Annotated in this window: 49 protein-coding genes and 1 tRNA gene (1 of these 50 running past the window's edge); 34 read left to right on the forward strand and 16 right to left on the reverse strand. The window is 67.7% G+C overall.

Annotation, left to right across the window (positions count from 1 at the left end; translation table 11 throughout):
• The 3 genes from NTY77_03410 to NTY77_03420 form a co-directional block, all read right to left on the reverse strand.
• Positions 1-1,455: hypothetical protein (locus NTY77_03410; protein MCX5794527.1), on the reverse strand; the 1,455-nt coding region annotated here is incomplete at its 3' end.
• A gap of 162 nt (positions 1,456-1,617) precedes the next feature.
• Positions 1,618-4,191, reverse strand: coding sequence for an O-antigen ligase family protein (locus NTY77_03415; GenBank protein MCX5794528.1), 2,574 nt, complete (start codon positions 4,189-4,191; stop codon positions 1,618-1,620).
• An 18-nt stretch (positions 4,192-4,209) separates the two neighbouring features.
• Positions 4,210-4,281, reverse strand: a tRNA-Thr gene (locus NTY77_03420).
• A gap of 74 nt (positions 4,282-4,355) precedes the next feature.
• Here NTY77_03420 and shc point away from each other — a divergent pair.
• From shc to NTY77_03455, 7 genes are all read left to right on the forward strand, one after another.
• Complete coding sequence (gene shc / locus NTY77_03425; protein MCX5794529.1) at positions 4,356-6,425, forward strand: squalene--hopene cyclase; 2,070 nt, start codon at positions 4,356-4,358, stop codon at positions 6,423-6,425.
• 6 nt (positions 6,426-6,431) lie between these two features.
• The gene (gene hpnH / locus NTY77_03430; GenBank protein MCX5794530.1) at positions 6,432-7,484 is read left to right on the forward strand and encodes an adenosyl-hopene transferase HpnH; all 1,053 of its coding nucleotides are present in this window, start codon (positions 6,432-6,434) and stop codon (positions 7,482-7,484) included.
• Positions 7,484-8,485, forward strand: a complete 1,002-nt coding sequence (locus NTY77_03435; GenBank protein MCX5794531.1) for an NAD-dependent epimerase/dehydratase family protein — start codon at positions 7,484-7,486, stop codon at positions 8,483-8,485. Before hpnH ends, NTY77_03435 begins: the two co-directional genes overlap by 1 nt.
• Positions 8,482-9,084 carry a hypothetical protein gene (locus tag NTY77_03440; GenBank protein ID MCX5794532.1) on the forward strand — a complete coding sequence of 201 codons (603 nt, stop codon included), beginning with the start codon at positions 8,482-8,484 and terminating at the stop codon, positions 9,082-9,084. Before NTY77_03435 ends, NTY77_03440 begins: the two co-directional genes overlap by 4 nt.
• The gene (locus NTY77_03445; GenBank protein MCX5794533.1) at positions 9,081-9,992 is read left to right on the forward strand and encodes a polyprenyl synthetase family protein; all 912 of its coding nucleotides are present in this window, start codon (positions 9,081-9,083) and stop codon (positions 9,990-9,992) included. The genes NTY77_03440 and NTY77_03445 overlap by 4 nt, the downstream gene beginning before the upstream one ends.
• On the forward strand, positions 9,989-11,785 hold the full coding sequence (dxs, locus tag NTY77_03450; GenBank protein ID MCX5794534.1) for a 1-deoxy-D-xylulose-5-phosphate synthase: 1,797 nt from the start codon (positions 9,989-9,991) through the stop codon (positions 11,783-11,785). The genes NTY77_03445 and dxs overlap by 4 nt, the downstream gene beginning before the upstream one ends.
• Before the next feature lie 111 nt (positions 11,786-11,896).
• Positions 11,897-12,217, forward strand: coding sequence for a hypothetical protein (locus NTY77_03455; GenBank protein ID MCX5794535.1), 321 nt, complete (start codon positions 11,897-11,899; stop codon positions 12,215-12,217).
• Positions 12,218-12,289: 72 nt separating this feature from the next.
• On the opposite strand, the gene orn is transcribed toward NTY77_03455, so the two are convergent.
• Positions 12,290-12,829 (reverse strand): oligoribonuclease, encoded by a 540-nt coding sequence (gene orn, locus NTY77_03460; protein MCX5794536.1) that lies wholly within the window; start codon positions 12,827-12,829, stop codon positions 12,290-12,292.
• 181 nt (positions 12,830-13,010) lie between these two features.
• Between orn and NTY77_03465 the strand changes: the two genes are divergently transcribed.
• The 4 genes from NTY77_03465 (at position 13,011) to NTY77_03480 (ending at position 16,771) form a co-directional block, all read left to right on the forward strand.
• Positions 13,011-13,586, forward strand: coding sequence for a hypothetical protein (locus tag NTY77_03465; GenBank protein MCX5794537.1), 576 nt, complete (start codon positions 13,011-13,013; stop codon positions 13,584-13,586).
• An 87-nt stretch (positions 13,587-13,673) separates the two neighbouring features.
• Positions 13,674-14,279, forward strand: coding sequence for a penicillin-binding protein activator LpoB (locus NTY77_03470; GenBank protein ID MCX5794538.1), 606 nt, complete (start codon positions 13,674-13,676; stop codon positions 14,277-14,279).
• 36 nt (positions 14,280-14,315) lie between these two features.
• Positions 14,316-15,740, forward strand: a complete 1,425-nt coding sequence (locus NTY77_03475) for a hypothetical protein (protein MCX5794539.1) — start codon at positions 14,316-14,318, stop codon at positions 15,738-15,740.
• Positions 15,737-16,771, forward strand: a complete 1,035-nt coding sequence (locus NTY77_03480; GenBank protein MCX5794540.1) for an LPP20 family lipoprotein — start codon at positions 15,737-15,739, stop codon at positions 16,769-16,771. The genes NTY77_03475 and NTY77_03480 overlap by 4 nt, the downstream gene beginning before the upstream one ends.
• A gap of 48 nt (positions 16,772-16,819) precedes the next feature.
• On the opposite strand, the gene NTY77_03485 is transcribed toward NTY77_03480, so the two are convergent.
• On the reverse strand, positions 16,820-17,719 hold the full coding sequence (locus NTY77_03485; protein MCX5794541.1) for an endonuclease: 900 nt from the start codon (positions 17,717-17,719) through the stop codon (positions 16,820-16,822).
• Positions 17,720-17,790: 71 nt separating this feature from the next.
• A complete protein-coding gene (locus NTY77_03490) occupies positions 17,791-21,042 on the reverse strand; it encodes an AsmA family protein (GenBank protein ID MCX5794542.1) in 3,252 nt (1,083 codons plus the stop codon).
• Between the two features lie 88 nt (positions 21,043-21,130).
• Here NTY77_03490 and NTY77_03495 point away from each other — a divergent pair, with 88 nt between their 5' ends.
• Positions 21,131-23,071, forward strand: coding sequence for a serine protease (locus NTY77_03495; GenBank protein ID MCX5794543.1), 1,941 nt, complete (start codon positions 21,131-21,133; stop codon positions 23,069-23,071).
• A 2-nt stretch (positions 23,072-23,073) separates the two neighbouring features.
• Positions 23,074-24,462, forward strand: coding sequence for an NlpC/P60 family protein (locus tag NTY77_03500; GenBank protein ID MCX5794544.1), 1,389 nt, complete (start codon positions 23,074-23,076; stop codon positions 24,460-24,462).
• A 12-nt stretch (positions 24,463-24,474) separates the two neighbouring features.
• Here the strand turns inward: NTY77_03500 and NTY77_03505 are convergent, their stop codons facing one another.
• On the reverse strand, positions 24,475-25,716 hold the full coding sequence (locus tag NTY77_03505; protein ID MCX5794545.1) for an MFS transporter: 1,242 nt from the start codon (positions 25,714-25,716) through the stop codon (positions 24,475-24,477).
• A gap of 47 nt (positions 25,717-25,763) precedes the next feature.
• Here NTY77_03505 and NTY77_03510 point away from each other — a divergent pair, with 47 nt between their 5' ends.
• Positions 25,764-26,306 (forward strand): hypothetical protein, encoded by a 543-nt coding sequence (locus tag NTY77_03510; GenBank protein ID MCX5794546.1) that lies wholly within the window; start codon positions 25,764-25,766, stop codon positions 26,304-26,306.
• On the opposite strand, the gene tatC is transcribed toward NTY77_03510, so the two are convergent.
• Positions 26,307-27,038: a twin-arginine translocase subunit TatC gene (gene tatC / locus NTY77_03515; protein ID MCX5794547.1), complete on the reverse strand. Its 732-nt coding sequence runs from the start codon at positions 27,036-27,038 to the stop codon at positions 26,307-26,309.
• A complete protein-coding gene (locus NTY77_03520) occupies positions 27,017-27,418 on the reverse strand; it encodes an adenylyltransferase/cytidyltransferase family protein (protein ID MCX5794548.1) in 402 nt (133 codons plus the stop codon). Before NTY77_03520 ends, tatC begins: the two co-directional genes overlap by 22 nt.
• Before the next feature lie 36 nt (positions 27,419-27,454).
• Here NTY77_03520 and NTY77_03525 point away from each other — a divergent pair, with 36 nt between their 5' ends.
• The 4 genes from NTY77_03525 to NTY77_03540 all read left to right on the forward strand — a co-directional run bounded on the left by NTY77_03525 (position 27,455) and on the right by NTY77_03540 (position 31,832).
• A complete protein-coding gene (locus NTY77_03525) occupies positions 27,455-28,435 on the forward strand; it encodes a radical SAM protein (protein ID MCX5794549.1) in 981 nt (326 codons plus the stop codon).
• A 100-nt stretch (positions 28,436-28,535) separates the two neighbouring features.
• Positions 28,536-29,027, forward strand: a complete 492-nt coding sequence (locus tag NTY77_03530) for a DUF3015 family protein (protein MCX5794550.1) — start codon at positions 28,536-28,538, stop codon at positions 29,025-29,027.
• 73 nt (positions 29,028-29,100) lie between these two features.
• Complete coding sequence (locus NTY77_03535; GenBank protein ID MCX5794551.1) at positions 29,101-30,990, forward strand: DUF4105 domain-containing protein; 1,890 nt, start codon at positions 29,101-29,103, stop codon at positions 30,988-30,990.
• A gap of 2 nt (positions 30,991-30,992) precedes the next feature.
• The gene (locus NTY77_03540) at positions 30,993-31,832 is read left to right on the forward strand and encodes an alpha/beta hydrolase (protein MCX5794552.1); all 840 of its coding nucleotides are present in this window, start codon (positions 30,993-30,995) and stop codon (positions 31,830-31,832) included.
• Here the strand turns inward: NTY77_03540 and NTY77_03545 are convergent.
• Positions 31,829-33,664, reverse strand: coding sequence for a hypothetical protein (locus NTY77_03545; protein ID MCX5794553.1), 1,836 nt, complete (start codon positions 33,662-33,664; stop codon positions 31,829-31,831). The genes NTY77_03540 and NTY77_03545 overlap by 4 nt on opposite strands.
• 180 nt (positions 33,665-33,844) lie before the next feature.
• On the opposite strand from NTY77_03545, the gene NTY77_03550 reads away from it, so the two are divergent.
• Positions 33,845-35,095, forward strand: a complete 1,251-nt coding sequence (locus tag NTY77_03550; protein ID MCX5794554.1) for a S8 family peptidase — start codon at positions 33,845-33,847, stop codon at positions 35,093-35,095.
• Between the two features lie 74 nt (positions 35,096-35,169).
• Here the strand turns inward: NTY77_03550 and NTY77_03555 are convergent, their stop codons facing one another.
• Both NTY77_03555 and NTY77_03560 read right to left on the reverse strand, forming a co-directional pair.
• Positions 35,170-36,387, reverse strand: a complete 1,218-nt coding sequence (locus NTY77_03555) for an LOG family protein (GenBank protein ID MCX5794555.1) — start codon at positions 36,385-36,387, stop codon at positions 35,170-35,172.
• A 235-nt stretch (positions 36,388-36,622) separates the two neighbouring features.
• Positions 36,623-37,507: a hypothetical protein gene (locus NTY77_03560; protein MCX5794556.1), complete on the reverse strand. Its 885-nt coding sequence runs from the start codon at positions 37,505-37,507 to the stop codon at positions 36,623-36,625.
• 173 nt (positions 37,508-37,680) lie between these two features.
• On the opposite strand from NTY77_03560, the gene NTY77_03565 reads away from it, so the two are divergent.
• The 5 genes from NTY77_03565 to NTY77_03585 are packed head-to-tail and all read left to right on the forward strand — an operon-like array spanning position 37,681 to position 43,066.
• Positions 37,681-38,679: a ketoacyl-ACP synthase III gene (locus tag NTY77_03565; protein MCX5794557.1), complete on the forward strand. Its 999-nt coding sequence runs from the start codon at positions 37,681-37,683 to the stop codon at positions 38,677-38,679.
• Positions 38,676-39,404 carry an SDR family NAD(P)-dependent oxidoreductase gene (locus tag NTY77_03570; protein MCX5794558.1) on the forward strand — a complete coding sequence of 243 codons (729 nt, stop codon included), beginning with the start codon at positions 38,676-38,678 and terminating at the stop codon, positions 39,402-39,404. Before NTY77_03565 ends, NTY77_03570 begins: the two co-directional genes overlap by 4 nt.
• Before the next feature lie 8 nt (positions 39,405-39,412).
• Positions 39,413-40,363 (forward strand): acyltransferase domain-containing protein, encoded by a 951-nt coding sequence (locus NTY77_03575; GenBank protein MCX5794559.1) that lies wholly within the window; start codon positions 39,413-39,415, stop codon positions 40,361-40,363.
• A gap of 21 nt (positions 40,364-40,384) precedes the next feature.
• Positions 40,385-41,743, forward strand: a complete 1,359-nt coding sequence (locus NTY77_03580; GenBank protein MCX5794560.1) for an aminotransferase class III-fold pyridoxal phosphate-dependent enzyme — start codon at positions 40,385-40,387, stop codon at positions 41,741-41,743.
• Between the two features lie 3 nt (positions 41,744-41,746).
• Positions 41,747-43,066 (forward strand): acetyl ornithine aminotransferase family protein, encoded by a 1,320-nt coding sequence (locus tag NTY77_03585; GenBank protein MCX5794561.1) that lies wholly within the window; start codon positions 41,747-41,749, stop codon positions 43,064-43,066.
• 87 nt (positions 43,067-43,153) lie between these two features.
• Here the strand turns inward: NTY77_03585 and NTY77_03590 are convergent, their stop codons facing one another.
• The 4 genes from NTY77_03590 to NTY77_03605 form a co-directional block, all read right to left on the reverse strand.
• Positions 43,154-44,956 (reverse strand): ATP-binding protein, encoded by a 1,803-nt coding sequence (locus NTY77_03590; protein MCX5794562.1) that lies wholly within the window; start codon positions 44,954-44,956, stop codon positions 43,154-43,156.
• On the reverse strand, positions 44,956-45,723 hold the full coding sequence (locus NTY77_03595) for a hypothetical protein (protein ID MCX5794563.1): 768 nt from the start codon (positions 45,721-45,723) through the stop codon (positions 44,956-44,958). The genes NTY77_03590 and NTY77_03595 overlap by 1 nt, the downstream gene beginning before the upstream one ends.
• A 1-nt stretch (position 45,724) precedes the next feature.
• Positions 45,725-47,683 (reverse strand): ATPase, T2SS/T4P/T4SS family, encoded by a 1,959-nt coding sequence (locus NTY77_03600; GenBank protein MCX5794564.1) that lies wholly within the window; start codon positions 47,681-47,683, stop codon positions 45,725-45,727.
• A gap of 255 nt (positions 47,684-47,938) precedes the next feature.
• Positions 47,939-48,649, reverse strand: a complete 711-nt coding sequence (locus NTY77_03605) for a response regulator transcription factor (GenBank protein ID MCX5794565.1) — start codon at positions 48,647-48,649, stop codon at positions 47,939-47,941.
• 123 nt (positions 48,650-48,772) lie between these two features.
• On the opposite strand from NTY77_03605, the gene NTY77_03610 reads away from it, so the two are divergent.
• The 10 genes from NTY77_03610 to NTY77_03655 form a co-directional block, all read left to right on the forward strand.
• The gene (locus tag NTY77_03610) at positions 48,773-49,678 is read left to right on the forward strand and encodes a CoA transferase subunit A (protein MCX5794566.1); all 906 of its coding nucleotides are present in this window, start codon (positions 48,773-48,775) and stop codon (positions 49,676-49,678) included.
• Complete coding sequence (locus NTY77_03615) at positions 49,668-50,453, forward strand: CoA-transferase subunit beta (protein MCX5794567.1); 786 nt, start codon at positions 49,668-49,670, stop codon at positions 50,451-50,453. Before NTY77_03610 ends, NTY77_03615 begins: the two co-directional genes overlap by 11 nt.
• A gap of 84 nt (positions 50,454-50,537) precedes the next feature.
• Positions 50,538-51,857 (forward strand): MFS transporter, encoded by a 1,320-nt coding sequence (locus NTY77_03620; GenBank protein ID MCX5794568.1) that lies wholly within the window; start codon positions 50,538-50,540, stop codon positions 51,855-51,857.
• Positions 51,858-51,891: 34 nt separating this feature from the next.
• Complete coding sequence (gene ettA / locus NTY77_03625) at positions 51,892-53,589, forward strand: energy-dependent translational throttle protein EttA (protein ID MCX5794569.1); 1,698 nt, start codon at positions 51,892-51,894, stop codon at positions 53,587-53,589.
• Positions 53,586-54,023 carry a nuclear transport factor 2 family protein gene (locus tag NTY77_03630; GenBank protein ID MCX5794570.1) on the forward strand — a complete coding sequence of 146 codons (438 nt, stop codon included), beginning with the start codon at positions 53,586-53,588 and terminating at the stop codon, positions 54,021-54,023. The genes ettA and NTY77_03630 overlap by 4 nt, the downstream gene beginning before the upstream one ends.
• A 53-nt stretch (positions 54,024-54,076) precedes the next feature.
• Complete coding sequence (locus NTY77_03635; GenBank protein MCX5794571.1) at positions 54,077-55,672, forward strand: hypothetical protein; 1,596 nt, start codon at positions 54,077-54,079, stop codon at positions 55,670-55,672.
• Positions 55,669-56,190 carry a hypothetical protein gene (locus tag NTY77_03640; GenBank protein MCX5794572.1) on the forward strand — a complete coding sequence of 174 codons (522 nt, stop codon included), beginning with the start codon at positions 55,669-55,671 and terminating at the stop codon, positions 56,188-56,190. Before NTY77_03635 ends, NTY77_03640 begins: the two co-directional genes overlap by 4 nt.
• Positions 56,191-56,244: 54 nt before the next feature.
• The gene (locus NTY77_03645) at positions 56,245-57,015 is read left to right on the forward strand and encodes a hypothetical protein (protein MCX5794573.1); all 771 of its coding nucleotides are present in this window, start codon (positions 56,245-56,247) and stop codon (positions 57,013-57,015) included.
• A gap of 12 nt (positions 57,016-57,027) precedes the next feature.
• Positions 57,028-57,567, forward strand: coding sequence for a hypothetical protein (locus tag NTY77_03650; GenBank protein MCX5794574.1), 540 nt, complete (start codon positions 57,028-57,030; stop codon positions 57,565-57,567).
• A gap of 24 nt (positions 57,568-57,591) precedes the next feature.
• A protein-coding gene (locus NTY77_03655) for a lysine 2,3-aminomutase (protein MCX5794575.1) crosses the window boundary here: on the forward strand, positions 57,592-57,671 show its 5' portion. The gene runs 1,297 nt beyond the window's last position; the window shows 80 of its 1,377 coding nt (coding positions 1-80); it begins with the start codon at positions 57,592-57,594; the stop codon falls past the right edge of the window.

A 57,671-nucleotide genomic window follows, 5' to 3' on the forward strand; every position in this document is an offset into this window, starting at 1 on the left:
CCTGCGGCTTTTGACGGTCTGGGGCTTTCCCTTGATCTGAACGGAGGGCACTGGGGCCCGGTCCTCCTTGAGAAGTCTCTCGGTCTGTCCCGAGGCTTGTTCCGGGGCCGCCTGCGCGGCGGCTGCCGGTTTCTTGACCGCGGCAGCCGCCGGAGCGGGCTTCTCCACCGTCTCCGCCTTCTTGGGAGCCGCCTTTACGGCCGACGCCGGCGCGGCAGGCGCAGCCGCCGGCGCGCCCGCAGCGACGAGCTGGATCCAACGGTGGAGAGTGCGGGTGCGGCTCTTGGCGTCCGTGGCCGACAGCACGCACTCATAGCGCCCCCCGGGCAAGCTGCTCCCGAAGTAGTTCTGGCGCCCGTTCCAATATATTTGGTGGAACACCGGGCCGCCCCCCGCGACTTCTTGGAGCGGGGCCAGCTCAGCGCCGCCCGAGGCCGGCTGCAGGAGCTGGAATTTCCAGGACACCAGCCCCGCGGGAGGGTCGGAGACGGAGAACTCGATGACCGCGCCTTCGTTGTCCTCCGGCCGGAGGGCCTGAGGATAGACCCCGAGGCTGATGGGCGGGCCGGCCTCCTCCCCCAGGGAACTCTCCACGACCAGTTCCAGCGGCCGGTTATAGACGAAGACGATGACGACTCCCTTGAAATCCTGCAACGGCTTGGGGATCTCGACCTGGCTGTTGAGCAGGTTCACCCTGACCCGCGGGGTCGCGACCCCGGTGCTGAAGAGGTAGGCGCTGATGCCCATGCTTCGGCGCATGTCCTGCACCTTGGCGTCGCCCGTGGCGGCGTCCTCGGGAAGGATGACCACCTGCGTGCTGCCCAGGCTGAAGACCAGACGCGCCATGGAATCAAGCAGGCGCGCGGCATCCTTATTGAAAGTGATCCCGGAAGAGAAGAGCAGGGCCGACGGGATCCCCAAGGCCTGCGGGTCCCCGTTCTCGAGCATCAGCACCCGGAGGCCGTCGTAGGCCTTGAGCTCCTTGAGGCTGGTCTCGAGCAGGTAGCGCAGCCTGGCACGGATCTCTTTCTTCATGAGGTCCCGGTTGGCGGGCGGCAGGGCCGCGTCGCTGCGCACCGCCGGGCGCACCGCAGGCGCCGGAGCGACTGGGCGGGCGGGAGTCGCCGCGGCGAGCTCGATGCCGGGGGAGTCGGGCTCGGCGATGCGGGGTGCGGCTGATGCGGCCTTGCGGGCCGGCTCACTGGCCACCGTCTCCACCTGGGGTGCGGCCTTGCGGGCCGGCTCGATGGCCACCACCGTCTCCACCTGGGTGGCGGCCGGCGGGGGGGTGCGTTTGAAATCCTTGGTGCCGATGTTCATGCGATGCGTGATCAGGTTGAGATACTCGTTGGCCATGGCCCGCTCCGACGGGTCTCCCTTGACCAGGAGGTCCATGAACCTGTCCATGGCCTGCATGTCGTCTCCCCGCTCGTAGAACATGATGGCTGTCTTCATCGCGCGGCTCTGGCTCGACCCCGGATTCTCTTCATCCTCCTGAGCAGGCGCCGCGACAGCGAGCGCCGCCGCTGCGGCGAAGATCCAGACTAGCCGAATTCTCATGGAAATAGCGACGCAAGCCGCTTCTCGGATAAATCTTAGTTAAAAGCCATTACTGATTTATTTCAGACCCAGGGACCTTAGACCGGCCAGCGCCCCCGCGTTGGCGGGGTCAAGGGATAGAGCCTGCCGGAATCTCGCCGCCGCTTCGCCGATCCGGCCCGCGGCCAGGTCGGCCTGCCCCAGATTGGCGAGCGCCGCGACGTTCTTGGGGTCATGGGAGACAACCCATTCCAAGTGAGGACGAGCCTGCTCGGCCTTTTGGTGATATAGTAAGAGACTCCCGGCCAGGAAGCGCGCCTTGCTCATCTCCGGGAAGCGGGCGGCCAAGCGCAGGGCTTCGTCTAGACTGGCCTGGGAGTAGTCCCCCCGGCTCAGGCGCGCATCAAGCTCGCGCATACGAGCTATCCCTTCGACGATCTCCGGAGGTGGACGCCCCGCGCGCGCCGCCGCGGCCAGCAGGGCCTGCTCCGAGGACTTCATATCCGGAGTCAAGGCCAAGGCCCGGGAGTAGGCGTCCATGGCCTCGGGCCAGCGCTTCTCCAGAGCGAAGAGGTAGCCCAAGTTGTGCCAGTGCTGGGGGTTCGCCGGGAAGAAATGGGTGGCCCGTTGCAGGAGCTGCAGCGCCTCGGCGCGATGGCGGGGGAGGTCCTGCAGGAGCGCGGCGCTGAAGCCGTTGTAGACATCCGCGGAGAGTGGGTTGATGCTCCAGGCCATGCGGTAGTAGTCCAGGGCGCGTTCGGTCTGCTTGAGGCGGGAAATCTTGATCGTGGCGATGTTGAAATAGATCTCGTCGTAGCCCGCGTTGGCCCGCAGCGCCTCGGCATAGACCGAGTCCGCGTCCGAGAACCTGTCGGAGCGCGCGTAGGCGTTGCCCAACTCGTAGATGGCGTTGACCTCGCGGGGGCCCCAGGAGCGCGAGGTCTCCAGTTCCCGGATCGCCATGGGCATGGTGCCCTGCCGGATGAGCTTGAACCCGGCGAAGTAGTGCACCTCCCGCTCCCAGACCCTGACCCAGTACCAGGAGGCCGCCAGGGCCGCGGCCACGGCTGCCGCGGCAAGGGCTTTGGCGACGGCCGGCCGGGGGATGGTCCGCCAGCGCCCCCCCTCCGGCTCGGCGCCCGCGGCGCCCATGGCCAGCCCGGCCATCCACCAGCACAGGAAACCCGGCACCGCGAAGTGGAGGGATACGTTGAGCATGTTGTCCACCAGCATGCCGGCGACGCCGGCGACCGCGGCCGTCCAGACGCCGGGGCGGCGGCCCTGCCTTGACCAGCGGCGCGCCACCGCGAAAAAGGTCGTCCACAGCCAGGCCCAGGCGCCCAGCCCGAACAGGCCGGTCTGGGACCAGACCTCGAGGATCTCGTTGTGGGCGTTGTTGGCATGAGTGCGCATACCCGCGAGGACGTCGAACGTGTTGAGCAGATGCCCTTGGTAGAAGGGGTAGAACAGCTCGAAGAGGCCCCACCCCTTCCCCGTGAGAGGATTCTCGGCTCCCATGAGCCAGGCGCCGCCCCAGATGAGCACGCGCTGGTAGAGAGGACTATAGGGGACCGAAGACTTGGCGGCTTGGCTCATCTCGGTGAGGCGGCTGATGACGCTCGGCGTGTACCCCGTGGCGATGGAGCTCGCCGGCCAGAACAAGACAACGGCCAGCGCCGTGGCGGCGAGCAGCCCGCAAGGCCGGGGCGCCAGCGCGGCCGTCCGGCGCAGGTCGGTGGACAGGGCCAGGAGCAGAAGCACCGCGGCCAGGGCGCCGGCCCAGGAAGAGCGGGTCATCGTGCAGAACAGGGCCGCCTGCAGCGCCAGCGCCACGGCCCCATACACGAGGCGGCCGAGCGACGAGCGTGCCTCGATGAAGCAGGCCACCGCGACCGGCAGCAGCAGCACGTTGTACGAGGAGAGGAAATTGGGATTGCCGAACGTGGAGACCGAGCGGCCGCCGTAAGGGTTGAGCACGTTGGGCCAGATGAACTCGAAATTGAAGTATTGGCTGATCCCGTAGAGCGAGGCCAAGGCCCCCGCGGCCAAGGCCAGATGCAGGAAGTCTAGGACCCGTCCCCGTCGGCAAAGCCAGAAAGCCGCGGCCAGGCCGGAGGCCCAGACCAGAGCCCCGTAGGGATCCCACACATGGAGCCACGGATCGGCGGACGGGCTGCTGGGCCCGCGCATCTGCGGGAACCCCACCCACAGGAAACCCCACAGGACGACGAAGGCGGACCACCAGCCCAAAGCCACGCCCTTGCGGTCCGGCCGCCCGCCGTCGTCCCAAGGCAGCGCGGCGGACAGGTAGTAGGGGAGCATCGCGTTGCAGACCAGGAAGAGCGCGCTGCGTGAACCTTCGCTGACCATGGCGGGGCGGAAGAAGGCGGCGTGCCCGACATAAGCGACGGCCCAGCTCGCGGCGCAGGCGGCCAAGGTCGCCAGCCAGGGCCCGTCTAGAGGAGAGCGGGGGACGCGGATGCCTCCGGGCGCCCAGGCCCCGCGCACGAGATAGGCGCCTCCCGCCGCGGCCAGAGCGGCATTGAGCAGGCAGATCTGGGTGATGTACGGATTGCGGGTCAGGTTGGTGAAGAACAGCAGCGGCGAGACGAAGTGAGCGACGACGAGGCAGAGGATGAAAGAAACGGTCATGTAAACATGAAGAAATCTAGCCGGGGATGGGGCTCGAACCCACAACCTATCGCTTACGAAGCGATTGCTCTACCGTTGAGCTACCCCGGCGCGACAGGGATTCTACCACATTATCGCGTTCAAAGTGGAAACTGCCGACCCCTTTTAAAGTATAATCTTAAAACATGATTAGAAAGATGATTCCCGAGTGGATGGTCCCTCGGGGCGGGACGTTCCGCAAACCCAAGGACTGGGCGGACAATCTCAAGCCGGACCCCGCGGCCGCCCCCGCGCATCCTGAGATCCCCCACGACCTGCGCCAGGCCATCCGGAAAGCCCAAGAAGCGGTCTTGCGTCTCCAGGACAAGGAAGAGGGCTATTGGTGCGCGGATCTCAAGGCCGACACCACCATCGATTCCGACACCATCATGCTGTACAACTTCCTGGGCCGCGGGACCTCGGTCAAGATCCGCAAGCTCGCCGCCCACATCCTCAAAGAGCAGCTCCCCTGTGGAGGCTGGCCTATCTATCGCAACGGCCCGGCCGACATCTCGGCCACTGTGAAGGCCTACTGGGCCCTCAAGTTCGCGGGTTTCTCCGCCACGGACGAGCGCCTCGCCAAGGCCCGACGCCGCATCCGGGAGCTCGGCGGCATCCACAAGGTCAACACCTACACCAAGTTCTACATGGCCATCTTCGGGCAGTACGACTGGCGCGGCGTGCCCACCATCCCGCCGGAGCTGATGCTGTTCCCGAAATGGTTCTATTTCAACATCTACGAGATGTCCTCCTGGACCCGGGCCATCGTGGTCCCCCTGTCCATCGTCTGGTCCTACCAGCCCGCCATCCCTTGCCCGCCCCACGCGGCGCTGGGCGAGCTGTTCCCTGATTCCCGGCGCCACATCCCCCTCAAGGACGCGGTGGGGGCGCACAGCTTCCTCTCCTGGACCACCTTCTTCCTCCTCTGGGACCAGGGGTTGAAGGCCATGGAGGGACGGGGCGGGCACTGGATCCGGATCTGGGCACTGCGCCTGGCCGAGGATTGGATGCTGGAGCGGCTGCAGGACTCCGACGGCCTGGGCGCCATATACCCCGGCATCGTCAACACCATCATGGCCATGAAGTGCCTGGGCTATCCGGACACCGACCCGCGCCTGGTCGAGCAGCTCGAGGAGCTCGACCGCCTGGAGCTGCCTCAAGAGGGCGGCGAGTCGACCGAGTGGCAGCCCTGCCGCTCACCGGTCTGGGACACGGCCATCTCCGTCATCGCCCTGGCCGAGTCCGGCATGGAGCGCGGCCACCCGGCTCTGGTGCGCGCCGCCGACTGGCTCATGAGCAAGGAGATCAAGACCGCCGGCGACTGGAAGGTGACCAACCCGGCCGGCCCGGTCGGCGGCTGGGCCTTCGAGTTCAACAACGCGTTCTATCCCGACATCGACGACTCCGCCATGGTCATGCTGGCCCTGCGCCACGTCCATCTCGACGAGCACACGGCCCATCGGCGGGAGAAGTCCTGCCTGCGCGGGCTCAACTGGCTGCTCTCCATGCAGTCCAAGGACGGCGGCTGGGCCGCCTTCGACAAGGACAACAACAAGGTCATCCTGACCAAGATCCCGTTCTCCGACCACAACGCCATGATCGACCCGCCCTGGGCCGACATCACCGGCCGGGTGCTCGAGTTCCTGGGCTACATCGGTTACGACCAGAGCTACCCGGCCGTGGCCCGGGCCGTGCGCTTCCTGCGCGAGGAGCAGGAAGAGGACGGCTCCTGGTTCGGCCGCTGGGGGGTCAACTACATCTACGGGACCTGGCAGGTCCTGCGGGGCCTGGCGGCCATCGACGAGGACATGAGCCTGCCCTACGTGCGCCGGGCCGTGGACTGGCTCCGCTCCGTGCAGCTGCCGGACGGCGGCTGGGGCGAGACCTGCGCCACCTACGAGGATCCCTCCCTGAAGGGCAAAGGCCCAGCCACGCCCTCCCAGACCGCCTGGGCCATCATGGGTCTTATGGCCGCCGGGATCTATGACGACTCCGTGAGCCGGGGCGTCGAGTACCTGGTGCGCACGCAGAGGACGGATGGGACCTGGGACGAGACCGAGTACACGGGGACGGGCTTCCCCAAGGTCTTCTATTTGGAATACACGATGTACCGCAATTATTTCCCCATCCACGCCCTCGGAGTCTACCAATCGGCCCTGGGAGAGGCGCTCTGCGAGGACGACGAGACGGCTCCGGCCGGAGCCGAGGTCCGCTAGCCGGCGATGCCCTCCCCTTTGGCGCTGCAGTTGGCGGTGTTCCGCTACATCCTGGGCCGAAAGCTCAAGGGCGATAAGCGCTTCCCCCTGGTGCTCATGCTCGAGCCGCTTTTCGCCTGCAACCTTGAGTGCGCGGGCTGCGGCAAGGTCCAGTTCCCCGCGGAGGTCCTCAAGAAGCGCCTGACCCCGGAGGAGTGCTGGGAAGCGGCCGGGGAGTGCGGCGCGCCCGTGATCTCCGTGGCGGGCGGCGAGCCCCTCATACACCCGCAGATCGACGAGATCGTGAGGGGTCTCGTGGAGCGCGGCAAGTACGTGTTCCTGTGCACCAACGCCTTGCTGCTGGAAAAGAATCTGCACCGCTTCAAGCCCTCCGCCCACCTCATCCTCTCCGTGCACCTCGACGGCCGCGAGCCGGTGCACGACCGCATCGTGTGCCGCGAGGGCGTGCACAAGACCGCGGTCTCGGCCATCAAGGCGGCCAAGGCCGCGGGCTTCCGGGTGATGACCAACTCCACCATCTTCCAGGGCCAGGACCCGGCCGAGTTCCGGCTCTTCTGCGAGGAGCTCGCGGGCCTGGGCACGGACGGCATCATGATCGCGCCCGGCTTCGCCTACTCCAAGGCCAAGGGCCAGGAGATGTTCCTCAAGAAGGAGCAGACCCGGACCTGGTTCCGCGAGGCCCTGAAGGACTGGCGCAAGATGGGCTGGGACTTCAACCACAGCCCCTTCTACCTGGACTTCCTCGAGGGCAAGCGCGAGTACGACTGCACGCCCTGGGGCCTGCCCCTGCGCAACGTGTTGGGCTGGCAGAGGCCCTGCTACCTCTTCGAGGAGGGCGGCTACGCCAAGACCTACAAGGAGCTGCTCGAGACCACGCCCTGGGACAAGTACGGCCGGGCCTCGGGCCATCCGGCCTGCGCCCACTGCATGTCGCACGTGGGCTTCGAGCCCTCCTCCGTGGTCGACGCCTTCTCCTCGCCCAAGAGGTTCCTGGAGCTCATCTGGGACTTCGCCACCATCCGCGGGCCGCGCAAGGCGCAGGCCGCCTACCCGCGGTGATGGACAAAGCCTTCCTTACAGGCGGCACCGGCTTCGTGGGCGCCAACCTGGCGCGCCTCCTGCTCGAGCAGGGCTTCGCGGTGAAGGTCCTGGCCCGGCAGGGCTCGGACCGCCGGAACCTCGACGGGCTGCCCGTTGAGTTCGTCAGCGGCGGGCTGCTGGACAAGGACGCCCTGGCCGCGGGCTGCGCCGGGGCGCGCTACGTCTTCCACGTGGCCGCCGACTACCGCATCTGGGTGCCGGACCCGGCCGAGATGCGGCGGGTCAACGTGGACGGCAGCGTCAACGTGGTCCGGGCCGCGGCCGAGGCGGGCGCCGAGCGCATCGTCTACTGCTCCAGCGTGGCCGCGATCATGCCGCCCGACGGCCGGACCGCGGTCGACGAGAGATCCCGCTATCCCGGGGTGGACGCGGTGCCCGGCGACTACAAGAAGTCCAAATATCTCGCGGAACTGGCCGTGCTGGAGCTGGCCGCCAAGGGCGCGCCCGTGGTGGCGGTCAACCCGGCCGCGCCCATCGGTCCCTGGGACCGCAAGCCTACGCCCACCGGGAAGATCCTGGTCGATTTTCTCAACGGCCGCATGCCTTCCTACATCGACACGGGCCTCAACGTGGTGCACGTGCGCGACGTGGCGCTGGGGCACCTGCTCGCGGCCCGCAAGGGCCGGGTGGGCGAGCGCTACATCCTGGGCGGCGAGAACCTCACCTTCAAGGGGATTCTGGACATCCTCTCCGAGGTCTCCGGCCGGCGCGCGCCGCGCTTCAGGACCCCTTACGCCGTGGCCTACGGCTTCGCGGCGGTGGACACGGCCTTCTCGCGCCTGACCGGCTCCGAGCCCCGCGCCCCGCTCGACGCGGTGCGCATGGCGAAGCACTACATGTGGTACGACTCGGGCAAAGCGGTCCGCGAGCTGGGCTACGCCCCGGTCCCGGCGCGCCAGGCCCTGGCCGACGCGGTGGCTTGGTTCAAGGCCAACGGCTACGTGAGGGCCGCGTCGTGAGCGGAATCCTCGTGGCCGCGGCCACGCGCTGGGAGTCGGAGCCCATCCGCAAGGCCCTGCGGGGCTCCCGCCCGGCGCTCGTTCTGCGCACAGGCATGGGTCCGAAAGCCGCGACAGCGGCCCTCTCGCGCCTGGAGACCGAGCCCGCTCTCGTGGTCAGCGCGGGCTTCGCCGGCGCCCTGCAGGCGGACCTGCGCTGCGGGGACCTGGTGGCTTGCCAGCTCACACCCTGCCCGCTGGCTGCCCAGGCCCTGGAGACCTCCGCCGTGGCCCTGGGAATGGTCCCGCGCTTCGGCCGCATCCTGCACTCGGATTTCGTGCTGACCACGCCCGAGCAGAAGCGGGAGGCTGGCGAGCGCACCGGCGCCCTGGCCGTGGACATGGAGTCCTCGGCTATCGCGGAGTGGGCCCAAAAACGCGGCCTGCCGGCTTTGGCCGTGCGCGTGGTCTTCGACGAGTTGGACCGGCCTCTGCCCGCCGCGGGCTGGGCCATGCTCAACCCGTTCTTCTGGCCCCGGCTGGCCGCGTTCTGGCCCGTTCAGCGGCGCGCGGCCGCGGTCCTGGCTTCCGTCATGAGATCCTTCCTGGAGGCGCTGTGAACAGCCTGCTCAACCGGTATCTGGAATCCACCTCGAAGCGCGTCGAAGCGGTCCTCGACCGCCTGCTCAAGGCTAAGTCCGAAGAGCCCGAGTCCATCCGCAAGGCCATGCGCTACTCGCTCTTCGCGGGCGGCAAGCGTCTGCGGCCGGGCCTGGTGGCGGCCGGCGCCGAGTGCTGCGGCGGCCGAGCCGTCCGGGTCCTCAAGCCGGGAGCCGCCCTGGAGATGATCCACACCTATGCCCTCATCCACGACGACCTCCCGGCCATGGACGACGACGACCTGCGCCGCGGCAAGCCCACCAGCCACAAGGTCTTCGGGGAAGCCCTGGCCATCCTCGCCGGCGACGGGCTTCTGACTTTGGCCTTCGAGACCGCGGCCGCCAACGCGCGCGAGTGCCGCCTGTCCGGTCCCGCGACCGCCGAGCTGATCCGGGTCATCGCCGCGGGCGCGGGCACCTCGGGCATGGTGGGCGGCCAGGTCGCGGACCTGGGCGCCGAGAAGTGGCGCGGCCGCCTCTCGCGCCCGCGCGCCGCGCGCCTGCTCGAGTACATCCACCTGCACAAGACCGGCGCCCTCATCACGGCCAGCCTGGAGGCCGGGGCCATCCTGGCCAGGGCTTCCGCAGCCCAGCGCCGCGCCCTGCGCGCCTACGGCCGGGCCATCGGGCTCTCCTTCCAGGTCGCCGACGATATCCTCGACGTGGTCGGGGACAAGAAGAAATTGGGGAAAAAGGGCTCGGACGCGGCGAACCAGAAGCTCACCTACGTCTCGCTCCACGGGCTGGAGCGCGCCCGGGCCGAAGCCGCCAAATGGACCCGCCGCGCCCACGCCGCCCTGCGCCCGTTCGGCCGGCGCGCCCGGGTCCTGCACGAGCTGGCCGACTATATCGTCACGAGGGATAGATGACCATGGAACTGCTGCCCCGCATCCAGGACCCCGCGGACCTGCGCAAGCTCAAGCCGGAACAGCTGCCCCAGGTCTGCGACGAGCTGCGCGAGACCATCATCGACACCATCTCCAAGAGCGGCGGTCACCTGGGCTCTAGCCTGGGGGCCACGGAGATCATCACGGCCCTGCACTACGTCTTCCAGACCCCGCGCGACAAGGTCATCTTCGACACCGGCCACCAGAGCTACAGCCACAAGCTCCTGACCGGCCGCCGGGAGAAGTTCGCCGGCATCCGGCAGTTCGGCGGCATCTCGGGGTTCCCCAAGCGCTCCGAATCCGAGTACGACGTCTTCGGCACGGGACACGCCTCCACCGCCATCTCCGCGGCCCTGGGCGTGGCGTCCGCGCGCGACCTCAAGGGCGAGGACTTCAAGGTGGTGGCCTTGGTCGCCGACGGCTGCATGACCGGAGGCGAGGCCTACGAAGGCCTGCAGAACGCCGGCATGCTGCAGTCGGACCTGCTCGTCATCCTCAACGACAACCAGATGTTCATCTCTAAGCGCGTGGGGGCCTGGGGCACCTTCCTGACCAAGCTCCTGACGCTGGGCGCGGTGCGCGGCGCCGAGGACTCGGTCAAGAAGTTCCTGGCGCGCTTCCAGTTCTGGGGCTCCAGCATCCTGCGCGTGGCCAAGCGCGCGCGGGTCCTGCTCTTCCCGGGCATGCTCTTCGAGGAGATGGGCTTCGCCTACTTCGGCCCGGTCGACGGCCACGACGTGGTCCAGCTCGTCGAGGTCCTGCGCCACGTCAGGACCCTGCGCGGGCCGGTGCTGCTGCACTGCGTCACGAAGAAGGGCAAGGGCTACCCGTACGCGGAGAACGACGCCACCGCCTTCCACGGTCCCAGCCGCTTCGACGTGAGCACGGGGCACTTCCTCAAGAACCCCACGCCCAAGGCACCCCCGCCCAGCTACACCGCGGTCTTCGGCAAGGCGGTCGTGGAGGAGGCCCGGCGCGACCCGCGCGTGACGGCGATCACCGCGGCCATGCCCGAGGGCACGGGCCTCGACGAATTCCGCGAGGAGTTCCCACGCCGCTTCTACGACGTGGGCATCGCCGAGGCGCACGCGGTCACCTTCGCGGCGGGCCTGGCGGCCGAAGGCTACCGGCCGGTGGTCGCCCTCTACTCCAGCTTCCTTCAGCGCGGTTTCGACCAGGTGGCGCACGACGTCTGCCTGCAGAACCTGCCGGTGACCTTCGCCATCGACCGCGGCGGCCTGGTGGGCGAGGACGGCCCCACGCATCACGGGGTCTTCGACCTGGGCTTCCTGCGCCTGCTGCCCAACATCACGGTGATGGCGCCGGCGGACGAGAACGAGCTGCAGCACATGCTGCGCACCGCGCTGTCCTTGGGCACGCCGGCCGCGCTGCGCTACCCCCGAGGCCTGGGGGAGGGAGTGGCCATGGACCCGGAGCCCCAGCCCCTGCCCGTGGGCAAGGGCGTGCGTCTCAAGGACGGCTCGGCCGTGACCATCCTGGCCATCGGCGACCGCGTGCACCCCGCTCTGGCGGCCGCGCATCTGCTCGACGACCAGGGACTCTCCACGGGCGTCATCAACATGCGCTTCGTCAAGCCCCTCGACGCGGAGCTCGTGCGCCAGGCCGCGGCCGCCACGCCGCGTCTGGTCACGGTGGAGGACAACGCCCTGCCGGGCGGCTTCGGCCCCTGGAGTCCTCGCCGGCGCAGGTCCTGCGCCTGGGGATCCCGGACCACTGGGTGGAACACGGCTCCCTGGACAAGCTCTACGACCTGACGGGGATCTCATCCAAGAAAATCGCGCAGCGCGTCGCCGAGTGGCTGGGGCACAAGCCCCGCCCGGCCGGAGAGCCGGCCGGCGCAAGAAATGCCTGAGAGGTATCCGCCTATGATCACTGACGAGACCAAGACTTTGACCGAAGAAGAGTTCGCGGTGCTGACCGAGGACCAGCAGGCCGAGGCCCCGGTCGCGCCTCCCGCGGAGGAGACCGACCCCGAGAAGCTGAAGAAGATCGCGCGCAAGCCGCCCAAGGAAGGGCCGTGCAAGCGCTGCGGCCAGGACCGGCCCCTCAACCGCCTGATGCTGTGCTACCCTTGCTGGGTCAAGACCGAGCTCGAGAAGACCGGCTGGAGGGAAGGCATGCCCCACCCGGACTGGTGCCACTGCGAGGGCATCAAGGACCACCAGCGCAAGTCCGACGGGAACTGAAAGGCCTTTGTGAGGGGCGCCCGCAAAGAGGAATAGCGCGGGCGCGACTGCCGGCGCGAAGCGCCGGCAGTTCTATTTAAAGACCATCTTGCGGTAGTGCGCCAACTCCGCGATGGACTCGCGCACGTCGGCCAGGGCCTCGTGCTGCTTGGCCTTGTCGTACGCGCAGGACTTGCCCAGATACCACCGCTGCGCCAGCTCCTTGACCGTGCTGACGTCGATGGAGCGGTAGTGGAAGAAGTCATGCAGCAGCGGCATGTAGCGCACCAGGAAGCGGCGGTCCTGGCCGATGGTGTTGCCGCACAGCAGGGACTTGCCGGGCCGGCACCACCGGACCAAGAACTCCAGGGTCCGCGCCTGCGCGTCGGCCACGGTGACTGTGGACCGGCGCACGCGCTCGGTCAGGCCGGACTGGCCGTGGTGCTCCACGCACCAGGGGTCCATGCCGGCCAGGACCTCGTCCGGTTGGTGGATGGCCAGGCAGGGGCCCTCGGCCAGCTCGCGCAGATCGCTGTCCGTGACGATGGTGGCGATCTCGAGGATGGTGTCCTTTTCGGGATACAGGCCCGTCATTTCCAGATCGAGCCAGACCAGGTTCTTTTCGCTGACCATATTGTCGAGGATAACGGCCGAGGCATGATAGCAAATCTGTGCGTGAGCGCGGCCGCCCTCAGGGATCGCGTTGGCTGTCATGTGACTTAAATCACCTTGACACCGGTTTTGGGCTTCTGTTAGACTAGCTACGCAGGTACGCCGACCCGTTTACGGCAAACCAATGAGGAGGACTCAGGAAATGCAACGACTCGCAAAGTTGAGTGTTCTCGTCGCCGCCGCAGCCGTGAGCGTGGTGGTCGGCTGCTCCGCCCCGCAGAAAGCCAGCCCTATCGCCAGCAACGCGCCGGAATGGGTCAATAAGGGCTCCGGAGCCTTCAAGGACGCGCAGGGCGCCGCCGTGTTCTACGGCGTGGGCATCGCCCAGGGCATCCGCAACCGCGCCCTGCAGGTGACGGCCGCCGATGACCGCGGCCGCGCCGAGATCGCCAAGATCATGAACAGCTACGTCGTGGTCCTGACCAAGGACTACATGGCCTCCGTCACGGCCGGCGACATGAGCAAGTCCAGCGAAGAGCAGATGGTCAGTTCGACCATGAAGAACTTCGCCAAGTTCACCCTGCACGGCGCCATGCCGGTGGACCACTGGAAGGACCCGACGGACGGCACGCTCTTCGCCCTCATCAAGCTCGACATGGGCGCGGTCAAGAAGAGCCTCGATGAGTCCAAGGAGCTGGATTCCAAGATGCGTGACTACGTCAAGGCCAACGCGGAGAAGGCTTTCGACGAGCTCGCGGCTGAGGAAGCCAAGCACTAAGCCGGCCCGGCGTTAGAGGACCGGTCCCCAGCGGCAGGCGCATCGCCGCCTGCCGCTGGGAGCTATCCGACACCTGAAGGAGAGACCATGTTCAAATCCCTGCTACCCGTCTGTATCGCCGTCCTGTTGTTCCCGGTCCTGGCCGGCTGCGCCGCGACCGAGGTCAAGCGCATGGACGTGGCCGAGGTCAAGGACCTCAGCGGCCGCTGGAACGACACCGACTCCCGCCTGGTCGCCGAAGAGATGATCAAGGACTGCCTCTCCCGCCCCTGGCTGGCCACCGCCACCTCGTTCAAGGGCAAGAACCCCACCGTCATCGTGGGCACCGTGCGCAACCAGAGCAGCGAGCATATCGCCACCGACACGTTCACAGAGGACCTGCAACGCGAGCTCATCAACTCGGGCAAGGTCGAGTTCGTGGCGAGCAAGGGTGAGCGCGGCGACGTCCGCGACGAGCGCCTCGACCAGGACACCAACTCATCCGAGGAGACCCGCAAGGAGCACGGCCAGGAGCTCGGCGCCGACTTCATGCTCAGCGGCATCATCAGCACCATCACGGACCAGGAAGGCGGCCAGTCGGTGGTGCTCTACCAGACCAACCTCAAGCTGCTCAATATGAAGAGCAACCAGATCGCCTGGAACGGCCAGAAGAAAATCAAGAAGTACGTCAAGCGCGCCAAGGCCTCTTGGTAAGCCGGTGACCGTCAGCTGCCGCCGTCCGGAGAGAACATGCTAAGGATTCCCTCATACATCCCCATCCGGACGGCGGCGGCCGCCGTGTTGCTGTGCGCCGTGGTCGGCTGCCAGTCCGGGCCGTCCGGCTCGTACAAGAAGAAGATCAACACCGACTTGGCGGCGCAGAACTACGCCCAGGCCGAGATGGACGTCGAAAAAGCCAAAGAGGGCGAATACGGCAAGAAGAACATGGTGCTGTTCTACCTCGACAAGGGCACGGTCCTGCACCACGCAGGCAAGTACGCGGAAAGCGACAGCGCCTTCGACCAGGCCGAGCAGCGCATGGTGGAGCTCTACACCAAGAGCATCACCAAGGCCGCGGGCATGCTGGTCCTCAACGACGGCACCGCGGACTACGCGGGCGAGCCCTTCGAGCGCGCGATGACCAACGTGTACCGGGCCTTCAACTGGCTCTTCCAGGGCAAGCTCGACGAGGCCCTGGTCGAGGCGCGCAAGGCGGGCATCTTCCTCGACGAGCTCAACCGCACGTTGGAGGGCAAGGCCAAGTACAAGGACGACGCCTTCGCCCAGTACCTCGCGGCCCTGCTCTACGCCGACGCGGGCAAGATGGACGACGCCCGCATCTCCATGGATAGGGCCATGGACGCCTACGGCTGGTACCAGTCCTCCTACGGCTCGGCCAAGCCGCACTTCGAATTCCCCAAGGAGGACAAGAAAGCCCAGCGCGGCGAGCTGGTCTTCGTGCACTTCAACGGCGCGGCGCCGATCAAGGTGTCCAAGACCTTCCAGGTCGCCTGGGGCAACGCCGTCGCCATCGCCAAGGAGAACGACACCGAAGCCCAGGGCGCGCAGTTCTCCAACGGCCTGCGCGCGGGCATCACGGGCAACTCCATCACGGTGTCCTATCCCGAGTATGTGGCCCAGCCGTTCCGTACCAAGGGCTCCGAGGTCTCGGTCGACGGCGGCGAGGCCCTCCCGGCCACGCTGATGGAGGACATCCAGGCCATCGCCACCAAGACCCTGCAGGACCGCATGGCCATCATCCGGACCCGGGCCATCGCGCGGGCCACGGTGAAATACGTCCTGGCCGAGGTGGCGTCCCGGGCCGCGGCCAAGGGCTGCGACCAGATCGGCGGGTTCGGCGCCATCGCCTGCAAGGCCTTGGCCCGCGGCGCGGCCCACGGCATCGCCGCGGCCAGCGAGGTCGCGGACACCCGCTGCTGGGGCACCTTGCCCGCCGAGATCCGCATGGCGCGCCTGAAGCTGCCCGTGGGCAAGCACACGGTCTCGGTCAACTTCAAGGACGCCGCCGGCAACGTCGTCGGCACGCATGTCTTCAATGATGTGGACATCGCCAAAGGAAAGCGGACTTATCTGAGTTATCGCACCGCTGACGCGGTGGAGCCGGGGCAGCCGGCCGCCGGGTCTCAGGCGGCGAAATCGGGGGTCAAAAGATGAAGAAGACACTGCTAATCCTCATGTCGCTGGCCTGCGCCTGCGCGAGCCCGACTCCGGCCAAGGCCAATCCCCGGAATCCGAAGCCGGAGTGGGTGGACGGCTCCAGCATGGAGTACTCCCGGGACAAGTACCTGACCGGAGTCGGCAGCGCCGACGACCGGGCCACGGCGCAGGAGCGCGCCCGCGGGGAGATATCCAAGATCTTCTCCTCGCAGATCACGGTCAACACGGCCTCGCTGGCGGCCGAATCCACCGTGCAGGTCACGGGCAAGAAGGACCAGAACTCCTTCTCGCAATCGGTCTCCAACAGCGTGGAGAACGTGTCCAAGAAGGTCTTGGAGGGCGTGGAGATCCCGGAGACCTGGCAGGACGACGCTTCGCGGGTCTATTACGCCCTGGCGGTGCTGGATAAGTCCAAGTCCGTATCCGCCATCACGGACAAGATCGCGGACTTCGACGCCCAGGTCAAGCAGTGGTACGCGCAGATGGTCCAAGCCACGGACAAGCTGCTCAAGGTCAAGGCCGGGATGAAGCTCCTGGCCCTGTTCAAGGCCCGCAAGGGCCTGGAGAGCGACCTGCGCATCCTCGACGGCAAGGGCATGCCCAATCCGGTGGACGAGGCGGCGGTGCGCGCCGCGGCCGCCAAGACCCTCTCCGAGCTGGACGTGGCCATCGACGTCTCGGGCACCAAGTCCCGCGAGGTGGAGACGGGCGTGGTCAAGGCCTTGAACGGCTTCGGCCTGCAGGCCACGGCCGGCGCCCCGCAGGGCGCGGTGGACATTCTGGTCACGGGCGAGGCTGAGACCAACCCGGTGGAGGGCACGGACGTGCGCTGGAAGTTCGCGCGCTCCTACGTGACCGTGAGCCTCAAGGACGGCCGCACCAACAAGGTCTTCCTGCAGTTCGACGTGGCCGAGAAGGGCTCCTCAGGCGACTACAACACCGCGGCGCGCAGGAGCCTCGCCAACCTCTCCAAGAAGGTGGCGTCGGCTATCAACGACGGCATCACCGAGTATTTCGAGAACCAGTAAGCTCCGACAAAGAAGCCCCGCTCGCCGCATGGAGCGGGGCTTCTTGTTTTATCGGGAGCCATCCCAGCGGGAGGCACGCTGGAAGGCGTCGACGCCGACGCGGTCGGCCAGGGATGGGTCGTCTGTGAAGGGGTTGCGGTTGCCCTGGAATCGCTCGATGAGATCGTTGCGCCGCATCTCGTCCGGGCCGGGCGGGAAGCTCCGGTTCCAGGACAGGAGCAGCTCCAGCTTCTGGTTCCAGAAGGCGGGGTTGAACCCACCGTTGGAGATGTTCTGGTCGCAGTACCGGGTGTAGAAGTAGAGCAGGGCCCGGGCGACCCGGCCCTTGGCCGCGTCCGGCGGTTCGAAGACGCCCTGCCCGGACTTGGCGCCGCCGTCGTTGTGGTACTCGCCCTGCCCCTGGACCACGCCGAAGGGCATGCTGCCCCGCATCCCGTTGGGATGGATGAAGGTGGCCAGCAGATGGTGCAGGTCGGACTTCATGGGCAGGCGCTTGGAGAAGAAGGACTGCGGCCAGGTGTGCTCCACGTTCATGCCCTGGCTGTCCACGAAGGCGTCGCCGTTCTGGTCGCCGCTCTCCCGGTAGTCGGAGCCTTCCGCGCTGGTCCCGGCCACGAAGACGCCCGAATAGGCGTCGATCACGCCGCGCCGGCCCCCGCGCTCGACGTTGTCCGCGGTGGAGAACATGTAGTGGGAGGCCTCTTGATATTCGTGCTGGCGGTAGCCGCGGCCGGAGCTCTCGTGCAGCGAGGCGAGGAGTTGGGCTCCGGATCCGGCCGCCGCGGCGGGAGCGGCGACCGCGGCCCGGACCGCGGGGACCTCGACGGCAGGCGCGCCGCCCGAGAGACGGCGCAGGGAGTCGAGCGCGGCGTCGTCCTGCTGGGCGCCGCAGAGCGCGGCGGAGAAAGGCAGGACCAGGGCCAGGGCCAGGCGCCTGAGTTGGGGCATAGGCCCAGTATAGGTCGCAAGACCCAGAAGCGCCAGGGGCTGCGGGCCCAGAGCCTCCTGGGCCTAAAGACCTACTGCCCGCCCGTCGGCGCCGCCTCTTCCTGGGGCGCCCTCTGGAAGAACTGCTTGATGAACTTGCCCACCTGCGTCTTGGTCACGGGCTTGTCGAAACTGCCCGTCACCTTGATCTCCATGGGCGCCACCCGCCCCACCTGGGCCGTCACGGTGAGGTCGAGCTTCTCCGTGGGAAGATTGATCGTCCCCTGCGACTCCACCTGCGCCGCGTCGCTGTAAAGGTGCGTGTCCCGCACCGTCATCACGCCCTTATCGAACTTGTAGTCCCCCGCGATCTCCGTGAACGTGATGTTGTTGAAATCCGGAAAGATCCGGATGCCCCCGATGCCCCCGATCTTCTGGATGATGAGCAGAGGGAAGATCAGGACCTTCACGATTGGCGACTGCGTCGCCAGCTTGCCGATGTTGTTGAAATTCCCCCCCGCCACCTGTAAGGTCGCGGTCCCGTCCAAGGACTTCATGTCCGGCGTCATGTCCGAAAGCTCCCAGAAGGCCTTGACCCCCTTGGCCGTCACGTTCGGATGGCGCAGCTCCCCGACGGTGAAGCGACCCCGCATGGAGAGGGGAGGCGTCGGCTTGGGCTTCTCCCCCGTCTTCGCCTCTTTCTTGGCTTCTTTCTCCTTCTGCTGGGCCGCCAGAGCCGCCTTAGCCGTCAGATATCTGCCCAAATCGAAGCGGTCGAGGTCGGCCACCAGGTCGATGAACGGCTCGGCCCGGTAGTTTTTCACCGTCAGGTCCATCGCCAGCTTGCCGTCGGCCACCTTGCCCGTCAGGTTCGGGATGTCTATGCGCCGCTCGTCGAAGGACGCCGTGCCCGTGAACTCCGACAGCGCCAGGCCCGCCACCGTCGCGCCGATCCCATCGAACTTCATCTTCCCGCCCACCAGGAACTTCGAGGCCGGCCCAGAAAGGCTCAAGGCGAAGAAGCCCTTGCCGCTCAGTTTCTGCTCCCGCGTCTCCGGGGTCACCTGCGTCAGTTCGTCGAGCACGAACGAGCGGCACTTGAGAAGGAGGTCCAAGACCGGATCCTTGGAGCGCACCGACTTCACCTTGCCCGACACCTCCAGGTCGTTCTTGCCCACCACCAAGCGCAGCCGGCTGAACTCCACATTGTCCATCCCGCCCGATGCGGAGAGCTCTACCTTGGAAGCCGGCACTTGCAGGTCCGGCGGAACCTGCGGGAACGGGATATCCGCGGACTTGAAGGCCGGCAGGGCCAGATTCGCGGTCACGGAAAGCTCCGGCTCCGGGCTGCCTGAGAACGGCTTGCGCACGAGGCCCTTGATCTCCGCTTCGCCCGCGGAAGTCTTGATCTTGATCGAGTCCACGGTCACATCTTCCCCGTCGGAGCGCAAGACCGCGTCCACCTTGGCCGCCGGAACGACCAGTCCCGCCGGCAGCTTCACCAGCGCAACATCCTCCGCCTTGGTCGCCGGGAAGTCCAGCCGCAATCTGGCCTTAAAATCGCGCCCCTTCGGCTTGCCCATCAGGTCCGAGACCTCGCCCGAGGCCTCCAGGTCCGCGCCCGCCGCCTTCACCTTCAGGCTCGTGATGCTCGCGTCCCAGCCCCGCAGGGCCAAGTCCGCATCCACGGTCGCGGCCGGTATGACCAGGTCCGCCGGCAGCTTGACGAACGGGACGGCCGAGCCCTTGGTCTTGGGAAGCTCCACATGAGCCTTCGCCTTGAGCTCGCCCGGAGTCGGCTTGCCCATCAGGTCCTTGACCGAGCCTGAAGCGTCGATGGTCGTGCCCTCCGCCTTCACGCGCAGAGAGCTGATCGAAGCGTCCCATCCTTGCAGAGCCAGCTCCGCGTCCACCTTGGCCGCGGGTATGACCAGTTCGGGGGGCATCTTCAGATAGGGGACCGTCGAGGCCTTGGTCTTAGGGATGTCCAGGCTCACCTTGACCTTGAATCCCTGAGGCCGGGGCAAGGACGCCAGCAGGTCCGCCACCGTGCCCGAAGCCTCGACCTGCGCCCCCGCGGTCTTCACGCGCAGGGAATCGAAGGAGGCTTGCCAGGCCGTGAGCTTCAGGCTCGCGTCCACGGTCGCCCGCGGGATGACCAGTCCGGGCGGCAGCTTCACGCCGGGGATAGCCTTGGTCTCAGGGACTTCCAGGTGCACCTGCGCCTTGAGGTCAGGCTCGGGCTTTGCCGAGTAGACCTTCGCCAGCCGGCCTGTGGATTCAACGGTGCCCAGCTTGGTCCTGACCTTGAGCCCGTCGAAGGCGAGCTCGTCGCCGGCCAGCTTGAAGCGCCCCGCCAAGTCGGCCTCAGGCACCAGCAGGCCCTTGGGCAAGGGCAGGCTCACCAAGGCCTGCAGGGCCGGCGCCCGCGGGTCGAAGCCGGGCGTATGGACCTTGAGCGTCAGGTCCCCGGCCGGCTTGGGACCGGTGCTGGTGATCACGCCCTTGGCCTCCACCGAGGCCAGCTCCGCGCCGGCGAGGCTCAATTTGGCCGCCAAGTCGAGCTTGGGCGCGGCGAGGTTGGCGACCTTGCCGGAGAGGCGCAGCTCCCGGCCGGAGTCCTCCAGACGCAGGGACTTGATCACCGCGGACATGCGTTCCGGCTTGCCGTCGCCCAGGTTCACCTTGCCCGAGAAGGCCAGCGACGCGGCCAAGGGCTTGCCCGCGACCTTGCCGTCCGCGCGCAGGTCCAGGTCCACGTTGAAAGGCCCGTCCAGGTGGAAGTCCGAGACCTTGGCGCTGGCCACGGTCAGCTTCACGTCCTGGCCCGCGGCCGCGTCCTTATAGGAAATGCCGGCGTTGCGGAGGACCGCCTTCTTGACGAGCAAGGACAAGGCCATGCCCCCCGGGACCGCGCCCGCGGCCGGGGCCGTTGAGCCCCCGATATCCGAGAAGTTGAAGACGCCGTCGGAGCGGCGCACGACCGAGACCTTGAGGCCATCGGCCGTCACCTTGTCCACGGCGAGCTGTCCGTGCAGCAGGGGGAAGAAGGCCAGGCTCACGGAGAAAGCGTCGGCCTCGGCGAATCGGCCGGCCTTGAAGTCCGGCCGCTCCGACACGGCGAGCTTCTCCACCACCAGTCCCTGCACGAGCCCTACGGAGATGCTCCCCAGGCTCACCTCGCGCTGGAGGGACTTGCGCGCCTGGCTGACGATCAGGTCGCGGACGCGCTGGGGGGTCAGATAGCGCTGCAGCGCCCAGGTCCCGATGCCCAGGCCGATGAGGCCGAGGACCGCGAGGGCGGCCCCGATCTTAAGGATCGTCTGCAAAAGTGATTTTTTCATGGTCATATTTGGCGTGCGACGCGAGTGATTATAGCAAAGAGGAGCCGGAAGGCTTGCCCCGGGCCGCCCGAATTGATAAATTCACACTATGAACACGAGAGTAGTCCTCGCCGCCCTGCTGTGCCTGACCTTGACCGCGGACCTGGCCCGCGCCGCCTCCGCCCCCAAACCGCGGCACCCGGCGAAGGCAGCTGCCTCCACCTCCTTGCTCAAGCGCATCGCCGATTACATCAACTCCGACCCGGTGCAGAAGGCGCCGCTCGCCATCGCCGTGGCCGCGGTGCGGGGCGGCATCCCCACGGACCAGGGCGAGAACCTCGACCAGCGCCTGCTCGACCGGGCCGAGCTCCTGCGCCGCACGCTCTTGGCCGCCCCATCGTCCGCGGACGAAAAGGCGCTCAAGCCCATCTACCGCGCCCTGGCCGTCTCCCAGTTGGTCCAGGCCGCGGGGCTCGCCCCCCGGCCGGCCGTGGCCCAGGAGATATCTTCCTCCCTCAAGGAGCTCTCGGCTAGCATGCCCGAGGCTCTGCGCTCCCTCCTCAAAGGCCCGGTCGACGGCTTGAACGACAAGGCCTTGGTGGCCGCGGGCTGGGGCAAGTACTGCCGGGAGCTGACTCCCGCCGCGAGCCGCGAAGCCCCGGCCGCTCCGGACATGATCGCCGCCCCGGAGACGGCGCGCATCGACGAGACTCTCAAGAGCCTCCAGGACTCCTGGTCGCTCAAGTCCCTGCCCCAGGACCAGGAGGCGGAGGCGCATTTCCTGGCCGGGCAGGTCTACGTCCAACTGGCCCACGCGGAGTACGCCGGAGTAGCCGCGCAAGCGGCTTCAGCCTCGGCCGCGCCGTCCGAGCCCGTGGTCCCGGCGGCGCCCCGCCTGGCCGCGCCTGAAGCCATGCAGCCCGTCGCTGCGGGGCCGGAGTTCAACCCCCGTTCCATTTACGCCAAGGCCTCCCCCGCCGTGGTGCTCATCATCTGCTCGGACAAGGACGGCGGCGGTGAATTGGGCAGCGGCAGCATGCTCGATGTCTCCGGAAAGGTCCTGACCAACGCGCATGTGGTCATCCGCGACTCCACGCGCCAGCCCTGGCCGGTCATCCGGGTCTACTTCAAGCCGGCCAAGATGACCGGCGACCCGCAGCAGGACCTGGTCGACCCCGCGGAGGCCGAGGTCCTGCAGTACGACTCCAGCCTGGACCTGGCCCTGATTCGGACCAAGACCGCGCCTCCGCGGGCGGCGACCTTGTCCTTGGGCGACCCGGAGGGGGTCTCGGTCGGCGACCGCGTGGCCGCCATCGGGCACCCGGAGCAGGGCGGCATGTGGACCTTGACCACGGGCATCGTCAGCACCGTGGTCGCCAATCTGGGCAACGTGAAAGGCAAGAAAGGCTTCCAGACCGACGCCTCCATCAACCGGGGCAATTCCGGCGGGCCCCTGGTGGACGCCTCGGGCAACATCATCGGCGTGAACACCTTGATGTCGCGCAAGGCCGCCGACGGGCTGGCCATCACGGGCGTGAACTACGCGGTGCGCGCGGACGTGGCCAAGCGCTGGCTGGCGCAGAAAGCCGGCCTGCAGCTCGCCTATGCCGGCCCCGCGGCGGGCGCCCCTGCCGCCGTGGCTATGGACACGCCGGCCCCGGCTCCCTTCCTGCGCAAGTCTCCGGTCCTGCCTCCGGCCCCGCCGCCGGCGGCCACGGTGGCGCAGAACACCCGGGTGGCGCCGCCTCCCGCCGCCATACCCTCCGAACTGCCCATGGCCGACCGGTCCCGGCCGCTGCCGCCGCCCACGATGCGCGAGGGCGTGACCCAGGCAAACCGCGCTGCACGGACCTTCCCCTACAAGCCGCCCCCGGCCGCAGCTGCGAAGGCGCCGCCGGCAGCGCCCGCCGTCAAGGACGCCCAGCACCAGACCGTCACCGAGAGCCGGCCTTATGACCGCGACGCGGTCATCGAGGCCCAGATCAAGGAGATGGAGGACCTGGGCGAAGAGATGCACCAGGAGATCATGAAGCGCCAAGGGAGCCATTGACCATGTCCAAGACCATCCCGACCGTCCTGGCCCTGCTGCTTCTGGCCTTGGCCGCGGCCCCGTGCCGAGCCGAGGCCAGGCAGAACCTGATCGAATACATCAGCGCGAACCTGAAGAAGGACGGGGGCCTGCCCCCGGCCGACCAGGCCCGCATCGTCTCCGCCTTCGGCAGCCAATGCGCGGCCCACAAGCTCGACGTGGTGCCGGCCAAGGACACGACCAAGGCGGACGTGGTCATGCGCATGATCATCGAGGGCGTGTTCGATCAGAGCCCGGCGGAGCGCATCGCGGACGTGGCCTGCGCGGCCGAACGGGCTCTCTCCAAGGGCGCGCCGCCGGACGTTGTGGAAGGCATCGCGCTCTACGGCTACCGCAAGAAGATCGCGGGTGAGCGCATCGCGCTCTGGGCCAGGGGCTACAAGGACCTGACCGACGCGAAGGTCCCTCCGGAAGTGGCCGCGGACCTGATCCGCAACGCGATGGAGAAGGACTGGGAAGACTCCACCTTCTTCATGTTCAAGGACAACATGTACACGGCGGCCAAGTCGCGCTTCAACATGCAGGACTACGCGACCTATCTGTTCGGTCATTATCTGGAGGGCCAGAAGCGGCCCGGGGCCATGGGCGCAGACGCCCTGGCGTATTTCAGGAAATGCGCGGCGACCAAGACGGCGCCGAGCCTGCCGCCTTACCAGGGCGTGTTCACGGCCAAGCCGTTCGCGGGAATCGTCTATGAGGCCAAGCCGAAGGAGGAGGCTCCGGCGGCTCAGCCTGAGCCGGTGCAGCCCGCCGTGGAACCGGCGCAGCCGACGCCAGCGGTGCCGGCGACTCCGGAGCCGGTCAAGCCCGTAGTCGAGCCGGCCCAGCCCGCGCCCCCGGTCCAGGCGGAGCCGGTCAAGCCGGTGAGCCCGGCCAAGCCGGCGACTCCGGTCAAGCCCGCGACTCCGGTCAAGCCGGCGACGACGCCGAAGCCGGCGCCTCGGCCGACGCCGGCGGAGATGGGGCTGGCCATGGGCGCGGTGTGGCCCGGCCTGTACACCTCGGCGCAGTCTTATCTGGGCACGCCTTATGTCTGGGGCGGCACCACGCACCAGGGCATCGACTGTTCGGCCTTCACGCAGAACTCCTACGGCGAGAACAAGGTGCGCATCCCGCGCGTGAGCCGCGACCAGTGGAAGACGGGCGACCCCATCCAATGGAAGGACCTGCAGAAAGGGGACCTGGTGTTCTTCAACACCATGGGCGCGGGAGTCTCCCACGTCGGGTTGGTCGTGGACCCGGTGGGGCCGAAGTTCTTCCACGCCTCATCGTCGCACGGGGTGATGGCGCAGGACCTGAGCAAGAACTACTACAAGTCGCGGTATCTGGGCGCGCGGCGCATCATCCCGTAAGACGGCGCCAAGTCAAGCCCCCCTGGCCTCAGAGGCGAGGGGGGTCTGTTCCCGGGCGCCGACCACCGCCGGCAGCAGCCACCAGCAGGCGAACGTGCACGCGGAACCGATCAGGATCAGCACCGCAGCTGAGCAATATGAAGGATTCCCCGCGGCCGCGAACACCAGCTTCATCTTGTCGTAAAGCGTCCCCCCCACCGTGTTGGAGCCTAAAGCCGCCAGGTTGAAAACGGCCATGTACACCGCGAAAGCCGTCGCCTCCGCGTGCTTCGGGCAGGACTGCGCGGCCAGGTCCATCAAAGCCAGCCGAAACACCACGCCCAGGAAGCCGAACAGCACGGTCAGCACCCCCGCAGAGACCGGACCAAGATAGAGCAGGTAGAGCAGGCTCGTCGCCCCAGACACCAAGATCCCGAAGCGCAGGAACCGGCCCGTGCCCCAGCGCCGGATCGTCGTGCCGAAGAAAGCCGCTCCCGCCATGCCCGCTGCCCCGCCCATGGTGCTTAGAGCCCCGATGTACACCGGGCCCAGATGCAGAGCCTCGCTCTGATAGTAGAACTGGGCCGAGCCCAGGAACGGATAGAAGCTCCACAGGAAGATCATCAGGCACAAGGCCCAGAAAGACTTCTCGCGCATCAGCCCCAGCAGGTTGCGCGCCCCCTCGCGGGCCGGCTCGCGCGCCGGGAGCTCCTTGACCCATATTGCCGAGCCTGCGATCAGCAGGGGGAACACCGCGGCCAGAGCGAACACCGTGCGCATCGAAGCGTGCGCGGAAAGCCAGCCCCCGCCCAGGCCCGTCAGCACCAAGGTCGCGTAGAGCGTCCCGATCTGCACCGCCTGGTACGTCCCCGTCTTGCCCGCGGCCTTGCCCGTCTCCACCATCACCCCGTCGCAGACCACGTCGCAGAACACTACAGAGAAGTTCACCGCGGCCAGCAGGATCAGGAGCGGCGCGTAGCGGTGCGTCGGATGCAGGGCGAGTATGATCCAGCAGACCGAGCCCAGCAGAGCCCCCAGCACCAGGTGCGGCCGGCGCAGCCCCCCCGGCAGGCGCACCAGGTCGGTCAAAAGGCCGAAGAGCGGCTTTATGAGAAAGGGCGCGGTCATCCAGGCCACGAACACGGCGGTCTGGCCCGCGCTGAGCTTGAGGCCGTCCTTGAGCAGGTAGTTCACCGGCTCGTAGACGATCCCCGCCATCCCCTGGGCGAAATAATTTACGGCGCAGAACAGATAGAGGCTGTCGAATCCAGGCACGGGCGCAGATTCTAGCAGTTTCCGCCAAATCTATGTAGAATGGCGCTATGGCGACCCTGCCGCTGCTGCTCCTCGGGCTCTGTCTCTCCGTTCAGGCGGATCCCCCCGACGCTCCCTCCCAGCTGCCGGAGCTGGAGGGGCAGCCGGCGCAGCCAGCCGCCTCCATCGGAAAGCCCGGCCCGGCGGTCGTTTCGGACACGGAGGACCAGCCCGCCTCCCGCCCCATGTCCCTCGCCGACGCGCGCATGAATTTCGCCACCGTCGTCGAGAGCTTCATCGCCGCCCACAGCCCGGACGGCTACTGGCCGCTCAAGCAGAAGAGCACGGGCAAGGCCCTCAAGCTCAGGTTCGAGAGCATCCTGCCCGACAGCGTCCGCGAGATCCAGGATGGCCGCTTCATGGGCCGCGCGGTCCTGCGCGATGTCGAAGCGAACATCCCGGTCAAGGCCGACTTCACCGTGGACTTCAGCGGACACCAATGGCAGGTCGAGAGCCTGAGCCTGGTCTCCGCCGCCCCCCGGGCCCGCAAGCCGCCGCGCAAAGCCCCGGCCCGGCGGCCCGCGGCCGGGCGGAGCCCGGAGCCTCGCTGATCAGCGCAGGGCCAGCAGGGTCAGCTCGAAGACGACGATCGTGGGGACGGCCAGGGCGATCTGCGAGAACACGTCCGGCGGGGTCAGCGCCCCGGCCACGACGAAGGCTCCCAGATAGACGAAGCGCCAGCGCTCGCGCAGGGTCCGGCGCGAGACGATGCCCAGCCGGTTGAGCAACACCAGAACGATCGGCATCTGGAACACCGCTCCGAAGGCCAAGGCGAGCCCCGTCACGAACCCCAGATAGCCGCTCAAGGTCATGAGCGGCCGTATCTCCTCGCTGCCGAAGGCCAGCAGGAACCGCATCGCCGACGGCACCACCACGAACATCGCGAGCGCCGCCCCCAGGGCGAAGAGGATGTAGGAGGCGGCCGCCAGGCCGAAGGCCAGCCGGCGCAGCCCCGGGCTGAAGGCCCGGGCCACGAAGAGCCAGACCTGGTGCAGGATCAGCGGCAACGAGGCCAGAAGCCCCGTGAAGGCCGCCGTCTTGAGCCGGACCATGAAGGCCTCGGTCGGCAGCGTGAACACCACGCCGCCCGCGCTGCGGGCCAGCCAGGTCAGCAGCTTGCCCGAAGCGCCGTAGCAGAGCACCGTCCCCGCGCACCAGTAGGCCAGACAAAAGACCAGACGCCGCCGCAATTCGATGATATGGTCGGTCAAAGGCTCGGAGGGGTCGCGCTCCGGTTCGGGCCGGACCCCGGCAGCGCCGTCTAGGACAGAAGATACTGGCACGCGTGGTGCTCCTCTTTGCCCGGGCTCCAGGGCAGCGCGACGACCCGCACGCCCAGCTCCCGCACGGCCGCCTCGGTGGCGGCGTCGGGCAGCCGCTGGTCATAGCCCAAAGCGAGTATGTCCGGACGCTCGCGGCGCAGGCTCTGGGCGAAGCTCCCCGCCGCGCCCACCACCACTTTGTCAGCCAAGCCCAGCTCCCGCATGCGCGCCAGGCGCTGCCGGGCCGGGACGGCGTTGGGCTTGTGGTTATGCGCGTCGTGAGACAGGACCACGACCAGGCGGTCGCCCAGGGCCCGGGCCAGGCGCAGCGTGCGCAGGTGCGCCTTGTGCACGCGGTTGAAGCAGCCGGCCACGAAGACCGTCGTCTTGGGCTCGCTCACGGCCCGGCCATTCTATCATTTTGGTACAATCGCCTCATGGCGGTGGACTTTCGCTTCGTGCTGACCGGAGCCAAGCGGGTCTTCGACTCGCGGCCCATGTACGCCCAGCTGGTGGTCACGGACGACTGCAACCTGGCCTGCGCCTACTGCGATGAGTACCAGGCCAACGCGCCCCTGCCCCCTCGCGACGAGCTCAAGCGCCGCGTGGACCTACTGGACCGGCTGGGGGTCCAGGTCTACGATTTCCTGGGCGGCGAGCCCCTGCTGCACCCCGGCATCGCCGAGCTCGTCCGCCACGCCAAATCCAAGCGCGGCGGCTCCAACTTGGTCACCATCATCACCAACGGCTTCCTCCTGAAGGAGGAAACCGTGCGCGCGCTCAACGCCGCGGGCCTGGACTTCATGCAGGTCTCGGTGGACTCCATCGAGCCCACGCAGATGTCCCAGAAGGCGCTCAAGACCCTCATGCCCCGCCTCCAAATGCTGGCCAAGGAGGCGCGCTTCCAGGTCGAGGTCCAGACCGTCCTCAACGAGGCGACCCGGGACTCCTACGCCCAGTTCCGCGCCCTGCTCAAAGACCTGCCCTTCGCCTTCGGCTTCTCCATCATGCACGGCCGGGGCGGCCGCATCGCCATCCAGGGTTCCGAGTACCTGGCCTTGCTCGAGAAGTACGGGGTCTTCGAAGGCGTGAACTTCTACGGCCAGCACCTGCGCGAGATGCTCCAAGGCGATTTCTCCCGCCCTTGGCTTTGCTTGGCGGGGTCGAAGTTCCTTTATGTGAACGGCAAGGGCGAAGCCCAATGGTGCGGCCAGCAGCGCGAATGCCGGCGCAAGCTGGAGGACATCGACCTAGCCTGGCTGCGCTCCAACCGCCGGCACAAGCCCTGCGAGCCCGGCTGCGCCCTGGGCTGCGTGCGCCTCATCTCAGCGACCTTGGGCGAGCCTTTCCAGACCCTGGGCGCGAGCCTCTCTTTGGCCCTGGGCCTGGGCAGGAAAGCGGGCGGCGGCAGCGCATAGCGATACCATAATACGCTTCCTTGACAGGCCCTGAAAAGGAATATAGACTTACCTTGCTCTAAGGGGCAGGACGAACAGAATCCAGGGGAAAGGAGACACAGTGAAAAAAACGATGGTGATGGCGTTGGCAATGCTGACGTTGGCTTCGGCGGCGTACGCGCTGGGAGCCAGTGATCCGAACGCCGGATGCGGCTGGGGCACCAGCGCGTTCGAGGGTAAGACCGACAAGAAGCTGTATGCGCTCTTTGCGGCCACGACCAACGGGACGTACACGCAGACCTTCGGCATCAGCTCCGAGACGGCGGGCTGCACGTTGAAGGGCGGCTGGGTCAAGAACGAGAAGAAAGCGGCGGTCTACGCCGAGGTCAACCTGCAGAGGATCTCCAAGGAGATGGCGCAGGGCGGCGGCGAGTACCTCACCGCTTTGGCCACGCTCTTGGGCTGCCAGAATGAGCAGGCCAAGCAGGCCTTCTTCAAGACGACCCAGAAGAACTACGAGTCCATCTTCACGACCGCCAGCATCGACTCGGCGACCATGCTCCGGAACCTCCGGAACGTGATGGCCGCTGACCCCACGCTCGCGACGCTCTAAAGCGGAACCGAGTTCGGGATCGAGGTACGCGGGCGGGACGCCCCTGCGGCGTTCCGCCCGCGTCATTTTCAACATGCGCGCGATACTCGTCGGGCTGGCCTGTCTCCTGGCCGCGCGCGCGGCCTTCGGCCAGGACGCCGCCTACCGCGACGAACTCATCGGGCGCTCGCGCGAGCTCGAGCTCTCCGGGCTGCGCAAATGGCACCGGCTCCTGCATTACCAGGCGCGCGGGAAAGGGTGGCGCAGCGAAGCCGACGGAGCGAAGTTCTTCATCTCCCCCCAGGGCCGGACCGACCCGGCGGCCGAACTCGAGGCGACCATCGCGTCCTTCTTCGGGCCGCCGCCGGCTGACGCCAAGTCCCAGCATCCCCAGTGCCGCTTCCCGGCGCGCTATGCCTGGCTCAAGGACAAGCTGGCCTTCGCCCCGGAGCGCCTCCCGGAACACCCCTGCCCCGACTTCGAAGCCTGGCGCAACGCCATCGGCGCGCAGGCCGTCTCCTTGGTCTTCGCCGACGCCTTCCTGGGCAACCCCTCGTCCATGTACGGGCACACCTTCCTGCGCATGCACCGGCAGGCGGCCGGGGAGGGCGACGCCCTGCTGGACTACACGATCAACTTCGAAGGCATCCCGAATACCGACAACGTGATCCTCTACACCCTGCGGGGGGTCTATGGAGGCTTCCGGGGCGAATTCTCGCTGATGCCCTTCTATATGAAGACGCAGGAGTACAGCAACCTGGAGTGCCGCGACCTCTGGGACTACCGCCTCAACTTCTCTGCGGCGCAGATCGACCTCCTGCTCAGGCACGCCTGGGAGATGGGCAGCACCTACTTCGACTATTACTTCTTCACCAAGAACTGCTCCTATCAGCTGCTGACTTTGCTGGAGTCGGCCGACGACTCCCTCGACCTCAGCGCGCGCTTCCCCCTGGCGGTCATCCCCGCGGACACCGTGCGCGTCCTGCTCTCCCAGCCGGGGCTCGCGGGCGAGACCCATTACCGGCCTTCTTTCGTGACCGAGATGAAGGCCCGGCGCGCCCGCCTCTCCGAAGGCGAGCTGGCCGCGGCCGCCAGGCTCGGCCGGAAGGTCGACGATGCGGAGCTCGGCGCGCTCCAGTCCTTCCCCCCCGGGCGCCAGGCCCTGGTCCTGGACTCCGCTCACGACTACCTGCTCTACAACAGCGGCTTCTACACGAAGCCGAGCACCGAGACGTCCACGGCAGAGCACGCCCTGCTCGTGGCTCGCGGCCGCCTGGGGGAGCCCCCCGCGCCCTTCACCATCCCGCCCCCCCGGCCCCTCGAGGCCGGCCACGACACGGCCCGAGCCGGCCTGGGCTTCGGGACGAACCGGAGGTTCTCCTTCGAGGAGCTGTCCTGGCGCGGCTCCCTGCACGACCTGCCCGCCTCCGACGACGGCTACATCCCCGACAGCCAGCTCGAGATGCTCAACGCTCGCCTACGCTTCGACAACAACGGCCGACAGCCTTACATCGAGCGCCTCGACCTCTTCGACATCGTCGCGCTGACGCCATGGGACCCCTGGCTGCGCAAGCTCTCCTGGAGAATCTCGACCGGCGTGGACCAGGCCAAGGAGCTGGGCTGCAACGGCGCCTCGTGCATGTATTACGGCCTGGGCGGCGGCGCCGGCCTCTCGGCCCTGACCCACCTGGGCCGCCGCGAGCTCTTCTACGCCCTGGCCGAGGCGGATCTCGGCGCGGCCCCGGTTTTCGACCAGGGCTGGCGCTCGGGGGCCGGCGGGACCGCGGGCCTGATGCTGGACCTGACGCGCTCCTGGAGGACGCTCTTCGAGGCGACCTACATCGGCTACGCGGGAAGCCCGGCCCAGCAGCGGCTGCGCTTGGCGAGCTCCTGGCACCTCAGCCGGGACGCGGAACTGCGCCTGAGCCTCGACCGCCGGGTCCCGGATGAGGAGGCGGGGCTCTCCTTCTTCCTGTATTTCTGACCATGCGGCGGCTCCCCCTCCTGCTGGCTCCGCTCGCGCTCGCCGCCTGCACGTCCGTCTTCTTCCAGCCGACGCGCCGTTTCTACGTCGCCCCGGAAGAATTCAAGCTCGAGTACGAAACGGTCCGATTCCGGTCTCAGGACGGGACCGGGTTGACGGGCCTGTACCTGCACGCCTCCACGGCTCCGGTCCGCGGCACGGTCATCCAATTCCACGGCAACGGCGAGAACATGACCTCGCACTATGCCTACGCGGCTTGGCTCGCAGCCAGGGGCTACAACGTCTTCGCCTTCGACTACCGGGGCTACGGAGCCTCGCAGGGCATCGCGGGGATGCGGGGCGCCGTGGAGGACGGCATGGCGGCGGTCGATTATGTCATGGGGCGCCCGGACGTGGACCCGGCCCGGGTCGCGGTGTGGGGCCAGAGCCTGGGCGGCGCGCTGGCCATCGCGGCCCTGGGCTCGCGGCGCGGTCCCGCGGTCCGGGCCTTGGTGCTGGAGAGCACCTTCGACTCCTACCGCGACATGGCCCAGGACGCCCTGTCGCGAAGCTGGCTGACCTGGCCTTTGCAGTGGCCGCTCTCGCGTCTGCTCATATCCGACCGCTACAGACCCGCCAGATATGTCGATAGGCTGCCGCCCTGCCGCATCCTCGTCATGCACAGCGAGGCGGACCAGGTCGTGCCGTTCCGGCTCGGGCAGAGGCTCTTCTCGCGCCTGCCCGAGCCTAAGGAGTTCTGGAGGGTGGAGCGGGCCCGACACCTGGAGATCTTCGGCGACTACGGCGCGGTCTACAGGCCCCGGCTGACGGAATTCCTCGACCGCGCCTGGTCAGGCCGCTAGAACAGGTCGCCGATGCCTGGTCCCGGGACGACCATGCGCGAAGCCGCCTCGAAGAAGGCGTGGTAGAAGGCGTACCAGCCCGCGAAGATACCCGCCACCACCAAGGCCAGCACGAGCGCGGCGCCGGCCAGCTTCCAGTAGCGCAGCGGGTCGGCCGTATCGGCCGGCCGGGAGGCCACGGAGCGCAGGACTTCTAAGGAAGCGGCGGCGCCCTTGCCGGGCAGGACGTAGGCATGCGCCATGCGCGGGTCAGCGCTGTTGCCCACGCTCAGGGCCAGCATGCCGGGCAAAGCCTTCTCCATGTTGCGGTCCGTCTCGTTGCCGGTGAAGGGCAGGGGACGGCCGGCGATGCGCTCGGCCAAGCGCTGTGCCAAGGCGGCCAGACGGCTGGGATGCTCCGGGCTCTGGGGCACGTACATGTTGTCGCCCAGAGCCAGGGCCTCCCAGGGCTCGACGCCCAGGGCTCCCGCGATGTATTTGACCGAGAAGGACTTGTCGACTATGGAGAACTGGATGTAGGCCGGGTTGGCCGGGTCCTTGGGCACGCGAGCGTTGACCTTCACGTCGAGCCCGCGCTTCCTGAGCTCCGCCTCGAAGAGGCGCGAGGCATTCTTGACCGCGGCCTCCGGAGTGCCCACGGCCAGCATCATGGCGTAGCTGTAGGGACCCCAGCTCTCGGCCGGGTTCTTGGCGTCGCCGGGGTGCTGGGAGGTGCCCAGAGCGGGCAGTTGGGACTTCAGAGCGGCGATGGCCTCCAGGACGGGGCCCCTGCGCGACTCATCGAACGCCGGGTACTCCCAGACCTTCACGGGCTCCCCCTTCTCGTCGTACCGGTAGACCTTGCCGCCGCTGACAGCCGCGACGTACATGCCGGCGCGGTCCGCGGCCGGGATGGCGGCCAAGGATTCGAAGGCGCTGCGCTGGTTGCCGCCGGACACGTCCGTGCGGTCCGTGATGACCGCCACTTCCTTGCCCGCCTTGCGGATGGCGGCCAGGGCCGCGGCCATCTCCGGAGTCAGGACGCTGTTGTACGGCCCGAGGGTGTCGTCGAAATCGCTGAACACCACGCGCTTGTGCCCGGCCTCGGCCAGGACCGCGGCGGCCAGCTGCGGGCCGGACGGGGGCAGGCTCGCGGTCACGCCGAAGATGGAGGCCACGGCCGCGAGCATCTTGCGCTTGACGTTGTAGGCGAAGCGGCCTTCCACGGGCTTGACCGCCTGCGCCGGAGCGGAGGGCTTGGCTGCGGCCTTCTCCACGGAGGGGGCCGAGGGTGCGAGCTGGGACGGGGAAGCCGCCTGCTCCGGAGCGGCCAGCACGGCGGCCGATATGTCTCCGGAGCCGACGGAGCGCCGGCCCGTGATGATGTCCTCCATGCGCTGGCCGGCGGAGGATGAATCCTCGGCGCCGATGTCCGGCTTCGCGATGACCTGGACCTCGGCGGATACCGCTTCGGAGAGCTTGGCCACCGGGGCCGAAGGCCCCGCGGCCTGCTCGGCCTGCGGCGCGGAGACCGGGACGGCCGCGGCCGGAGCCGCGAAGATGATGCCGGAGGGTGAAAGGACGGCGGCGGTCTTGACCGCGGCGGCCGCGGGGGCCGGGGTCAGCGTGGAAAGATTCGAGATGAGTCCCGGGGCGGCAAGGGACATGACCGGGGAGCCGACGCCGGAGATCGTCTTGGACAAGCCCGCAGGCCCCGCGTTGGGCACAGCGGCCGTCTCGACCGTGGTCGCCACGCGCGCGGCGCCGGCCCATGACTGGCAGGCCCACAAGAGCGATGAGATGACGAGAGCGGCGACCGTCGTGTTCTTGCGGCGGGCCTGGGTTTCTGTCATAAGGACATTATAGCCCGGCCCCTCGGCGGCGGGCTGGGCCGTTGGGGCAGAGGGGAAAGTTTTTCGGCCTAGGCCTTTGGACCCATACGAGCCTGGGCCTTCAGGCCCTTTTTCGGACCAAAGGGCCCATATAAACTACCCACAAGTCCTAACCATATGAAGCCGACAAGGAGAATCCGAATGATCCGCGCCGAGAGACTCGCCTTGATCCTCACTCTGGGCCTTCTGGTCCCCGCAGCCGCACACGCCAAATCCTGCCCTACGGACACCAGCAAGCTGCGCCGCCACATCGTTTCGTGCCGGGCCGAGAACAGCATGGCGCAATGCCGCAAGGCCGTGGCCGCCATCAGCTGCTCCGTGCAGCGCGAGCTCGCCCTCATCAACGCCGTCGTCATCACGGTCCCGGAAGATGAGATGGGGACTCTGGAGTACAAGCTGGCTTCCGCTCCCGAGGTCCAGGCCTACGAAGAGGACAAGTACGTCAAATGGATCACAGCCGCGGAGCTGACGCTGCCCAAGTTCGAGTTCCCCCCCATCCAGAGCCTGGTCCCGGCTTTCCAGTCCACGTCCAAGGCCGGGCCGAAGGCTGGCGCCCAACTGCCCTGGGGGATCGCGCGGGTCAACGCCCCCGCCGCCTGGAAGACCAGCATGGGAGCGGGCGTGAAGGTCGCGGTCATCGACACGGGCATCGACTATAACCACGCGGCCCTCAAGGTCAACGTGAAGGGCGGGTTCAACGCCGTCGACGAGAAGAACCCGAACGACTTCATGGACGACCAGGGGCACGGCAGCCATGTCTCCGGCACCATCGCCGGGGTCTACAACGGCGGCAACGGCGCCGGCAATTCAGGCGTCATCGGCGTGGCCCCCAAGGCCAGCCTCTACGGCGTCAAGGTCCTCGACGCCCAGGGCGGCGGGAGCTACTCCACCATCATCGCCGGCATCGAGTGGGCCGTGAAGAACGGGATGCAGGTGGCCAACATGAGCTTGGGCGCGCCGGAGGGCACGGACGCCCTGCACCAGGCGATCATAGCGGCCAAGAAGGCGGGGCTGGTCATCATGGCCGCGGCGGGCAACGACTCGGGCGCGCCGGTGGGCTACCCGGCCGCCTACCCGGAGACCATCTGCGTCACGGCCTCCAACGACCAGGACCAGATGGCCTCGTTCTCCAGCAAGGGCTCCGCGCTGACCTTCATCGCCCCCGGCGAGGACATCCTGTCCGTGAAACTCGGCGGCGGCTACATCAAGCACTCCGGCACGTCCATGGCCACCCCGCACATGACGGGCCTGGGCGCTCTGGCCATCGCCTCCGGAGCCAAGGGCTTCGCCGGCGTCAAGAACGCGCTGATGAAAGCCGCCACGCAGCTGCCAGGACTGGCCGCCGACGAGCAGGGCTACGGGCTGGTGGACGCGGCCAAGCTCGTGCGCTAGACTCTGCCCTAACAGAAGCCCGGCTGGGATTTGGCTCCCAGCCGGGCTTTTCGCTGTCCGTCTCGCCGTGAGGACTACGGCAAGGGCATGGACGGGACCTCGTCCGCGGAATCGACCACGCTGAAGAGCTCCTCGGGCTTGGATCCCAGAAGGCCGTCCTCGTAGAGGCGCCGGTACTGCTCGCTCAGGCTGCGGAAGAAATCGCGACCGATGAGGTAGATGCGCAAGGGCGGGTTCTTGCCCCGGTATTTGTTCCGGGCGATGAGCGTGGCCGCTTCCTGCAGGGCGGTCGGGCCGCCCGGATAGACCAAATAGGCTCCCCCCACCTGGCGGGTGTAGCCGCCGGCCGGATCCCGGGAAGGCTTGGCCGGCTTCACCGCCTGGGCTGGAGCCGTCACCGCGGCGATGATCTCGTCGGCCGAATCCACGACCTGGAAAAGCTCGCGCGGCTTGGCCGCCAGGAGCCCCTGCGCGTAGAGCCGGTCGTACTGCGCCTCCAGGCCGCGGTAGAAATCCCGGCCTACGAACAAGATGCGTTTGGGCGGTTCGCTGCCCCGGCGTTCGTTCTGGCCGATCAAGAACGAGGCTTCCTGGATGCTGGAGGCGCCGCCGGGGAACACGAGGAAGGTGTCCGAGACCTTATGGAACTTCTCGATGCGCGCCGCCTCGGAATCCGCGATGCCGATGGCGCGGGCATCCGCCAGGTTCTCGTCGCCCCAAGCCGGGATCCGCACGATGGCCAAATTTTCGCCGGCGCGCGCGCCCGTGCGCGCCGCCTCTTTGGAGGCGGCTGCGGCCGCGTCGTAGGCCGCGCCCATAATGCCGGCGTTGCCGCAGCCGGACAGGATGTTGTAGCCGCGGCGCACCAGCTCCCCTGCGATTCGGGCGGCCAGGTCCATGTGCCGGAGGATCGGGTCCGCGGCGCGGGAACTGCCCAGGACGGTCACGGTCCGGGAGCGCGAATCAGGGGTGGTGTAGCGTTCGTCCAGAGCAGGGATCTCGTCGAAAGTGGCGGGCTTGGGGTCGGCGGCGCCATCGAAAGCCTGGGCCGAGAGCGTCCCCAACTCGTCCTGCCCCCTCTGCCGAGAGGCCTCGATGCCCGCGGTGAGTCCTTGCAGCGAGCCCATGGCCGTGGGCTGGGCCGCGGGCGCCGGAAGGACGGCAGGGGCGGCCGGCACCGCCACCGGCACGGGGAGCAGCAGGGAAAAGGCGGGAGCGGCCAGGAGCGCCGGCGTCAGCGAGGTGAGGCCGGGGTCGGAGAGCAGGTTGTGCGTGACGATCGCGGGGACCAATACTGGCGGAGCCGAGACCCGGCCCCCGGTGAGGAAAATCGCGGCCCCAGCGGACCGCCCCAGGCCGGCAGCCAAGCAGACTGCGCTCAGAACGAGTGACACACGTCTCATAACCTCAGTATAAAGGGCTCGCTGCGCGGGCGCCTGGGCCGACGGGGAAAGCCGCCGGGGACAAAAGGCCTAAAGGAAACGCCCCCTGGCCAGGGCGGACAGGGGGCGTCGGTGCGGCCGGGCGTCAGCGCGGCGCGCAGGCGTCGAATACGATCTTGCCCTTGGTGTAAGAGACCATGTCGCGGCAGTCGATCATGTGGGCATGGAGCACGCTCTTGACCACATGGGTCTTGAGGTCGCACATGTCCACGTCCGCGCAGATGTCGCAGGGCTCGGAGTAATAGTATGCCGCCGTGTCCGTGAGCAAGACCAAGGACATCACGGTCGCCCCGCCTTCGCCGTAGCGGGCCGCGTCATAGCCCAGGTACGGCTTCTGTCCGTCGCGGAACACGGTCTTGGAGTAGCTGCTGGGCTGGTCCAGGGCCGCCTCGCAGGCCTTGAGCTCCGGATAGTCCGGCAGGCCGCGCAGCCGCGCCGGGGCCTTGGCCTGGTCCAGGCTGAGGATCTCGCCCGCGGCGATCTCTTCGCCGGAGGCCAGCTTGGCGTTGGCGAGCTTGCCGAAATTGCCGACCCAGTCCTTGCCCTTGGAGACCAGAACTTCCGAGTTCTCGGCGCCTTCATCCGTGACGATGGTCAGGCCGTAGCCGTCCTGCCCCTTATAGTAGCGCTCGGTGTAGGGCGGCAGATAATCGTTGCGGCCTTCCTCACGGCAGCCCGCATAGGAGAACTCCAGTTCGCGGCCGCCGGTCAGGGTCAGCGCAAACGGCATCTCGAGCTCCTTGGCGTCCCCGCAGGAAGAAGGCTGAGCCATGGCCAGCGCGGCCGCGGCCTCCCGTTTGCCGAGATCCCTCGGCAGGGCGCCGGCGGCCAATTCCTGGGAGATCACGGATTGGACTGCGGAGACGGCGGCGTTGAATCCCGCGTCGTGGTCAGTTTGCGCGGCGGCCGGGGCTGCGGCCAGAGCGGCGAGAACGACGAAGAGCATCATGGGCTTCTCGGCATGGGGCATCGCGTTCCTCCTGTCGGGCGTCTCTGTCATGAGGCCCAACCATTGTACCGCGGCTTCGCTCCGGCCAGATGACAATCAGTTGACAAAAAGACCCGTGCCTGACGTCCTAGGGGCATTAGGTCCCAAGGCCCAGGCGCGCCAGGCGGGCGGGGCTTTTGTATAATCATCCCATCATGCTGAGCATATTAGGCTTGGGTTATTCGCTCGCCAAGACGGAGCTCGACAACGACTTCCTGCACAAGGAGGTCGGCCTGGCTTTGGGTCCGGACTGGGTCAAGGCGCGTCTGGGCATCTACAAGCGGTTCACCATCCTCAGCAAGGACTACATCAAGGACACCAAGAACGCCAATCCCAACGCCGCCATCGCGTTGGCCCGCAGCCAAGGGCAGACCCCCGTCACCTTGGGTGCCGAGGCCGCCCGCCAAGCCCTGGAGCATGCCGGCGTCAAGCCCGAGCAGATCGGCCTCGTCATCGCCAACAACGACACCCCCTTCGAGACCATCCCCAGCACCGCCAACCTGGTGGCCAAGGCCCTGGGCATCGGCTCCGGCCCCCATTTCGACGCCAACACCTCATGCTCGAGCTTCGCCCGCCATATGCAGCTGCTCTGCGAGATGGAGCCCAGCCTGCCCGAATATGTGCTCGCCGTGCAGACCGCGGCCTACACCACCCGCACCGACTACACCACCCGTTGCATGGACGGCTACATCTGGGGCGACGGGGCCGCGGCCCAGGTGCTCTCCGCCAAGCGGCCCGGACGGCTGAAGGTCACGCCCGTCGAATTCGGCACCAAGCCGGACGGCGCCGATGACGTGGTCATCGACGCCGCCGGCCATTTCCACCAGAAGGGAGCGGCGGTCAAGGAGTTCGCGCTGGCCAAGACCTGCGAACTCTTCCGGACCGCGGCGCAGCGCCACGGCCTGGACCTCAAGACCGTCTACACCATCGCCCACCAGAACAATTTCACCATGCAGAGCAAGATCGTCAAAGCCCTGGAGCTCCCCGAGGAGCGCCACCTGCGCAACGTCCAGGACCAGGGCAACACCGCCGCCGCGGGCGTGCCCTCGGTGCTGGCCCAGAACCTGCCCCGCCTCAAGGCCGGCGACTGCATCGTCTACGCCGTGGTCGGCTCCGGCCTGGCCTGGGGCGCGGGAGTCCTCGAGGTCCTGTGAAGGACGGCATCGCGGTCGTCACCGGAGCCACGGGCGGCATCGGCCGCGCCGTGGCCCTGCTCATCGCCGAGCGCTCCCGCGGCCGCCTGCGCCTGGCCCTGCACTGCCGAGGCAATCGGGCCGCGGCCGAAGAGCTCTCGCGCCGCATCCCCGGCTCCTTCGTGGTGGCCGCGGACCTTGCCAGCGGCGAGGGCCGCCAAGCCCTTCTCGACGCGGTACTGGCCCAGGGGGAGCCCACAGTCCTGGTCAACAGCGCGGGCGTGGACAAGCCCTACGAGCCCGGCCTGCTCATCCGGGAGGAGTCCTTCGACCGCATCCTGGCCATCAACCTCAAAGCCCCCCTCTTCCTGATGAAGCTCTTCGGCAAGGTCATGACAGGCTCCGGCGGCGGAGCCATCGTCAACGTGAGCTCGGCCCTGGCCAGCCAAGCCCTGGCCGGCTGCTCCGTCTACCGCGCCTCCAAGGCCGCTTTGGAGGCGCTGACCAAGCAGTTCGCCTTCGAGCTGGGCCGCGGCGGCGTACGGGTCAACGCGGTCGCGCCCGGCTTCGTGGAGACGCCCATGACCGCCGACGTGCCTGAGCAGGTCCGGGAGGGCATCCGCTCCGGGACCGCGCTGGGCCGCTTCGCGACCCCGGAAACCGTGGCCGAGGCCGTCTGGCAGCTCATCGACAACGAATCCATCAGCGGCGCCGTGCTCCCCGTCGACGGGGGCATGAACCTCTAGGAGGCCCAATGAGCCCGAAATACTGCGTGCTTTTCGCCGGACAATCCGTGCAGGCCCAGGGGATGTGCCGTGAGCTCTGGCGCATACCCGCCGCCCGGGACATTCTGGAGCGGCTCAAGCCCTCCTTGGGCGACGACTTGGAGCACATCACCACCGAGATGCCCGGCCCGGAGCTGGCCAAGACCTTCAATGCCCAGCGCGCCATACACGCCCATCATCTGGGCAATTGGTTCGCCTACAAGGCCGCGCATCCGGAGTTGGAGCTCTGCGGCGCGGTCGGCCACTCCATGGGCGTGGTCGCGGCCCTGGTCGCGGCCGGGGCGCTGAGCGTGGAGGACTCCGGGCTCTTCATCCGGGCCCGGGCCCAGGCCTTCTCCGACGTGTGCCGGACCTTCGCCGAGCCCCAGGGCATGGCCGCGGTCATCACCAAGAAGCTCGGCGAGTTCAAAGACCGCATCGCGGCTTTCCCCGGGGTGTCCTTGGCCCTGCACAACACGCTGGGCAAGGGCACCATCGGAGGCAAGCTCGCGGACATCGAGGCCTTCGCGGCGCACGTCAAGAAGGAAGGCTGGCCCATGAAGGTGCTGGTCCTGAAGGTCGAGGGCCCGTATCACACCGCGGCCTTCACCCCGTGCAAGCCGGCCCTTCAGGCCGCGGTGGAGAAGATCGCCCTGCGGCCGCCGCAGATCCCGGTCTTCATGGGAACCTCCGGGCGCGCCGAATCCGACCCGGCGCGCATCCGGTCGCTCCTGGTGGAACAGGCCGACCATCTGGAGCGGCACTTCGACGCGGTCCGGGCCGCCTTCGACGGCGGCTGCCGGGACTTCATCGAGGTCGGGTACAAGCCTCAGCCCATCGCCTGGCTCTCCGACCAGCTCGTCGGCGAAGACGGCAAGGCTCTGGCCGGGGTGGCGGCCCTCGCGGTCAAGACCGAAGCGCTCGGGGAAAAGGTAGAATAGGCCCGCAGGAGGAGAATCCCGATGCCCGCCATCGCTGAGCGCCGCTACCCGCACTCGCCGGTCTTCTACCGCAACCTGCGCCGACCCATGCCCTGCATCGTGCGCGGGGAGGGCTGCTATCTCTACGACGAGGCGGGCAAGCGCTACCTCGACGCCTCGGGTGGGGCCTTCGTGGCCAACATCGGCCACGGAGTGGAGGAGCTCAGCCGCGCCCTCTTCGAGCAGGGGTCCAAGGTGGCCTACGTCAACGGCACCGCCTTCACGAGCGAGCCGGTGGAGGAGCTCGCCGCGGAGCTGGCCACCCTCTCCCCCGCGGGGATGGACAAGGCCTACTTCCTATCCAGCGGCTCCGAGGCCGTGGAGGCGGCGCTCAAGCTCGCCCGGCAGCACTGGGTCGAGATGGGCTTGCACGCCAAGCATAAGGTCATCTCCCAGACCCCGGGCTACCACGGCAACACGCTGCTGGCCCTCTCGGCCTCGGCCCGGGAGCACTACAAGAAGCTCTACGGCCCCTGGCTGGTCAAGGTGCCCATGATTCCGGCGCCCTATCCCTACCGCTGCTCCTGCGCGGGCGCGGCGGAATGCCCGGTCTGCACCGGCGCGGTCCTCGAGGAGGCCATCCTGCGCGAGGATCCCGAGACCGTGGCCGCGTTCATCGCCGAGCCCATCGGCGGCTCCTCCACCGGGGCCAGCGTGCCGCGCCCTGACTACTACAAGCGCGTGCGGGACATCTGCGACCGCTACCAGGTGCTGTTCATCGCCGACGAGGTGCTGACCGGCGCCGGCCGCACGGGCAAGTGGCTGGCCATGGAGTATTACGGTACCCAGCCCGACATCATCACGATGGGCAAGGGCATCAGCGGCGGCTACGTCCCCCTCTCCGCCGTGATCACCTCGCCGCGCATCATCGACCCCATCGCGCGCGGCAGCGGCGCCTTCAAGCACGCCCAGACCTTCTCCCACGTCCCCTCCATCTGCGCCGTGGGGTTGGCCGCGGTGCGCTACATCAAGTCGCGCAAGCTCGTGGACCTGGCCGCCGAGACGGGGCAGACCCTCCAGAAGCGGCTCAAGACCCTGCAGAGCCTGCCCGGTGTGGGCGACGTGCGCGGCATCGGGATGCTGGCCGCCGTCGAGTTCGTGGCCGACAAGGCGACCCGCCGGCCGTTCCCGCGGGCGCTCAAGTTCGCCGAGACCTTCACCGAGGCGGCCCAGGAGGCCGGCCTGGTGGTCTGGCCGAACGTGGGCCAGGCCGACGGCGAGGACGGCGACTTGGTCATGATCGCTCCCCCGTTCATCATCAGCCCGGCGGAGATCGACTCGCTGGTCTCCCTGTTCAAGACCGCCCTGGAGGCGACCCTCCACAAGACCCAAGGAGCCTGATCCATGACGACCAAGACCGCCCCCGCCCAGACCGACTACCCCCGCATCGTGACCGTCCCCCCCGGCCCCAAGGCCCGGAAGGTCATCGCCCTGGACAAGCAGTGGACCTCGCCCTCCTACATCAAGGAGTATCCCCTGGTCATGGCCGGGGGCAAGGGCGCCATGGTCGAGGACGTGGACGGCAACCGCTACATCGACTGGATGGCCGGCATCGCCGTCAATTCGACGGGCTACAACCACCCCCGGGTCATCAAAGCCATCCACGAGGCCGCCGACAAGTTCCTCCACATCTGCGGCACGGATTTCTATTACGAGTCCCTGGCCCTGCTGTGCGAGAAGCTCGCCAAGAGCGCGCCCGGCCCGGACAAATACCGCGTGTTCCTTACGAATTCCGGCACCGAGGCGGTCGAGGGCGCGGTCAAGCTCGCGCGCTACCACACCAAGAGGCCCCAACTCATCGCCTTCGAGGGCGCCTTCCACGGCCGCTCTTACGCCGCGGTGAGCCTGACCTCCAGCAAGGTCAAGTATCGGGCCGGCTTCGGGCCCATGCTCCCGGGAATCAGCCACCTCCCCTACGACAACCCCTACCGGGGCGGCGACCCCATGGCCGCGGCGCACAAGCTCTTCGAGAGCAGGGTCTCGCCCAAGGACGTGGCCGCGGTGTTCATGGAGCCTATCCAGGGAGAGGGCGGCTACATCATGCCCCGGCCCGAGTTCGTGCGCGCCTGGCGCAAGCTCTGCGACGAGCACGGCATCCTGCTTGTCTTCGACGAGATCCAGTCCGGCGTGGGCCGCACCGGCAAGATGTGGGCCTGCGAGCACTTCGGCGTGGAGCCGGACATTCTGCTCACGGCCAAGGGACTGGGCTCCGGCCTGCCCATCGGCGCGATCGTGGCCAAGGAGAAGGTCATGACCTGGGGCCTGGGCACCCACGGCACGACCTTCGGCGGCAATCCGGTCTGCTGCGCCGCGGCTTTGGCCACCCTGGAAATCGTCGAGGGCGGGCTCCTCGCCAACGCGGCCAAGATGGGCGAGCGCCTGCTCGCCGGACTGCGCAAGCTGCAGGAGAATCATCCCTGCATCGGCGATGTCCGCGGCGTGGGCCTGATGATCGGGGTGGAGTTCGTCAAGGACCGCAAGACCAAGGTCCCGGACACCGACCTGGTGGCCAAGCTTGAGCAGCTCGCCTTCCTCAAGGGCCTGCTGCTGCTCTCCTGCGGCAAGGCCGTCATCCGGGTGGCGCCGCCCTTGGTGCTCAACGCTCACGACGTGGACGCGGGCCTGGACATCCTGGACCAGTGCCTCGCCGAGCTGGGAGGCTGAGCATCCGGCCGGTACGGGTCATTCCGCCCCGCTGCGCGGGGCGGTGGCGGGCGAGCTGGCGCTCGCCCGCTCGGCACGGCGACGGATTTACGCCGAAGCTATGCGCTCTCCTTCTTCCGACGGCAAAGTGAAGTAGAAAGTCGAGCCCTTGCCTTCCTCGCTCTGCACCCAGACCGTCCCGCCGTGAAGCTTGATGAATTCGCTGACCAGCGCCAGGCCCAGGCCCACGCCCGGCTGGGAGCCGTCGTTGCTGCCGACCTGGGAGAACTTCTCGAAGAGCTTCTTGATGCCCTCCTTGGATATGCCGCAGCCGGTGTCCTTTACCGCGCAGATCACATGCCCGTGCGCGTCCGGCTTGGCAGCGGCAGCGGCCACGATCTGGCCGCCCTCCGGGGTGAACTTGATGGCGTTGGAGATGAGGTTGGCGAGCACCTGCACGATGCGCTGATGGTCGGCCATGACCATCAGGTCCGGAGACGGGGCCCGGAAGGAGAGGCTGATCCCCTTGTTGTTGGCCCAGGGCTGGAGGCTGTCCACCGCTTCCTTGAGCAGCCCGGTGAGGGAAGTGGGAGCCTGCCGGATGCTGATCTTGCCGGCGCGCAGCTTGGAGAAGTCCAGGATCTCGCTGATCATGGAGCCGAGCTGCTGGCTGTTGCGCAGGCAGACGTCCAGGAAACCGTTGTCCTCCGGCCCCAGCGTCGCTCCGGCCCGCTCGCTCAAGAGCTCCAGCGCGCAGTTGATGGAGGCCAGCGGGGCCTGCAGGTCATGGGTCACGCGCGAGAGGAACTCCTCCTGGAGCCGGAGCGTCTCCTTGAACTTGACCACGTCCGGCAGCCCGGTGTAGGTGCCCACGACCCGGCCGGAGTCGTCCTCGACTACGGCCATGGACCGGCGCAGGGCCCGTCCGACCTCGTGGTCCGCGGACACAGCCACCTCCGGATTGGTCCCAGGCTCGGCGCCGAGGTCCTTGGCCATGGCCACCATATTCTCGCCCGTGGAGACGCTCTCCATGATATTCTTGCCCGCCATATCGGCCAAGCTCTTGCCCGCGAGCTCCTCGGCGGCCGGGTTCATCATGAGGACATTGCCTTCCTTGTCCACGATGACCTTGCCTTCGGCCACGGAGGTGAGCACTTTCGCGGTCAGCGCCTTCTCGCCCCGCAAGGCCGCGGTGGCCTGGGCCACGTGCTCATCCATGGCCTCTTTGACCAGGCGCACCGTGTCCTCGTAGAGATGGACCCGCTCGCCAGGGTCCTCCACCGCGGACTCGACCAGCTTCTTGAGGACGGAGCCGAAGCTCAGCCCGGCCTTGCTGGACGGAGCCGCCGCGCTGGGCGGCTGGGCGGCCCCAGCGCCGGGGCCCGGGCCCGGCGCGGCGCGCGGCGCCGCAGGCAGCGGCTTGGCCGAAGCGCGGGAGTAGCGCTCCTGGTCGTGCCTGATGTGCTTGACGCCCCTCTGGACGAAGAAATCGTCCACCGCGCCCTGGGCCCGCTCCGGCGGTACCGCGGCCAGTTCGCACATGGCGGCAAGCTCGAAAGGCTTTATCCCGCGCCAAAAACTCAGGCTGCGCAAGCCATGCCCCTGGAACAGGATCCGTATGGAGTCAGGGGCCTGGGTCTCGGCCAGCGCCGGCGTCTCGTTGACCAGCCAGCGTCCGTCGGCCAAGGACAGGTCCACGCGCTCCTGCTGCGCGGTCGCGAAGGCCAGGTCCAGAAGGTTGTAGGCTTCACGGATGGCCTCGGCGGCCATGGGGTGGTTGCTGCGGTAGAGCGCCGCCAGCTTGATCGCACGGCCCAGACTGGCGATGTACTCCGCGCCAATCTCCGCCAGGGACGGGGCCTTGGTCCGCGCCGGTCTGGAAGACTCTGAAGCGCCGCCTGGCTTGAGCATCACACACCTCCGAGAGCCGGTGTCCCGTCGCCGCCGGCCGCGGCGTCCCCGAGGATGCGGGCCCAGGCCAGGGCGACCAACGGGTCTCCAGGGTCGGCCTCGTCGCGAAGCAGGGATTGCGCCCGCGCCTCCTGGCCGCTCTCAGCCAGGAGCATGGCCCAGTTGGAGACGGCCAAGGGATGTCCGGGGATGACCTTGAGCGCCTTCTCGAAATAGAAGCCGGCGTCCTGAAGCCGGCCGGCCGCATAGAGCGCCACTCCCATGTCGTTGGGCGCGGCGAAGAAGCCGGGGTCCAGAGCCATGGCCTGGAAAATGGCCGGGGCGTCGGGCTGATAGCCGGAGGCGCACCAGAACTCATGGCAGTTCTGCGCGTCGTAGGCATTGAGCTTCATGGCTTGCTGGCTCTCGGCCAGCCGGCGGTCGGGGTCGGCGCGCTGCCCGCGGCGCAATGCCTTGGCCATGGCGCGATGGGTCTCGGTCAGGTTAGGAGCCGCTTCGAGGGCCTGTTGCGCCTCGTCATAGGCCAATTCGTAGTAGCTGGCGCACTCCTGGCCCGATATCTCGCGCCGGAAGCCCCAAAGGGCGTAGGTCTCGGCTAAAGCCGCAGTGGTCGAGGCCCACAGGCCTGGCTCGAGGTCCCGGGCCTCCAAGTATAGCGCCACCGCCTCCTGGTAGCCCTGGATATCGAAGCGCCGGGCTTGCCTGCGCCCCTCATCGCGCAGGCTCTGGGCTGAGGTCTGGGGAAGGTCCAATACAGCTTCGGGCATATCATCCTCCCATCATGATCTTGAGGGCTTCGTCGACCGAGGTATCCCCGGAGGCCACCACCCGCAGAGCCGCTTGGCGCAGGGTGGTCAGACCCTCCTTTTCCACGAGGTCCTGGAGGGCATCAGCCTGCTGGCTGTTGACGATGAGCTGGCGCAGGGCCAAGCTGTCGACCGGCATCACTTCAAAGACCGACTTGCGGCCCGAGTAGCCGGTTTGATGGCAGTAACCGCAGCCCGGAGCGCGGAACACGGTCTTAAGGGCCGCGACCTCTGCCTCGTTGAGGAACTTCTTGTCCTCGTCCGAGAGCTCGCCCGCCCTCTTGCACCGGGGGCAGAGTTTGCGCACCAGGCGCTGGGCGACGATCAGGCGCACGCTCGCCGCCACCAGATAAGGAGCGACACCCATGTGGACCAGCCGGACGATGGACGCCGGCGCGCTGTTGGTGTGCAAAGTCGAGAAGACTAGGTGCCCGGTGATAGAGGCCTTGACCGCGATCTCCGCGGTCTCCAAGTCCCGGATCTCCCCGATGAGCATGATGTCCGGGTCCTGGCGCAGGAAGGCGCGCAGCGCGGATTCGAAGGTGAGCCCGATGCTGGGCCGGATCTTGACCTGGGAGATGCCGGCCAGCTCGTATTCGACCGGATCCTCCGCGGTCATGATGTTGACGTCCGGACGATTGAGCATGCTGATCATGGTGTAGAGGGTGGTGGTCTTGCCGCTGCCCGTGGGGCCCGTGACCAGGATGAGGCCGTGCGGCGCGTGCAGGGCTTTTTCCACGCAGGCCAGGTCCCGAGGCGTGAGGTCGAGGTCGGCCAGGTTGCCCTTGAGCTTGCTCTGGCCGAGGACGCGCATGACGATCTTCTCGCCCCGGGAGCAGGGCAAGGTGCTGATGCGGAACTCGACCTTGCTGCCTTTGATCTGCGCCCGGAACTGGCCGTCCTGGGGCAAGCGCCGCTCCGTGATGGAGAGGTTGGACATGATCTTGATGCGCGCGGTCAGGCGCGGGTGGATGGCGATGGGCAAGGTGCAGAGCAGCTTGAGGGAGCCGTCGACGCGCACGCGCACGGTGACCTTGTCCTCCCCCGGCTCGATGTGGATGTCGGAGGCCCGCATCTCGACGGCGCGCATGAGGATGCGGTTGACGCGGTTGATGAGGGGAGAATCCTGCGCCAACTCCTCGAGGCCGTGGAGGTCCGCGGCCTCCTCCTTCTTGTCGTCCGCGGACTCGACCGCGATATCGTTATCCCCGGACAGGTCATCCAGAGACTCCTCCCCAATGAGGCCCTCCTCGTCCAGCGCCGCCGGAGCGGTGACCTCCGGAGGAAGCGGAGCCTCGGGCTGCGGCGCTCTGGCCGCGGCTGGGGGGCTTGCCCGAGGCTCCGCTGAACGATCCCCCGGAGGTAAGATGGTGGGCAACTGCACGGGCGGCGCGGGGGTGAAGAAGTCTTCTTCCTCTATGGAAGGGGGCAAAGACGGCGCGACGGTGTTCTCCTCACGCGCGGCCTGGCCCTCTTCGGGGGCTGCGTCGGCCGTCATGGGCGGCGCCGCGTCCGGGGCCGCCTCACCGGGAGTCTCGGGCTCAGGCAGGGACTCCAGCGCCTTCCTGACGCTCTCCAGGAGCTTCCCGTTGCTGACCGGCTTCTCCAGGAAATCCGAGACCTCCAGGTTGATGCTCTTGAGGTGCTGCCGGTTGGGCGCGCCCGTGAACATGATGACCGGGATGCTCCGCAGCTCCATGCGGCTGCGCAGCTCCTGGAGCAGCTCGTAGCCGTTCATCCTGGGCATGTTGAAATCGAGGATGATCAAGTCCGGCTGGTGGCGCAGCACAGACTCCAGAGCGCTGCGCCCGTCCGCCGCCTCCATCACCCGATAGGAGTGCCTGGAGAGCAGGACGCTGACCAAGGAGCGGTAGTCCTTATTGTCTTCGACGACCAGGATGGTCCGCGGCGTCGCCTTCAACTGCACAGACTCCGCTTCAGGTTCAGAAGGCGCGACCGCCGCCGCCCCGTCTCGAGCCCGCCCGCGGAGCATGGCGTCTATTTTCTCGCCCAGCTCCATCAACGGATCCTGATCCATTTTTCCCCCCAGCTGTTGCATCTCAAGTGTAACAGGAGGGCGTCAAGGAATTGTCAAGCGCGCCTCAGCGCGCTTGTGCTGACCGTCTCAGGAAGGATGTTGGCGGTCATGCGCCAGCCCGGATGCTGGGGGCGGACCTCAGAGCTCGAAGCGGTAGCCGCTGCCCGGCACCGTCACGATGCGGCGGCCCAGACGCGGCCCGAGCTTGCGGCGCAGGGAGGAAAGGTGCACGGTCACGGTGTGCGGATCGTTGTACTCGGCCAAGTCGTAGCCCCAGACCGACTCGAGCAAAAACTTCGGGGTGAGCACGTGCCCGCGCTTGCGCAGCAGAAGGGTCAGGAGGTCGAACTCCTTGCGGGTGAGGTCGACGCGCCGGCCGCCGTGGCTGACGGTCCGGGCCTGCACGTCGAGGGCCACTCCGTCGGCCCGCAGGATCTCGCAGAACTCGGCCGCGGTGGCGTAGCGGCGCAGAACGGCCATGATTTTGGCCAGGAGGATGGGCGGCTCGAAAGGCTTGAGCACGTAGTCGTCGGCGCCCAGCGAGAAGCCCTCCAACTGGTCCCGTTCCTGCCTGCTGGCGCCGGACATGAGCACGATGGGGAGCGCCGCGGTCCGGCGTTCCGCGCGCAAGCGGCGGCAGAGCTCGAAACCACCCATCTCCGGCATCTGCACGTCGGAGATGACGATGTCCGGCTGGGAATCCACCGCGGCGAGCAAGGCCTCCCGGCCCGAGTCAGCGTCGAGCACGGTATGGCCGGCCTCGCGCAGGAAGGAACGCAGCATCTTGCGGAAATCCTCCTCGTCGTCGACGAGCAAGATCTTGTAGCGCAGCGTGGGGCCTTCGGTCATGAGCGATGTTCCCTGGGGCAGGCGGAGACCTGACCGGAGTCAATTATAGCTCTATTCCCGCCCCCCGCGCAGACCGGTCCTCAATTTAGCTAGAATACCCGCATCGCTGCGAGGAGTCCCTGCATGAAGAACAAAGTGGTCAGCATGAAGGAGGCCGTCTCCGGCCTGGTCAAGGACGGCGACATCGTGGTCATCGAGGGCTTCACGCACCTGATCTGCTTCGCCGCGGGCCACGAGATCATCCGCCAGGGCCGCAAGGACCTGACCTTGGCGCGCCTGACCCCCGACCTAATCTACGACCAGATGATCGCGGCCGGGGTGGCGCGCAAGCTGGTCTTCTCCTGGGCCGGCAACCCGGGCGTGGGGTCTTTGCACGCCTTCCGCCGCGCGGTCGAAGCCCAGCCGCCCAAGCTCGAGATCGAGGAGTACTCCCATTTCGGCATGGTGGCGCGATTCTCGGCGGGCTGCGCCAACGTCCCTTTCTGGATCATGCGCGATTACAAGGGCTCGGACATCCCGGCCGCCAATCCCTTGATCCGCGCCGTCAAGTGCCCCTATACCGGCGAGGAGTTGGCCACGGTCCCGGCCTTGCGGCCGGACGTGACCATCGTGCACGCCCAGCGCGCCGACAAGACCGGCAACACCCAGATCTGGGGCCTGCTGGGCGTGCAGAAGGAGGCCGCCTTCGCCTCCCGCAAGGTCATCGTGGTGGCCGAGGATATCGTCGACGAGTCCGTGGTGCGCTCCGACCCCAACCGCACGCTCATCCCGGGCTTCCAGGTGGACGCCGTGGTTCATGAGCCCTGGGGCGCGCACCCCTCCTTCGCCCAGGGCTACTACGACCGCGACAACGATTTCTACGTAAGCTGGGACAAGATCGCGCGCGACGAGGCCAGCCTCAAGAAGTACCTCGACGAGTTCGTCTACGGCGTCAGCGGCCGGGCCGAGTATATGAAGAAGCAGCCGGGCCTGGCCGAGCGCCTGAGCGCCAAGAACATGGTCTGCCAGGGGGTCAACTATGGCTACTGAGACGAAGGCCGCCACCGACTACACCCTCAACGAGCTCATGACGGTGCTGGCAGCCCGGGAGATCCGGGATGGGGACGTCGTTTTCGTTGGCATAGGGCTGCCCAATCTCGCCTGCAACCTGGCCCGCCACACGCACGCGCCCAACATGTGCCTCATCTACGAATCCGGAGCCGTGGGCGCTGTGCCCGACCGCGTCCCGCCGTCCATCGGCGACCCGGCCCTGGTGACCGGCTCCTTGATGGTGGCCAGCATGCAGGACGTATTCCAGGCCATGCTCCAGAACGGCAAGATCCAGGTGGGCTTCCTGGGCGGCGCCCAGATCGACCGCTACGGCAACATCAACACCACGGTGGTGGGAGACTATCGGAAGCCCAAGGTGCGCCTGCCCGGCTCGGGCGGGGCCTGCGAGATCGCCATCCACGCCCAGCGCGTGCTGCTCATCGCCAAGCTGGACAAGCGAGCCTTCCCGGAGAAGGTGGACTTCATCACCAGCCCCGGCACCGTGTCCAAAGGCAAGACGCGCGCGGAGTGGGGACATCCGGGCCGCGGCCCGGTCAAGTGCATCACCAACATGGGCATTCTTGAGCCCGACGAGCGGACCGGCGAACTGGTCCTGACCGCCATCTACCCGGGTGTGACCATCGACCAGGTGCGCGCCAACGTGGGCTGGGCGCTCAAGGCGAAGGAGCCCTTGCAGGGCGTGGCCCTGCCCACCGCGCGCGAGATCCGGCTGCTGCGCGAGAAGCTCGACCCCAAGAAGCTGCACATCAAGTGATTCGACGGACCTTCATGAGGGTGCGCAAGACAGCTTTTTTTATTTCAGGAGTCGCCGTCCAATCCCCCTTATCCTGAGAGGACCATGAAACTCAACGAACGCCTCGACTCGATGCCGTTGTCCCGGTTCCATTGGTCCTTGGTCACGGCTTCGGGTCTGGGCTGGCTCTTCGACGCGTTCGATTCCGGGCTGGTCTCCTTCGTGCTGGCCGTGCTGGCCAAGGAGTGGCTGCTCACTCCGGCGCAGGTGGGCCGCATCGGCAGCATGGGCCTGGTCGGCATGTTCGCCGGCGCGGCCTTGGTCGGCCTGCTGGCAGACCGCTTCGGCCGCAAGCTCCTCTTCCAGAGCACGCTCATCGTCTTCAGCGCCGCCACCGGGCTCTGCGGCCTGGCCACGGGCTACGGGGCTCTGCTGGCCATGCGCTTTTTGGTCGGCTTCGGCCTGGGCGGAGAGCTGCCGGTGGCCAGCACCTTGGTCAGCGAGTTCGCGCCCAAGGCGCACCGGGGAAAGATGATCGTGATCCTGGAGAGCTTCTGGGCTCTGGGATGGGCCCTGGCCGCGCTCGTCGCATTCCTGCTCATCCCTCGCTGGGGCTGGCGCATGGCCTTCTTCCTGGGAGCCGCGCCCGCGCTCTACGTCCTCTACCTGCGCCGCTTCGTGCCCGAATCTCCGCGGTTCCTGGAGGCCAGCGGCCGCTTCGAGGACGCGGCCTTGGTCGTGCGCGAAGTCGAGCGCGCCTGCGGCCAGCCGCCTTCCCCGCTGGAGCCCTCGCAGGAGAAGCCCGCGGAGAGGCCGGGCATGCGCGCCCTTTGGTCGCCGGCCATGTCCCGGCGCACGGCCATGCTCTGGATCCTGTGGTTCGCCATGATCTACTCCTACTACGGGATCTTCATCTGGCTGCCTTCCTTGCTTGTGGCCGCGGGCTTCCCCCTGGTCAAGTCCTTCTCGTATGTCCTGATTATAACGGCCGCGCAAGTGCCGGGCTATTTCAGCGCGGCCTGGCTGGTGGACCGCTGGGGCCGCAAGCCGACCTTGGTGGCCTACCTCGCCGGCTGCGTGGTGAGCTCCTTCGTGTTCGGCAAGGTGGGCTCCCCCGCCGGCGTCATCCTCTGGGGCTGCCTCATCTCGTTCTTCAACCTGGGAGCCTGGGGCGTGGTCTACACCTACACGCCTGAGCTTTATCCCACGGCGCTGCGCGCCACGGGCGCGGGTTGGGCCTCCGGCTTGGGCCGCGTCGGCGGCATCCTGGCGCCTCTGGTGGTCGGATGGATCATGGGGACCTTCCCCGGCCGCCAGGACCTGGTCTTCGCGCAGTTCGCCTTCGTCGTGTTCATCGGGCTGCTGGCCGTGGCTTTCCTGGGACAGGAGACCAAAGGGCGCAGCCTGGAAGACATCGCCGCTTAGCCCGGCTCCCTGCCGGAAAAAGTAGAATATCCGCATGGCCACCACGACCGACACCAAGCAGATCATCTATTCCATGAACGCGGTGGGGCGCATCCACCCCCCGAAGAAGCAGGTCCTCAAGGACATCTCGATCTCGTTCTATTACGGGGCCAAGATCGGCGTGCTGGGCGACAACGGCTCGGGCAAGTCCACCTTGCTGCGCATCATGGCGGGCCAGGACGAGGACTACGTCGGCGAGATCACCATGTCCAAAGGCTACACCGTGGGGCTGCTGGAACAGGAGCCTCAGCTCGACAAGACCAAGACCGTCAAAGAAGTCGTGGAAGAGGGCGTGGCCGAGACCAAGAAGCTCCTCGACGACTACAACGCCATCGGCGACAAGCTCGCCGACCCCGCCCTGACTCCCGAGGACATGGAGAAGCTCATGGAGAAGCAGGGCAAGCTCCAGGAGAAGATCGAGGCCTGTGGCGCCTGGGAGCTCGACAGCCGGCTCGAGCTGGCCATGGACGCCCTGCGCTGTCCTCCGGCGGAGCAGACCGTCGGCAACCTCTCCGGCGGCGAGAAGCGCCGGGTGGCCCTGTGCCGGCTCATGCTGCAGGAGCCGGACATCCTGCTCCTCGACGAGCCCACCAACCATCTCGACGCGGAGTCCGTGGAATGGCTGGAGCAGCATCTGCGCCAGTACAAAGGCACGGTCATCGCCGTGACCCACGACCGCTATTTCCTCGACAACGTGGCCGGCTGGATCCTGGAGCTCGACCGCGGCGAAGGCATCCCCTGGAAGGGCAACTACGCTTCCTGGCTCGAGCAGAAACAGGCCCGCTTGGCTCAGGAGGAGAAGAGCGAGTCCAAGTACCGCAAGAGCCTGGCCAAGGAGCTGGAATGGGTGCGCATGGGCGCCAAGGGCCGCCAGGCCAAGAGCAAGGCTCGCCTGCGGGCCTACGACGAGATGCTCGCCGACGGCGAGAAGGAGGAGCGCAACGAGACCCTCGAACTCTTCATTCCTCCCGGGCCGCGCCTGGGCGACACGGTCATCGAAGCCCAGGGCGTGTCCAAGGCCTACGGCGACAAGCTTCTCTTCGAGAACCTGTCCTTCCGCCTGCCGCCCAACGGCATCGTGGGCGTCATCGGCCCCAACGGCGCCGGCAAGACCACCCTCTTCAAGCTCATCACCGGACGGGAGAAGCCCGACGCCGGGACCTTCAAGACCGGCGAGAGCGTCAAGCTGGCCTACGTGGACCAGGACCGCGACCTCCTCGACCCCAAGAAGAACGTCTGGGAGGCCATCACGGACGGCCTCGACGTGGTGCTTCTGGGCAAAAAGGAGGTCAACTCCCGCCAATACGTGGCGCGCTTCAACTTCTCCGGGACCGACCAGCAGCGGCCCGTGGGCGTGCTCTCCGGCGGAGAGCGCAACCGCGTGCACATGGCGCGCATGCTCAAGGAGGGCGGCAACGTCCTGCTCCTCGACGAGCCGACCAACGACCTGGACGTCCACACCTTGCGGGCCCTGGAAGAGGCGATCTCCAATTTTGCCGGCTGCTGCGTGGTCATCAGCCATGACCGCTGGTTCCTGGACCGCATCGCCACCCATATCCTGGCCTTCGAGGGCGAGAGCACCGTGCGTTTCTTCGAGGGCAACTACACGGCCTATGAAGAGGACCGCAAGGCCCGGCTGGGCGAGGCCGCCGTCCTGCCCCACCGCATCCGCTACAAGAAGCTGACCCGATGAGGCGGGGGGCCTTCCTGGCCCTCGGGGCCCTGGCCCTGTCCGCCTGCATCCAGGTGAGCTTCCGCCGGTCCGCCACGCAGGAGGAGGCCGCCCTGCAGGCCGAGATTCGGCGCACCTACTGGGAGGTGGCGGCGGCCTTCGCGGCCGGCGATGCCGAGGCCCTGGCCGCCCTCTTCTCGCCTGACATCTCGCACCCCATGACCCAAGGCCAGATCCGGGACTGGGCCCGCGATTTCTTCGCCCGCAACGGCCGCGCCCGCTTCCATGTCACGGAGCTGAGCTTCGACGAACTGGGCTACACGCACGCGGTGGTGACCTTGAAGTACCGCGTGGATCCCGCCAAGCCCGAGGGGGCTTTCGGGGGGACCGAGACGGACCGCCTCGACCGCCGCCAAGGGCGCTGGGCCGTGACCTCCTGGGACCGCGGCCCCTAGCAGGCCTTGCGACAAAAGCGTTCCGGGGCTATACTTTTTCCGAGGACACCCCGATGACCCTGATCCTCAGGCGCGCGTTCTTCGCGGCACTCCTGGCCGTCCTGTGGAGCGCGCCCGCCTTTTCCTGCAAATACTGCGACTCGCCTCCGTCATCCCCCCCGGCGACGCTCCAGCCCGCCGAGCCCCTGGACCTGCGCGCGACGCCTGGTCTGCTGCCTGATGAACTGCCCTACCTCCAGAGCCTGGACAACGGCCGCTTCGTCCGCCGGGGCAGCTACCTCGACGACGCCAAGGCCGCCGACCGCAGCGCCCATCTCCTGACCAACGCCGCGGCCCAGTCCTTGCTCAAGACCCGCGCCGAAGCCGTGGTCTCGGTCCTGCGCGAAAAGCAGAAGTCGGGGCTCATCCAGGACGCGGACCGCAAAGGAGCTCTCCTGCTGTATTGGTACCGCGCCCCCCTCCTGGCCCAGGCCGACCGGGAATTCCTCTCCAGCCTCAATGCCGCATCCTTGGGCAAAGCGCCGGCGGGGCCGGCTTGGGGAGAGAAGCCCCCCGGACAGCTGGTCGTGGCCGGAGACGCAGACGGTCTGGCGGGGCGCTTCCTGCGCCAAGTCGAGCTGGCCGGCGACGCGGAGCAGAAAGCCTCCCTCCAGGAGGCCGTCGGCCTCGTGCTCGCCACACCCACCGGCCGCCAGCTCGCCGATGAGTTCTCCGCCACGGGCGCCAAGGCCCGGATCTCCTTCGGCGCCTTCGAGGGCTCGCAGGTCCTGGAAGTGAACGGCAAGAAGGTGCTCAGCGGCACGTACGCCGTGACGGACACGTCCGGCGAGACCGTCGAGATCCTCGTCAACCAGGATTTCCTTAAGACCGACCGCTATTTCCGGCAGAGCAAGCTGGCCCCGACCTTGGCCCACGAGCTTCTGGGCCACGGACTGGAGACGGTCGGCGCCAAGCGGGCCGGAGTCCTGGATGCCTATAACTCCTATTATCGGGACAACGAGACCAACGCCCGCCTGGTCGGCTGGACCGTGGAAGCCGAGCTCGGCGGCAAGATCCATACCCCCCTCATCTGGAGCTATCTCAAGGACCCCGAGGCCTACCACCGCACGCTCCAGACTACCTTGCCCTACTACGCGACGACCGTCAGCCCGGCCGAGAGCCGGGACATGCTGGGCACTTTGCAGGCCCGCCTCGAGCGGACCAACGAGGAGCTGGCCGCCACCCCCCAAGCCATCGCGCAGGCGCAGGGCTGGCGTCCGGTCATCGAGCATTTCGTCACGGTGCACAAGATGGACCGCGGCTCCTTCCGCTCCGTGACCGAGAAGATCGACCTCGTTTCCCAGAAGTCCCTGCCCGCCCGCGGCGAGGCCCTCAAGGGCATCGCAGCACGCCTGGAGGCGAACATCAAGTCCTTCGCGGGCCCGTCCGGCGGCCCGCGCCTGCAGGATATGCAAGGCCAATTCAGCCGCGATTTCTTCGCCCAGGAAGAGGCCCGGGTCCAGGCGCGCCGGGCGCGCCTGGAGGAGCTGGTCCGGGGCAGGAGCTGCGAGACCGTCTCCCCGCCGCCGCCCGGCCAGGTCAGCTGGGACGAGCTCAAGAAGATGCGTCAGGACGACCAGAAGGCACAACCCGGCCACTGGAAGACATGAGGGCCTTCGTCCTGGCCGTCCTGCTCTGCCCCGCCGCGGCCGCCCCGGTCAAGCAACTCGCCGATTTCGCCGGCGTGGCCAAGGTCCAGGCGCAGGAGGGCTGGACGGTCAGGAGGACGGAAGGCAACGACCCGGCCCTGCGCCTTTCCCTGGGCTCGGACATCATCAGCGCGAGGCTCTTCGGCGGCGAGGGTTCCCGCTACCTCGGGCTCCATGACTACCTCAAGGGCTTCGAGGCCACGACCATGGGAAGCCCGCCGGAGCGGGTCCGCGAGGCTACGGTGGGCGGACTGCGGGTCTGGTTCTACCGCCATGGCTACCCCATCAACCTCGGCGACCCCGACACGGCCAGAGCCGGCCCGCCGGAGCTCGCCGCGGAGGAGTTCTGCATCCTGCCAGTCGGCCGCAGGTTCCTGGTCCTCAGCTGGGCGCACGAGAGCCCCGTGCCGGACCCGGAAGACTCCGGTGAGGCGGCCTGGCGGGAGTTCCTGTCCGACTTCTCGCTCATCAAGAAATAGCGCCCCGGCCGGCAGCCCCTCCCTTCCCCGCCAAATAACCTATAATAGCCCATCATGGAAAACACCGATCAATCGACCCTCCGCGCCGGACTGGTGGACTCGGTCCTGCTCATCGACGCGGACAATGACCCGCACCTGCCGTCTGATTTCGTCCTGACCCAGTCCACCTTGGTCCGTGTCTTCCTCCGGGCCAAAGCCGAGCTGTCCAAGAGCCTCCAGAAGCGCATCGGCGGCCTGCCCCTGTTCGCGAACATCGTCGCGCCGCTGGGAACCAAGAACGCGGCGGACTTCGTCATGTCCATGCACGCGGGCCTGTTGCACGCCAGCATCCCCATGCACGTGCCGTTCTCCATCGTGACCAACGACAAGGCGCTCACCGGCATCGTCCAGGAGCTTCAGCGCGTGGGCCGCGTGGCCACCCTGTGGACCTCGCACCCGGATCGGGAGGAGATGTCCCGCTCCGCTTCCACGCGCCGTTCCTCTTCGACTTCCTCCAGCCGCTCATCGCGGTCCCGCCGCGGCGGCCGGGGCCGGAGCCGAGCCGCCAAGCCGGCGGCCGTGACCGAGACGACGGCCGCGCCGGCGGAAGTACCGGCCTCCGCTCCGGCTCGTCCGTCCCCCGCCAAGTCCCTGGAAGAGGTGACCATCGCCTACGAGCGCATGCTCTCCCGGGCCAAGAACCCGCCCAGCCGGCTCAAGGCGCTGCTCAACGACATCGGCAACCGCACCGCCAACTTCGGCTACTCGGCCGAAGCCATCCTCGAAGAGCTCAAACGGAATCACGGCCTGAGCATAGACGAAAGGGGCCGCGTCAGCCGCAAGTAGGCTGCCGAGGCCTTGAGCGATATCCAGCTGGCGGTCCTGCTCGCGGCCCTGGCCGGTCTGGCTTACTACGTCCGCATTGGCCTAGAGCGCGAAAGCGGCCCCAGCGGACTGCTCGACGCCCAGCCCCACCCGACGCCGACCGACCGCGCCGCGACCGGCGTGAGCTCCTTGCTTTGGGGCCACCTTTTCTGCCTGCTCGCCTGCATACCGCTCTTGGCCTATTCCCCCTACAGCCTCGACGAGGGCCATTCCATGGGCCGCTGGCTTTCGGATTTCCTGAGGGCCTGGCTGCTCTGGGCCGGGCTGCTCCAGCTCATCTACCTGGTACCGCTGTGGCGCAGCCTGCGCGCCCAGAGCCGTCCCGCCGCGGCCCGCGGCCTGCTCCTGGCCGGCGGCGCCACGGTCTCGGCCAGCGGCCTGTCCTGGGCTTTCGCCCTCAACATGGGGCGCGCCCCGGCCGCAGTCCAGGCCGGCTCCGGCCTACTGGCGCTGGCCTCGGTCGTAGCCCTGATCTGGTGCGGCCGCGAGCTGCGCCGTTCCTTGCGCGGCTGACCGCAAACCGGCTACAATAGGCGCATGAAGAGTACAGCCAAGACCGTCAAAGCCGATTCCGCCCAACAGCCCTTCAAATATCCCCTCCAGCGCCGATATATAGA

This window comes from Elusimicrobiota bacterium (assembly GCA_026388095.1).
GTDB lineage: Bacteria > Elusimicrobiota > Elusimicrobia > UBA1565 > UBA9628 > UBA9628.

Coding starts and splice junctions, on each gene's coding strand:
- shc (MCX5794529.1), top strand. CDS start 4,356: ATGATTAGAAAGATGATTCCCGAGTGGATGGTCCCTCGGGGCGGGACG.
- NTY77_03490 (MCX5794542.1), bottom strand. CDS start 21,042: ATGAAAAAATCACTTTTGCAGACGATCCTTAAGATCGGGGCCGCCCTC.
- NTY77_03525 (MCX5794549.1), top strand. CDS start 27,455: ATGGCGGTGGACTTTCGCTTCGTGCTGACCGGAGCCAAGCGGGTCTTC.
- NTY77_03605 (MCX5794565.1), bottom strand. CDS start 48,649: ATGACCGAAGGCCCCACGCTGCGCTACAAGATCTTGCTCGTCGACGAC.
- NTY77_03640 (MCX5794572.1), top strand. CDS start 55,669: ATGAGGGCCTTCGTCCTGGCCGTCCTGCTCTGCCCCGCCGCGGCCGCC.
- NTY77_03485 (MCX5794541.1), bottom strand. CDS start 17,719: ATGCCCCAACTCAGGCGCCTGGCCCTGGCCCTGGTCCTGCCTTTCTCC.
- NTY77_03540 (MCX5794552.1), top strand. CDS start 30,993: ATGCGGCGGCTCCCCCTCCTGCTGGCTCCGCTCGCGCTCGCCGCCTGC.
- NTY77_03585 (MCX5794561.1), top strand. CDS start 41,747: ATGACGACCAAGACCGCCCCCGCCCAGACCGACTACCCCCGCATCGTG.
- NTY77_03580 (MCX5794560.1), top strand. CDS start 40,385: ATGCCCGCCATCGCTGAGCGCCGCTACCCGCACTCGCCGGTCTTCTAC.
- NTY77_03560 (MCX5794556.1), bottom strand. CDS start 37,507: ATGCCCCATGCCGAGAAGCCCATGATGCTCTTCGTCGTTCTCGCCGCT.
- NTY77_03550 (MCX5794554.1), top strand. CDS start 33,845: ATGATCCGCGCCGAGAGACTCGCCTTGATCCTCACTCTGGGCCTTCTG.
- NTY77_03435 (MCX5794531.1), top strand. CDS start 7,484: ATGGACAAAGCCTTCCTTACAGGCGGCACCGGCTTCGTGGGCGCCAAC.
- NTY77_03415 (MCX5794528.1), bottom strand. CDS start 4,191: ATGACCGTTTCTTTCATCCTCTGCCTCGTCGTCGCTCACTTCGTCTCG.
- NTY77_03510 (MCX5794546.1), top strand. CDS start 25,764: ATGGCGACCCTGCCGCTGCTGCTCCTCGGGCTCTGTCTCTCCGTTCAG.
- NTY77_03480 (MCX5794540.1), top strand. CDS start 15,737: ATGAAGAAGACACTGCTAATCCTCATGTCGCTGGCCTGCGCCTGCGCG.
- NTY77_03470 (MCX5794538.1), top strand. CDS start 13,674: ATGTTCAAATCCCTGCTACCCGTCTGTATCGCCGTCCTGTTGTTCCCG.
- NTY77_03455 (MCX5794535.1), top strand. CDS start 11,897: ATGATCACTGACGAGACCAAGACTTTGACCGAAGAAGAGTTCGCGGTG.
- hpnH (MCX5794530.1), top strand. CDS start 6,432: ATGCCCTCCCCTTTGGCGCTGCAGTTGGCGGTGTTCCGCTACATCCTG.
- NTY77_03565 (MCX5794557.1), top strand. CDS start 37,681: ATGCTGAGCATATTAGGCTTGGGTTATTCGCTCGCCAAGACGGAGCTC.
- NTY77_03465 (MCX5794537.1), top strand. CDS start 13,011: ATGCAACGACTCGCAAAGTTGAGTGTTCTCGTCGCCGCCGCAGCCGTG.
- NTY77_03590 (MCX5794562.1), bottom strand. CDS start 44,956: ATGCTCAAGCCAGGCGGCGCTTCAGAGTCTTCCAGACCGGCGCGGACC.
- NTY77_03535 (MCX5794551.1), top strand. CDS start 29,101: ATGCGCGCGATACTCGTCGGGCTGGCCTGTCTCCTGGCCGCGCGCGCG.
- dxs (MCX5794534.1), top strand. CDS start 9,989: ATGACCATGGAACTGCTGCCCCGCATCCAGGACCCCGCGGACCTGCGC.
- NTY77_03545 (MCX5794553.1), bottom strand. CDS start 33,664: ATGACAGAAACCCAGGCCCGCCGCAAGAACACGACGGTCGCCGCTCTC.
- NTY77_03620 (MCX5794568.1), top strand. CDS start 50,538: ATGAAACTCAACGAACGCCTCGACTCGATGCCGTTGTCCCGGTTCCAT.
- NTY77_03595 (MCX5794563.1), bottom strand. CDS start 45,723: ATGCCCGAAGCTGTATTGGACCTTCCCCAGACCTCAGCCCAGAGCCTG.
- NTY77_03475 (MCX5794539.1), top strand. CDS start 14,316: ATGCTAAGGATTCCCTCATACATCCCCATCCGGACGGCGGCGGCCGCC.
- NTY77_03645 (MCX5794573.1), top strand. CDS start 56,245: ATGGAAAACACCGATCAATCGACCCTCCGCGCCGGACTGGTGGACTCG.
- NTY77_03630 (MCX5794570.1), top strand. CDS start 53,586: ATGAGGCGGGGGGCCTTCCTGGCCCTCGGGGCCCTGGCCCTGTCCGCC.
- ettA (MCX5794569.1), top strand. CDS start 51,892: ATGGCCACCACGACCGACACCAAGCAGATCATCTATTCCATGAACGCG.
- NTY77_03495 (MCX5794543.1), top strand. CDS start 21,131: ATGAACACGAGAGTAGTCCTCGCCGCCCTGCTGTGCCTGACCTTGACC.
- NTY77_03635 (MCX5794571.1), top strand. CDS start 54,077: ATGACCCTGATCCTCAGGCGCGCGTTCTTCGCGGCACTCCTGGCCGTC.
- NTY77_03610 (MCX5794566.1), top strand. CDS start 48,773: ATGAAGAACAAAGTGGTCAGCATGAAGGAGGCCGTCTCCGGCCTGGTC.
- NTY77_03615 (MCX5794567.1), top strand. CDS start 49,668: ATGGCTACTGAGACGAAGGCCGCCACCGACTACACCCTCAACGAGCTC.
- orn (MCX5794536.1), bottom strand. CDS start 12,829: ATGGTCAGCGAAAAGAACCTGGTCTGGCTCGATCTGGAAATGACGGGC.
- NTY77_03575 (MCX5794559.1), top strand. CDS start 39,413: ATGAGCCCGAAATACTGCGTGCTTTTCGCCGGACAATCCGTGCAGGCC.
- NTY77_03500 (MCX5794544.1), top strand. CDS start 23,074: ATGTCCAAGACCATCCCGACCGTCCTGGCCCTGCTGCTTCTGGCCTTG.